The organism is Lentzea sp. NPDC051213, assembly GCF_044455585.1.
Lineage (GTDB): Bacteria > Actinomycetota > Actinomycetes > Mycobacteriales > Pseudonocardiaceae > Lentzea.
Genome location: NZ_JBITEX010000009.1, coordinates 111464 through 169134, shown reverse-complemented (window position 1 = coordinate 169134; position 57671 = coordinate 111464). Strand labels below are relative to the sequence as shown.

Here is a 57671-nt window from a genome sequence, read left to right as displayed (position 1 = left end):
GTGAACAGGTCAGCTGGGTGGTCAGGTCATAACCGAAAACGCGTTCATTGACGCTGACCAAGGCCGCGTCGTTGGTAGCGCCGGGCACGAGACGCGCCGGTACCTTGCCGGGCAGCGTGTCCAGCAGCGGCCCGGTGCGTCCGCACACCAGGCACAACCCGCGCTGTCCGCCGCCTTTGCGGCGAGTGACCTCCGCGGTCCAGAACGCGGTTACCGAGGCGGCGCGATAGGCAGGGGTGGTGCCGACGGTGATCAGCACGCGCTGCTTGGTGGTGGCTTCGGGCTCGCGCCGCAGCCGGGCCGTGTGACCGGAACGGTAGAACCGGGCGACGGCCTGCGCGATTTGGTCGTGCTGGCCTTCGGGGCTGTCGGCCCACCGCTGTGTCAGCTCGACGAACGCGGTGTGGCATTGCGCGACACGTGCAGGTTTGCTGTCGGCGTCGTCCCAACCGAGCACGTACTGCACGTCGTCGGCGGCCAGGTTGGGTGCCACGCCAACGGTGCGGGTCACGGCGGGAACGAGATGCTCGGCGCCACGCGGTTTTCCGGCGGCGTCTGGTGCGAGCAGAGATTCCAGGCCGTCGCCGCACAGTGTGCCGTCAGGGTTGAGGCGCAACTCCCAGTCAAATCGCAGCAGTCGGTGAAAGGGTTTGGCCGCGGGGTCCTGCGCGGCTTGCTGAACAAGGCGCTGCAGCAGCATCAGGCCTCCCCCGCGGGGATGCCGTGCTGGGGCACATGCAGCACACCCTGGTTGAGGGCGGCCTGAAACCAGGTAAATGACGGTGGCGTGGTGGAGTGGTCGACCGAGTGCAGCATCACGCCGAGCTCCTCGGTGTGCGGCCAGACCGGTTGGTCGTCGGGGTCACTGAAGAACGCGGTGAACTCCCTCACCCCCAGGTACGGCTGGGAGAAGCAGCTGCCGCGGGTGACGCGGCGGCGGAACTGGTCGCGATACGCGGCTTCCGGTTTGTCCGCCCCTGGGACGAGCTCGACGTGGGCATGAATGCGATAGGCCACGTCGCGCAGGCACACCGCGTTGCGCTGTACCCGGTTCGCTACGGTGTCCAGGCGGCGCTGGCCGGAGGCGGCGTCCGCGAGTGACGCGACGTCGGTGGTTTCGTTGCGGCGCTGGGTGAACTGCTTGATCGGCGACAGCACCTCGATCGCCATCACCCGCCACCGGAACTGTGGCTTCCAGTAGATCGACTCCAGTACCCCGATCGCGGCAGACGGTGTCATCACCGGGTAGGACACGCGCTCGACCTTCAACTCCGGCCGCGTGAACAGTGCGGCGTCGCCCCACACTTGCACCACCACCGGAGGCGCACCCGACTTCGACCGCGGCAACACCGGATTCACCACACCGTCTCCTTAGCGATCTCGCCCTCATCCAGACCTACATGCGCGTCGTAGTCGCCGCACCATTCCGAGAGTTCGTCGTGGCCGTGCACGACCGGGCGGCACAGCGCCCGCACGTGCGCAGACGACGCCACAACCCGTGGCACCGCCACCATGTATCCGCGCAGCTCCCGCAACAACGCACCCGCTGGTCCCTCGCCTGCACGCAGCTCACGCACCAGCTCCGCGGCGCGTCCCTGCTCATCCCAGGTCGTCACGATCAAGGTGACCGGGTCCTCGTCGATCATGCGGAACGCCAGCAACCGATCCCGAGCCGAGCCCACGCCGGCAATGCGCGGACCATCGGCAACCGCCCGGAAATCAAGCTCGGCCCGGTTGTCCTGGATCACGGCACCGCGCCGCGCGTCGTCGACGTTCAAACCCGTGTACAGCCGCCGGTAATACTCAGCGAGCGCCACAGGGTCATCGGGATCACGCCCTTCACCGAACAACCTGCGTGTCTTGTCCACCCCGGCCCGGTAGAACGCTGGCACAGGAGCATCGACGGCGTCGAACACCACCACCCTGCCCATGTCAGGAAGGCGGCCCTCGCGGTTGGCTCGCCCCGCTGCCTGCTGCAACGATTCCGCCGGTGCCAACGCGCGGAACACCACGGGAAAGTCCAGATCCACGCCGGCCTCGACCAGCTGGGTGGACACCACCAGCACAGGCTCCTGGTCAGCAAGCAACTTCCGGATGCGCCTCAGCGTCAGCTCCCGGTGCCGAGGGCACATCCGGGTAGACAGGTGCACCACCTCGGCGTCCGGCCGGCGATCCACCACCAAGCGGTACAGCCTGCGCGCGTGAGCGACGGTGTTGACGACCGCCAGTGCCTGCCGTTCGCCGCAGATCTGTGCCGCGATGTCGTCCAGCGTCGGCCGCGGATCGAGCTGCCACTCGTACCGCACCCGCCTGAGCCGCGTGAACAGCCGAATCGGATCATCGACCAGCGGCCGGATCTCCAGCGACTTCCACACCGCCAGGTGTTCAAAGCTCGGCTGCGTTGCCGAGGCCAGCAGCACCGTCGTGCCGAAGTGACGCGACAGCAGACGCAGCGCGTCCAGGATCGGAACAAGCAACGGCACCGGAAGTGCCTGCACCTCGTCCAGCACAACCACTGCGTTCGCCAACCGGTGCAGCTTGCGCGACCGCGCCGGCTTGCGGCCGAACAACGAGTCGAACAGCTGCACCGTCGTCGTGACCACGAACGGCGCGTCCCAGTTCTCCGCCGCCAGCCGCAGCCGACGGTCGTCCAACTCCGCGTTCGAGTGGTGCTCCAGCACGACATCCGCACCAAGCAGCTGCCGATACACATCTGCGTTCTGCTCAGTGATCGTCGTGAACGGCACCGCAACAATTACCCGCGCCTTGCCATGCCGCGCCGCGTGATGCAATGCGAAACCCGCCGACGTCATGGTCTTGCCCGACCCCGTCGGCGCCGGCAGCCGATACACACCCGGCTGCCCTGCCGCCCTGCGCACCACGTCGTCGTACAGCGCGGCACGCACACCATCCACATCGGACAGCTCACGGCCAGCGAGCGACAGTGCTCTGTTCGCCTCGAATCGGCGCACCAGCTCCGCCATGTCCGCAGGCGGGGCGACCCTCGGCCGTGCGAGACCTTCCGCGTGAGCACCGGTGTCCAGATGATCGGCATCGACCAACGCCGAAAACACCAGCCGGATACCCATCTCCCCCAACAGCATCGACTCGCCCCACGCCTCAGGCAGCAGCGGCGGACCATCCGTCAGCGCGCGGGCTTCCGGAACAACGTCGAAAAACCGTTCGAGCGCCTGCTCGTCGCCAGGCCCAGGCGACAAGCTGGCCAGGTCCTGGGGACACTCAAGTCCACCGTGATGCGCGAGGACGGCCATCGCCGCCGCCAACGCGCGGTCACGCAGCAGCAAGGCGCCCAGGTTCTTGTGGTTGATGTTCACCCTGTCGCCGGTCGCACTCACCTTGACCAGCTTGTCCTGCCACGCACACGCCGCCTTTCCAGCGTCGTGCACCAAACCCAGCGCCGCTGCAAGATCGCCCGCGCCAAACACATCCGCGAACCCACGAGCCAGCATCGATGTCGACCGAACGTGCTCGGCCAACGGATGCCAGCGGCCGGTCACCTTGCTGGGACTATGCGCCCACACAAGCCAAACCCCTTCACATCGCCCGTCCCCCGACGAACGACGCGACCATAAAGTCGCACCCTGACAAAACCGGGCCACTCAGCTCCACCGCGTGGTAACTACACCCGAATGGACCAGCCCCTCGGGTTAAGTACCGCCGGCGTCCAATCCCATGCTGCGATCCTCGCCGAGCGCGAACACTCGGCGCTGCTGGGCGCTGCACACGTCGGACATGCGCGGGTCTTCTGGTTGCGATCCACGCTGAGCTCGGACGCCCAGTTCCCAGGCGTCGCCGTTTTCAGGAAATCCTTGCCGCCGTTGCGATCCTCGCCGAGCGCGGACGCTCGACGCTGCCAATGCGCTCGGCCGCGGTGCGGTGGTGGTATTGCTCGTTGCGATCCTCGCCGAGCACGAACGCTCGACGCTGCCAGGGCGAGCGCGGCAGCACCGTCAAGCAGGATGTTGCGATCCTCGCCGAGCGCGGACGCCCAGCGCTTCCGGTCAGGACCACGTCAGCCCAGGTCTTGCTGGGCATGTTGCGATCCTCGCCGAGCGCGGACGCCCAGCGCTTCCGATGTGCACCAGGTCGTTCGGGTCGATCGGGTGCCCGTTGCGATCCTCGCCGGGCGCGGACGCCCAGCGCTTCTCTCCGTCCAGTTCGGACGAGAGGCCACGGAGTTCGGGGTTGCGATCCTCGCCGAGCGCGGACGCTCGACGCTGCCGAGACCATCGCCCCCGCTGACATCGTCGGGTGGTGGTTGCGATCCTCGCCGAGCGCGGATGCTCGGCGCTGCTGCTATCGACAACGCCACAGGATGCCAGCAGTGCGGGTTGCGATCCTCGCCGAGCGCGGATGCCCGGCGCTGCCTGTGCACCGAGGTCACCGCCACCGACACGGGACGGTTGCGATCCTCGCCGAGCGCGGATGCTCGGCGCTGCCCGACGTCACCGAGGACGTCGCTGACGATGTTGCCGTTGCGATCCTCGCCGAGCGCGGATGCTCGGCGCTGCGTGTTGCCCTCCAGCAGCTCGCGGTGGGCCAGGAGGTTGCGATCCTCGCCGAGCGCGGACGCTCGACGCTGCCGCGAAGCCGCTCGTGGACATGCGCGACATCTACGAGTTGCGATCCTCGCCGAGCCAGGTCAAGACCGACCTGGCGCTGGTGTTGCGATCCTCGCCGAGCGCGGATGCTCGGCGCTGCACCGCCTGGTTCTGGCTTCCGTCGTGCGGCGTGTGTTGCGATCCTCGCCGAGCGCGGATGCTCGGCGCTGCCACCGCGGCCACGCACCTGACCAGCGCGGCGATCACGTTGCGATCCTCGCCGAGCGCGGATGCTCGGCGCTGCGCAGCCGCTGACCTATGTGGCGAGGATCCTGCAAGTTGCGATCCTCGCCGAGCGCGGATGCTCGGCGCTGCGCCGGCATCAAGGGCGCCCCGGCCAGAACCGGCGTGTTGCGATCCTCGCCGAGCGCGGATGCTCGGCGCTGCGGCCACCCTTCGTGTAGTCCTCCGGCGCGACCACGTTGCGATCCTCGCCGAGCGCGGATGCTCGGCGCTGCCCTGGACGAACAGGGCCAATTACACAACGTGCTCGCTCAGGCCACGATCCCACGGTCCAACACCAGCATCGCACCAGCACAGCAATTGGGAACCTACCGGCGTATCGCACGACGCACAGGGTTCCGAACCGAGCCCGACGTCTCACCAACAGTGGGGATCAACTACGCATATCCCTCAACCGCGTTCCACGACCTCGGCCGGCTGCGTCAGATCGTTTCTGCAGACAAAGCCTGAACGATCGACGCGGTGATCACCTTGTAGCGGGTGCCAACCTGAATCACCTTGGCCGGAAACGCACCACGCGCGATCAACTCGTAGGCATGACTACGAGAGATGCCGAACGCGGTGGCAGCTACCGGCACGTCGATACTTGCCGGCCACCCCCGTATCTCGTGGAGGGTTGGCGCATCGACAGGCTCGTCGCGCACGTCCTCGACCATCTCGATCCCCCGACTCGAATGTCTGTCATGCGAACAGTCGAATCAGTGTCGATGACTCTTGAACTGCTTGTCAAGCGAACAGGCGAGATGTCAGGATGTGCCCGTGATGGAAGCGGAGAGTGTCGGTGCCGTCGTTGGCAAGAACCTGGAGCGCCTGCGCCGACGCGCCCAGATGACCCAACACGAAGCCGCGCGCCTGTTCGCACGTCGTGGCGCGCCACTGAGCCGTAGCAAGATCGCTGCCATCGAGGCCGGCGAACGAACACACCTGACGTTCGCCGATGTGCTCGTCATCGCGCACACGTACAACGTCGAGGTGGCCGAACTGTTCGACGGACATGGCCCTGTCGCTATCGCCGAACATGTGGTCCTGTCCCGGCCGGTGATCAGAGGTCTGCTGAGAGGAACGAATGTCCCGGAAGGCTCAGTCAGCTGGGACCCCCAGACACACCAAGCTGAACTCCTCCGGATTGCAGATGTTCGCGCGGAGGGCGACGCGGTGACCGTCGGCAAGTTCCGCCTGGCGGATGCCGATCACGCGCTGGCACAGCGACTCAATGTCGCCCCGCAGATCGTTGTCGACATCGCTCTGCAGATTTGGGGCAACACGCTTACCGAAGAGCGCGACGCGAGAGTCTCGCGGTTCGGAGCGTTGGACCGCGGCGAACGACACGCCCACCGCGGACACATCACCCGAGAGCTGTCACAAGAGATCGAAGCCGAGCTGGCCAAGCAAGGCCAGATCACTCAACACGAAGAGGAGATCGACGAGCAAGAGTGAGCGCTTCAACAAAGAAGATCGAGCTGACGGACGGGACCTTCGGGTACCGGCCCGTGATTGACATCGAACGAGATCTGAACGGCAACGCAAGCAGCCGACCAAGGAAGCTGCAAGTAGCGGCCTTCAAGGCGAGACGTCGAGCAGACGAACAGGGAAGGGGGTGACCGAATGAGCGGAAGCGTGACCCGGAGGTGCCGGTGCCGCGACGAGAACGGGAAGGACCTGGGCTCGAAGTGCCCGAAGCTGTCCCAACGCTCTCACGGAGCCTGGCGGCTCCGTCAGGAGCTGGAGCCGACGGCTGAGGGCAACCGCAGAATCTTCCGGAGGCAGGGCTACGAGACGCAGACGGCGGCTCAAGGCGACCTGGACAAGGTCCGCGGCCTGCTGGGGCTGGGCGAAGGATCGAAGGAAGACGCGGAAGCGGTCTCCGCAATGCTCGACGCGCTCGACAAGGACGAGCCGATCCCGGACTACGAGGAGACGGCCCGCAAGCTGCGGTCCGGCCAGAACCTGGTCGAGAACCTGACGATCGGTGAGTGGCTGGACCGATGGCAGGCTCAGGAGTCGCATCGCCGCGCGACGGAGCTGTCCTACGAGTCGCATGTCCGGCTGTACCTCAAGCCGAAGATCGGTGACGTGCGGGTCGACCGCCTGACTGTCAGCCACATCTCGGAGATGTTCGCGAAGATCAACGACGACAACGACCGGATCGTCGCCACCAACGACGACCGCCGGGCGCTGAAGGCGCGGATCAAGAACACCCGGAGCCGTGCGGAGAAGCACGTGCTGCGTGGCCAGCTCGACCAGTTGGCACCCTTCCGGCGGCCGGTGGGTCCGACCAGCCAGGCACGGATTCACGCGACGCTGAGGGCCGCCATGAACGACGCTATCGCGGAGCAGAAGACAACGTTCAACGCAGCGATGCACTACACCGTGTCGGCGAAGCCACCGAAACCGTTGGTGTGGACGCCGGAGCGGGTCGAGGAGTGGCAGCGCACCGGGAAGCGTCCAGGGCCGGTGATGGTGTGGACGCCGGAGCAGGCCGGGATCTTCCTGGACTACGTCGCGATTCACGACCCGGAGTGGGAAGCACTGTGGCACCTGGCGGTGAAGCGCGGCCCGCGCCGAGGTGAGCTGGCTGGCCTGCCGTGGACGGAGCACTCCGCGCTCGACGCCACCGTAACGATCTCCACCCAGCTGACGGAGGTCGACTGGGAGGTCGTCGAGGGCGAGCCGAAGTCTGAGGCGGGCGAGCGCGTCATCCCGCTGGACGACGAGACCAACGGGCACTTCCAGACACGCAAGGCCCGGCAGGCCGAGCGTCGGTTGAAGCTGGGTCCGGCCTGGGTCGACTCCGGCCGGGTCTTCACCCTGGAGGACGGGTCCGCGCTGCGGCCCAGCTCGATCAGCGACCGCTTCGAGCGGCTGTGCAAGGCGGCCGGACTGCCCCCAATCCGGTTGCACGACCTGCGGCACACGGCGGCAACACTGATGTTGGCGGCCGGTATCGACATGAAGGTGATCCAGGAAACATTGGGTCACTCGCAGATTCAGACGACCGCGAACCTGTACACGAGCGTGCTGCCCAAGGTGGCACGAGAGGCAGCGGAGAAGACAACCGCACTGATCCCCCGGACACCCGCCAGGGCACCCACCAGAACGCTCGGGTACCCATCGGGCACCCCCAAGATCCACACGACGAATTCGGAGGTGAGGGAAATGGCCGGCGCATAACAAAACCCCAGCTAGACCGAGGTCTGTCTGGGGTTTGTGTGGCGCGCTCGACAGGATTCGAACCTGTAACCTTCTGATCCGTAGTCAGATGCTCTATCCGTTGAGCTACGAGCGCAGGTATTTAATTGTAACCGATCCCCAAGAGGCTCGGCCTTGCGGAGGCTCCGGGATTTGAACCCGGGATGGGGGGTTACCCCAAACCGCATTAGCAGTGCGGCGCCATAGACCAGACTAGGCGAAGCCTCCCGGGACCATCCTTGGCCACGACGCATAGGTTACACAGGTCCTCAACCGAGTTGCAAAACGCCCCCCTCGAACCCCAGAACGTGCAGCTCAGGGCACGTGCAGGGGGATCAAGAGGGGCGTTGAACCGCAGTTCACGCAACCAGGAGTGACCTAGATCATCCTGATGCGAGTTCCAGGAACGGTTGGAGGGACTCGGGATTGCGCAGGGCGTCGCGGCTCACGGCGCGGTCGACTTCCATGCCGGCGAGGATCTTCTTGACCGGGACCTCGCACTTCTTGCCGTTCAGGGTGCGCGGGATCTCGGCCACCGCCACGAAGCGGTTCGGGATGTGGCGGGGTGACAGGGATGTGCGGAGTTCCTGGCGCAGCAACGGTTCCACGTCGGCCAGCGACACGCCGTCCAGGACCACGAAGCACAGCAGCTCGCCCTCGGTGACGCCCGAGGTGTCGATGACGAGCGAGTCGACGACGCCGGGCACGCCCTCGACGACGCGGTAGAACTCCGAGGTGCCCATGCGGACGCCGCCGCGGTTCAGGGTCGAGTCGGAGCGGCCGTAGATCACGGCGGAGCCGCGCGGGGTGATGCGGATCCAGTCGCCGTGGCGCCAGATTCCGGGATATGTGTCGAAGTACGCGTCGCGGAGGCGTGAGCCGTCGGTGTCGTCCCAGAAGAAAACGGGCATGGACGGCATCGGTTGCGTGATCACCAGTTCGCCGACGGCATCGACGACGGCTGCGCCGGACTCGTCGAATGCGTGCACCGAAGCGCCCAGGGCCCGGCAGGAGAGTTCGCCCAGCCAGACCGGGCGGTCCGGGGAGGCGGCGACGAAGGCCGTGCAGAGGTCGGTGCCGCCGGAGACGGAGGCGATCTGGACGTCCTTGCCCACGGCCGATGCGATCCAGCGAAAGCCTTCTGGCGTCAGGGGTGCGCCGGTCGAACCGACTACGCGCAGGCCCGTCAGGTCGAAGCGGGAGGACGGGTCGAGGCCCTCCTTCAGGCACGACTGGACGTACGGCGCGGAGGTGCCGAAGTAGGTCACGCGGTGCTGTTCGGCCAAGTGCCACAACGTGTTCAGCGACGGGTAGGCCGGGCTGCCGTCGTACAGCACGATCGTCGTGCCGACCAGCAAGCCGCCCACCAGGTAGTTCCACATCATCCAGCCGGTGGTGGTGAACCAGAAGAAGCGGTCGCCGGGGCCCAGGTCGCTGTGCAGGCCGAGCATCTTCAGGTGTTCCAGGACGATGCCGCCGTGGCCCTGGACGATGCCCTTCGGCAGGCCCGTGGTGCCGGACGAGTAGAGGACCCAGAGCGGGTGGTCGAACGGGACCGGCGTGAACTCCAGGGCAGCGCCGTCGAACGAAGCGATCAGCTCCGAGAACGAGTGCGTGTCCGGCAGCGAGGCGCCGTTGTCCAGGTAGTCGATCAGGACGGTCGCGCGCAGGGACGGGATCTGCGAGCGGATCTCCTCGACCACCGGGCGGCAGTCGAAGGACCGTCCGTTGTAGACGTAGCCGGCGACCGCCACGAAGACGGTCGGCGAGATCTGGGTGAAGCGGTCGGCCACGGCTCGGGTGCCGAAGTCCGGGCTGCAGGACGACCACGTGGCGCCCAGCGAGGCGGCCGCCAGGAAGGCGATGAGGGCTTCGGGGGCGTTCGGCACGAGTGCTACCACCCGGTCGCCCTCGACGACGCCCAGGGACACCAGTGCGGCCCGGAAAGCGGCCACTCGCGAGCGCAGGGCGCCGAACGTCAGCGAGGAGGTGACGCCGTCCTCGCGGTGGAAGATCACGGCGAGCTCGTCGTCGGCACCGCGGCGCAGCGCGTGCTCGGCGTAGTTCAGGGTCGAACCGGGGAACCACGAGGCGCCCGGCATCGACGAGGAGCCGAGCACCCGTGACGGAGCGGAGTGGAACCGGACGTCGAAGTACGAAGCTATGGCGCCCCAGAACCCCTCGAGGTCGGAGACGGACCACTCCCACAGCGACTCGTAGTCGGGGAGGTCGTGGCCACCTTCCGTGCGCAGCCACGAGCGAAAAGCGGTCATCCCGTTGTCCCTCGTGGGGTCGGGGCGCCACAGCAGTTCGACGTCGGTGTCGGTCATGCCCCCATGTCTAGTTGGTGCAGAACCGCACGTCCATGTGTGATTGGCGGACTTGCGTTCACCCGCCTGTGTAGTAACTACCCGGCCACCAGCAGCTCGTCGACCGCGCTGGTCAGGCGGGCCGCGTCAGCCGGCGCCAGCACGAGCCAGCCGTCCTGCTTGCGCAGGAGGTAGCGGCCTTCACGGGTATCCAGCCAGGACACCGAGCGGCCGGTCGGGCGGGGGTTGCCGTCGCGGTTGCGGGCGGTCAGGCCCAGCTCGCCGCCACCGATGCGAGTGGTGACGATCCGCATCAGCGTGTGCGCCTCCGGCTCGCGGATGCCGGCGTCGCGCAGCACGTCCAGGAACGCCTGCTTGCCGTCCTGCTCGCCTGCCTGGCCCGCTCGCAGGTAGTCGTCCCAGCGCACGTTGACGGCGCGGCCGTTGCCAGGAGCGAGGCCTGGCAACGATGACACCGTGGCCGAGGCCAGCGAGGTCGGGCGAAACTCGCGCAGGTGCACCTCGTCGTTGACACGGGCGCCGAACGCACCGCTCCAGCCCGCGCACGCGATGCCGCGGGCCAGTTCGGTGCCCTTGAAGTACGCGATCTCCAGAGCGCGATCGAACTCGCCGAGGCCGCTCACCAACGCCCGCAGGTCGGGGTCCGGGCGCTGCACGGTGCCGAGGCCACGCGCGTGGAGGGTCTGCGAGCTCTGTTCGACGAGGCGTTGCCGCGCCGCCCGGGTCGTCCCCACGTGGGGAGTGCCGAGCGGCACGGCGCGGTCCTCGCCGTGCACTGCCTGCCACAGCAGGAAGAACTCCTGCGAGCTGACCGTGTACTGGCGTTCGCTCACTGACCGATCACCGGCGGGGCCGCCTTGCGGTCCAGACCGAAGACGTTGTCGTCCTCTTCCAGATAGCTCGCGGTCTTGTGCTCGCGGTCGTCGTCACGTCCTCCGCCGCCGGCCGCGGGAGCGCCACCCATCGGCGCGCCACCCATCGCGAGCGGGTTCTGGAACGCCCTGGTCTGGCCACCGGTCGCCGAGGACGCGGCCGCGGCAGCCGCTCCGGCACCGCGCGCAGACTCGTTCACGCCGGCAGCGCCACCGGCGCCGCCACCACCACCGGCTCCAGCGCCACCGCTTTGGCTGTTGGAGTTGGGCCCGAAGCCGCGCCCCATCCGCATGCCACCGGCGAAACCACCGGCGCCACCTCCACCGCCGCCACCCGTGCCGGCGCCGTAGCCGCGCGACGAGGTGTTCGTGGTGCCGCGGTTCTGCCCGGACGTGCTGGTCGCGACCGTGCCACCGGCGCCGCCCGCACCACCGTCCGGAGTCGAGGTGCGGCCGCCGCCGTGCTCGGCGCCGGTCAGCACCGGGTTCACCGGGTTGATCGGGTTGACCGGAGGCGTGAACTGCGACGGCACGGTCTGGTCGACCGCGGCCGAGTTGCGCTGGAACGCCGCCATCACGTCCGCCGCGAGGCGGTGCTGGGCGTCGCCGGCCGCGAGTGCCTCGACCGGGCTGGTGCCCACGGCCGCGAAGCCGCCGAACTCGCCGGGCAGCGTGGTCACCAGGCGCGGCTCGCTCTGCACGGCGATGTACTCGCCCGCGCGCTCGGCCAGGATCGGGTTGCGCAGTCGCGAGATCGCCGGCGTCGGCGGTGGAACGGGGACCGGGGCCGGGACCGGCGCTTCCGGCGCCTTGGGAGGCGGCGGCATCGCGGCGCGGGCGGCCTCGACGTTGGTGGTCTCGGTGGTGATCGCCGACGAGACCTTCAGCGCGTAGGACGCCGTGTCGTCGACCCAGTTGGTGACCTCGGTGAGGCCGTCACGGGCGAGCCGGGCCGACTCGCTGTCCCAGCCCACCTCGGAGTCCTTGACTGCCTTCAACAGGTTCGTGCGCACGCCGGAGATCTCTTGGCCGATCTTCTGCCAGTTCGTCGCGGCGGCCTGCGCACCGGCGAGGTTCACGCCGGTGTGGACCATGTTGTAGAGCTGCTCGTGCGTGTAGACCATCCAGTCGACCGGCTCGTGCAGGTCGTCGCGGTCGTACCCGCCGTCGTTGTGGTGGTGCTGCTGCGACTTGCCTTCGCCCTCGTGGTCCTTCTTGTTGTCCTGCGACCGCTGACTCACCAGGGCCCCCCTTGCTTCGTGATGTTCTGCTGGACATCCTCGTCGGCCTGGCGGGTGGTGTCGCGGTTCTTGCTCAACGCGTTGCTGATGTCGTCGAGGACCTTGAACAGGTCCAGCAACGCCTTCGCCGCACCCGAGTCCTCGCTGACAGCGAGCTCGGAGAACCGCGCGCTGATCGCCTTGGCGACCGGGTTCTCACCGAACTGCAACGGAGTCGCCAGCTGGTCACTGGCCCGCTTCCACAGTTCCATCACGTGGTCGCGCGCCTCGTCGACGGCCTTGATCAGCGCGTCCGCGGCGTCCTCGTCCAGCGTCAGCTTCCCGCTGACAGCAGCCTGGTCGAGCTTGGCGGCGGCATCGCTCGCCACCGCCTTGTCCACCAGCATCTGTTGCTGGAGGACAGGTTTCGCGGCTGCCAGCTGCTCCGCGGTCAGCGGCGTCGTGGTCGCCGTCGTGACCGCAGGCGTCTCGGTGCCTGTTGTCCCAGTGCCTTCAGCCATCCTCTACTACCCCCTGCACTGCTTACTACTCGTCGCCGCAGCACTGGGTGTTACCAACAGCTACACCCAGTCAGCCGTCCGAAGCACTCCTTAGATGTACCCGGACGACGGTTCGGTTCCAATCCGCCGTAAAGACTCTTACCGCATATGTGCGTCGAACCAGTTCAACGCACGAGACCACGCTTCGTCACTGGAAACGTCGAAACGGACCACATCGGACGCAGTTTCGGAGCTGATCACAGCATCCCGAAGCTTGCTCACTTCTTCCGAGTCGTCGTCGCGGTAGATGCCGAGCCACGGACAGGTGAGGTCGCCCGCCACGTCCACCAGCGCGGGAAGGCCGTCCGAGAGCGGCTCGAGGATGCCGGGCCCCTGCACGGTGACGGCGGCACCGATCGTGCGGCTCGCGGCGACCACCATCGCGACCGTGCCGCCGGTGTCGAAGCCGACCACACCCATCCGGTCCGCGCCCACCCCCTGCTGCCCCAGCCAGACGAACGCGACGTCGGTGTCCTCCAACAGGCGGTCACCCGAAAGCTTGCTGACCTGATCCTTGATGTCGTCGCCATGGACGCGATCCGCCTCGTAGAGGTGCGGCGCGATGGCGAGCCAGCCCTCCGCGGCCAGGCTGCTGACGAGCGTTCGCACGCCCTCCGTGATGCCACGAGCCTCATGGAGCACCACAAGCCCGCCGCGCACGGCTGAGTCGGGTTCGGCGATCGTCACCCTCAGCTCACGGCCGTCGGTGAGGGAGAGCGTCTCGGTGCGGGTAGTGGTCATGTTTCTTACCCTTCCACGGCGAGGTGAACCCAAGTCAACGTGACCAATCGGACGGAGCAATGCGAGGATCGGGCGCATGAGCGTGCGAACCCGTGCTGACCTGGCGTCCTTGCCCGCCTACGTGCCCGGCAAGTCCATCCCCGGCGCCATCAAGCTCGCGAGCAACGAGGTGTCCGCCGGACCGCTGCCCAGCGTCGTCAAGGCGATCGCCGAGGCAGCGACCAGTATCAACAGGTACCCCGACTCGGGCAGTGTTGAACTCACCGCCAGGCTCGCCGACAAACTCGGCGTCCCCGCCGATCACCTGGCGATCGGGTGCGGCTCCGTGTCCTTGTGCCAGCAGCTCGTCCAGGCCACCTGCGGCGAGAACGACGAGGTGCTGTTCGCGTGGCGGTCGTTCGAGGCCTACCCGATCATCGTGCACGTCGCGGGCGCGAAGCAGATCCGCGTGCCGCTGACCTCCGCGCACGAGCACGACCTGGACGCCATGGCCGCGGCGATCACGCCGAACACGCGCATGGTCTTCGTCTGCAACCCGAACAACCCGACCGGCACCGCGCTGCGCACCGAGGAGATCGAGGCGTTCATCGCGAAGGTGCCGTCGGACGTGCTCGTGGTGATCGACGAGGCCTACAAGGAGTTCGTCGACGACGCGCACGTCCCGGACGGCGTAGAGCTGGCCAAGCAGCAGTGGGCAGCCGGCCGCGACAACGTGGCGGTGCTGCGGACGTTCTCCAAGGCCTACGGTCTCGCGGGCCTGCGGATCGGTTACGCGGTCGCGCAGCCGGCCGTCGCCGAGGCGCTGCGCAAGGTCTACGTGCCGTTCAGCGTCAACGCCCTGGCCCAGGTCGCCGCGATGGCGTCGCTGGACGCCGAAGAGGAGCTGATGGTCCGCTGCCGCGCGATCGTGGCGGAACGGATCCGCGTGCGCGGCGAACTGCTCGCGCTGGGCTACGAGGTGCCGGAGACCCAGGCGAACTTCGTGTGGCTGCCGCTGGGCGAGCGCACGGCCGCGTTCAACGAGCACTGCCTGGCGCACAAGGTGGTCGTGCGCGCGTTCGTGGGCGAGGGTGCCCGCGTGACGATCGGCGAGCCGGACGAGAACGAGGCCTTCCTGACCGCAGCACGCGCTTTCACTTCATGAGCAGCTGAACGATCGCCGCGACTCCCACCACCACGATGACGCCGCGCAGCACGGCGGGTGGGAGTTTGCGGCCGATCTTGGCGCCGATCTGCCCGCCGACCACCGAACCCGCGGCCAGCAGCAGCACGGCCAGCCACGCCACGTCGGCGATGAAGATGAACAGCACGCCCGCGACCAGGTTCACGAACGCGGTCAGCACGTTCTTCAACGCGTTCATCCGCTGCAGGTGCTCGTTGACGAGCACGCCCATGATCCCCATGACCAGCACGCCCTGCGCGGCACCGAAGTAGCCGCCGTAAATGCCGGCGGCGAAGACACCGAGCCACAGCAGCACGCCGCCGTCGGTGTGGCTTCGCTTGTGCGCGAGCTTGCGGTTGAGCCACGGCTGGATGACCACGAGCACCAGCGCGATGACGATCAGCACCGGCACGATCGCGGTGAACGCCTTGTCCGGCAACGTCACGAGCAGAATCGCACCGACGATCCCGCCGAGGATGCTGGCCGGCAGCAGCCGGGCGATCCGGCTCTTCTGCCCCTTGAGCTCGTCGCGGTAACCCCACGCACCGGACAGCGAGCCGGGGACGAGGCCGAGGCTGTTGGAGACGTTCGCGACCACGGGCGGGTAGCCGACGGCGAGGAGCACGGGGAACGTCACGAGCGTGCCGCTGCCGACGACGGTGTTGATGCCGCCTGCGAACACACCCGCGATGACCACCGCGATGGCTTCCCAGACCGTCATACCCACCCCCTTACCCAATGGTTAGCGACGCTAACACTCCGTTCGGACCAGCGAAGTGTGGCGCTTATGACAGCAGGGCCGGCACTCAGTGTGAGTGCCGGCCCCGTGGGTGGATCTTCAGTTGTTACGCGAGCTTGCGCCTGCCGAGCACGCTGGCGCCGAAGCCGAAGGCCACGAGCAGCGCGCCGATCAGGCCGAGGCCCAGCACGCTGGCACCGGTCTTGGCGAGCACGACCTCAGGCGTCGCGGGCGCTGCCGGCGCACGCGGGGTCGCGTCGGGCCGCACACCAGGATCCACCGGCGGTGCCGGAGCCAGTTCGACCGGCACCGTGAAGTCCACGGAAATGTCGGCGTAGACCCGCACGGACACGGACTCCCGAGCCGGGTCCGGCAAAGGATCGCCGGGCAGGTGGAAGCTGACCAGCTGGTACTTGCCGACGACCTTGAGGTCGTAGGCACCGACCGGCAGACCTGGCAGGGAGAACCTGCCGTCCGCACCGGACTTCACCCGTGCCGCGTCGGCGCCGGTGTACGGGTCGACGACGACGATCTCGACACCCTCGACACCGTCACCCTCGAACGGCCACTGGCCGTCCGGGTCATGCAGCGCGGTGCCCTTGAGCTCGCCGACGCCGCTGAGCAGTCGAGCGATGTCGGTCGCCTTCGCAAAGCCCATTCTCGGGTGCAGCTCCGGGTTGCCGAAGTCGCACGAGGCGTTGAAGTCACCCTCCATGCCCGTCCTGCCCACGGTCTCGGTGACCGAGAGCGTGAAAGTGGTACCCGCCTTGATGGTCAAGCCGGCTTGGTTCTGCCGCAGGTCACCCCAGCTCGGGTCGGAGCCGAGCGGGTAGACGCAGTACGCCCTGACACCGGTGAGGTCCTTCGAGCCGGTGTTGGTCAGCGTCACCGTGAGACCGGCGCGGTCACCGGGGGCGTACTTGTCCTTGTCGAGGACAAGCTTCGCCGTCAACGACTCGTTCAACGGCCGCACCGCACGGCGTTCGAACTGCTGGTTCGAGCCGTCGGTGACGGTCCACTTCTCACTGAAGCTCAACCCCGGCTCCACGACGAGCCAGCCGTCCTGCAGGGAGTACGACACGGAGTAGACACCGGCGGGCAGGTCGCGGAACTCGAACCTGCCGGCCGCGTCCGTCGTGGCGCTCTTGCTGAACGTGGGGGCATCGTTGCTGTACACGAAGATCTGCGCGCCGGACAGTTCCTCGCCCGCGTCGCGCTTGCCGTCGTCGTTGCGGTCGGCGTAGATGACACCGCTGACGTTGCCCTGGCCACCGACCACGGTCGCCCGTGCAGAGAAGTTGTTGTCGTTGTAGTTCGCGTCAGAGCCTTGGGCGCCGACGGAGCCCTCCAGCCGCATCACCGGCCCCTGCGGCTTGGCGTCGTACTCGAACGTCCTGGTCTCGCCTGGGCGCAGGCTGACAGGCGAATTGTGGTGGTCGTTGAGGTCACCCCAGCGCGGTTCGTCCAGGAGCGCCCGCTGCTGGAGGTAGTCGGGGTAGAACGTCTCCTGCAGGTACACGCGGGACGCGGTCGCGGTCCCCTTGTTCGTGATGCTGACAGTGACCTTGACCGGCTCACCGCGCTCGTAGGCCTGCTTGGAGAACCGGACGTCCACCGTGAGGTCGCGCTGGGCGGGCACCACGAAGATCAGCCGGTCCGACCCTGACTCGGTGGGCTCGACGTCGATTCGCGTGGCGCTGCCCGCGAACTTCCAGTCACCGCCGACCTCACCGTGGTACTTGCCGATGGGCAGGTCGGTGAAGGTGACCCGAGGGCCGAACGCGGACGCCACCCGCTTGCCGGTGGCGGGGTCGGTCAGGAAGAAGTCGGCGTTCTGGGCGTATTCGTCCTGTTCCAGCTGGCCGTTGCCGTTCTTGTCGTGCACGAGCGTCGCGCTCCACCTGCCGACGGAGCCTTCGACCGTCGCGGTGTCGCGCGCTTCCGGGCCGCTGGCGTCGTAGGACGCGTTCGGCTCGAAGTCGCAGTGCACGACGACCTCGCCGCGATCACGAGCGGCCGTGGGCACGATCTCGTCGAAGGTCATCGTCCTGGTCTCGCCGGCGCCGACGGAGAAGCCTCCGCTGCCAGGGCCGATCAGGGGCAGCATCAGGTGGTGGTCGTCGCCGATGCGGTTGCAGCCCGCCTGGACGCCCTTGATCTCGCTGGTACCGGTGTTGGTGACGACGACCGTGACCTTCGCGGTCTCGCCCGACCGGTACCGGTCCTTGTCGAGCGAGACGCTCGCGCGCAGGACGTCCGACCACGGCCGTTCCGCCAAGGTGATCACGTTCGTGGTGGTGTCCGGCTGGACGAAGTAGCCGATGGTGCCCTGGTTGCGCACGACCCAGCCGTTGGGCAGCGCGTAGAAGGCGTTGTAGGGGCCGGCCGGGATGTTCGTGAAGTGGAACAGGCCTTCCCCGTCGGTCACGGTCTGCTTGCTGCCGGCCGGGGTGCCGTTGCTGATGTCGACGATGCCGCCGGAGATCTGCTCGCCCTGGTCATAGCCGCCGTTGCCGTTCTGGTCGGCGAAGACGCGTCCGGACAGGTTGCCGAAGGCCTGCGTGACCGGGACGGTGGCGAAGAAGCCGTTGTTGCCGAGGTCGGCGTCCTCACCGGTCAGTGCGAAGACACCCGCGTAGGTGGCCTTGCCGTTGTCGAGCTCGCCGAACGTCCCGTAGACCTCGAGGAGGCGGGACTGGCCGGGCGCGAGGTCCACGCCGGGACCGTCCCAGGCGAGGTCGCTGTACCAGTTGGGGTGGACCCTCAGCCCGAACGGCTGGAACGCGAGCCGCACGCCGTGCGCGACCGCGGTGCCCTTGTTCTCGATCGTGATGCTGGCCCAGGCCCCCTCGTGCGACCGGTAGCTCGGCTGCTGGAACCGCGCGGACGCCACGATGTCGGGCTTCTCGTCGCTGGTCGCCTTCGGCAGCTTGCGCTCAGGCTGCTGGGGCGTCGGCTGGGGCTGGGGCGTTTGCGCAGGCGGCTGTACAGGTGGCTGCGTCGGTGCCTGCGTCGGAACCGACGGTTCCGAGGTCGGCGCCGGCTCGGTCGACGGCGGCGCGGGCTCGGTCGACGACGGTGGCGCCGGCTCCGTGGACGACGGTGGTGGTGGTGTCACCGTTTCCGTCGGCGTCGGCACGGTGCTCGTCGGGTCGTCCTGCGCGAACGCGGAAGCGGACATACCGCCGAAAGCCAGAACGGCAGCGGTGGTCAAGGCCCCGAATCTGAGCAGGGCACGGCTGACCGATCTCTCGGACATGGAATCCCCCAAAGACCCCATAGACGGTGGTCCACCGGCGTCATAGCCCCCGCACGCGCCTAGCAGACTCGGGCAAACTACCCGACTTCCCGCATTTCGGGGAAGCCGTTTCCAACATCAACAATCCACTCAGGACAGTGGCGTGCGCCACCCTCCTCTCAGGCGGTTTTGCGGCGACCGGCGATCCGGGCACCGATGCCGAACGCCACCAGCAGCGCGGCGACCAAGCCGAGCCCCAGCACGCTGGCCCCGGTCTTGGCGAGCGCGCCCCCGGTGCCGCCACTCTCGGTGCCACCGCTGTTGTCAGGCGACGGACGCTCACCCGGCACCACGAAGAAGGGCGTCGTCTGCTCGCCCTCGGCGAAGAGGTACACGCGGCCGCCGTCGTCGCCCTCGAACTTCCACGGCCCGTCGACCCACGCCCAGAACTCGCCGGCAGGAACACTCTCGAACCGCACGTTCCCGTCCGCGTCCGAGGTGGCCTCGACGACGTTCGCGCCGTTCTCGCGGTGGGTGCGCAGCACGATGCGCGTGCCGGCGATGGCCTCACCGGGGTCGACCACGCTGTTCTTGTTGCGGTCGTGGGCGAGCCGGCCCTTGAGCACGCTGGAACCGCCGGGCACGCTGGCCCAGTCGTAGCCGCGTGGGCCGTCGGTGTTGCGCGCCGCGTTCGGCGCGAAGTCGCACTCGACGACCACCTTGTGGAACAACCTCGCCCCGGCGGGCACCTCCTCGGCGGCGACGAAGGTCTTCGTCTCACCAGGGCCGACCGTCACGCCCTTGCCCGGTGGCAGCAGTTCGCCCCAGCCCGCGCTCACACCCTCGTGGGTGTAGTTGCCGAACTGGTTGGCGTAGGGAGACTCGCTGCACTGCGCCGTGATCCCGCTGAGCGTCTGATTGCTCGTGTTCGTCAGCTTGATCGAGATCTTGGCTTCCTCGCCGATGACGTACTCGGTCTTGTCCAGCACCACGGTCGCCTTGAGCATCTCGCTGTACGGCCGCTCCGCACGTGCGGTCAGCTGCACGACCGGACCCGGCTCCACCCGGACCGTCTCGTTGTCCTGCGCGGTGTGCACGAGCCACCCGCCGGCCAGCGAGTAGTGGACCGAGTAGTCGCCCGACGGAACGTCCGCGAACGAGAACCGGCCGTTGGCGTCTGTCACGGCAGCCAGGTGGACGTAGGGAGCACCGCCGCCGAACCCGACCTCGGCACCCGCGACGGCCTCGCCCGGATCTTGTTGTCCGTTGTGGTTCTTGTCCGCGTAGACGACGCCCTCGACAGCACCGGTGGTCTCCACGACGTCGACCTCGCCGGAGTAATAGCTCTGATCGGCGTTCGTCCTGCCGATGAAGTCGATGCCCCCGTAGAGGGTCAGCTTGCCGTTGGAGAAGTCGCGGATCTTGCCCGAGACGCTGAAGGTGCGGGACTCGCCTGCCGGGATCTGGAGGCCGGGACCGTCCCACCGGAAGTCGCCCCACTGTTCGTCGGGGACCGCCATGTCGTAGACCGAGTGGAGCAGCCGGACGCGTTCGGCGACCTGGCCGCCGTCGTTCGTGACGGTCAGGTCGAAGCGCACAGTTTCATGCGACTCGTAGCGTTCCTTGTCGAACTTCACCGTGCTGCGCAGCTTCACGGGACTCGCTCGCTTCAGGAACCGGTAGCCGAAGTCGCCACCGTCGGTGATGCGCACCAGGCTGCCGCCGGCATCGGCGAACGCCCACGGCCCGACGACCACCGCGCGGTAGTCGCCGACCGGCAGGCCGGAGAACTGGATCTTGCCGTCCGCGCCGCTCGTGCCCTGGGCGACTTGCCCACCGGTCTTCGGGTTCAGGAGAACGATCTTCGTGTCCCTGACGGCCTCGTCCCCGTCGATGCGCTGGTCGGCGTTGCGGTCCTCACCGATCACCACCGTGTAGCCACCGGCGACACCGTTCACCGCCGCCGTCCTGTGCACGGCCGGGCCATCGGTGTTCAGGTCGACGACCGGTGCGAAGTGGCAGTCGAGCGTGACGAGGCCCCGCTTGCGGCCGGCCGGCGGGACGGCTTCGGGGATCGTGAACGTGCGCTGCTCACCGGGGGCGAGCGTCACGCCGTCACCGGTCAGCACCCGCCACCCCTGTGCGCGGCCGAGTCCGTGTTCGACCTCGACGCTGTCGCAGTCGGCCGAGATACCCCTGAGCTCGCGGTCCGAGACGTTGGTGAGCGTCAGCGTGACCGTCGCGGTCCCCGGGAACTGATAGCTGCTGTGGTCGAACGACGCGGCGGCCTTCAACTGTTCCGAGTACGGCCGCTCGGCGCGCACCGCCAGCTCAACCGGCTGGTTCACGACGACGGTCAGCAGGGGATCTTCGGCGTGATGCACCACCCAGCCGTCGGCCAGCTCGTACACGGGCAAGTAGGCGCCGGGCTGGATGTCGCGGAAGCTGAACTTTCCGTCCGCGGCGCTGGTCGCCTTGTGGGTCTGGCTCTGGTTGTCGCGGTCGCGGATCAAGGTGACCTTGCCGCCCTCGATCGCCTCGCCGGGATCCTGCTGCCCGTTGCGGTTCTTGTCGGCGTACAGGACGCCGGACACGCTGGTCTCCTTGGCCGGCGGGGGCGCCTGCGCCTCGCGCGGCGGCTGTGCGGGTTCCGAGGTCGGCGGTGTCGGCGTCGACGTCTCGGTCGGCACCGGCGAAGTGCTCACCGGGTCGTCCTGAGCGAACGCCGTGCCGCTGACTGCCAGCAGGGCGGCGATGCTCAGGACCGCGATCGTGCGCGGCTTGCGGGACAAGGGCATTGACGACACCTCCCTCAGTTGGTCCTGCGGCGGCCGGCTACGCGGGCACCAATGCCGAACGCGACCAGCAACGCGGCGACGAGGCCCAGACCGAGCACGCTGGCGCCGGTCCTCGCGAGGGCCTTCGTCGCACCACCGCCGCCTTCGGGTTCGCCGGCGCCGGTGCCGGGGTCGGGATCAGGGCTGGGCGGCGGACCTGGCACCACCGGGAACCCCACCTCCGACAGGAAGCCGGCCTGGACCTCGAGGCGGCCGCCGTACTCCCCTTCGAACTTCCACGGGCCGTCGACCCACGCCCACCACGATCCAGGGGGAACGCCTTCGAAGCGCGCGTTGCCGTTGGCGTCCGAGACCGTCTCGGTGACGTTGGCGCCGTTCTCGCGGTGAGTGCGCAGCACGATGCGGGTGTTGGCGATGGCCTCGCCTGCATCGACTTTGAAGTTCTTGTTGCGGTCGTAGTAGAGCGGGCCCGCCACCGTGCCGGTCCCGCCGGGCACGGTGGCCCAGTCGTACACGCGCGGGCCGTCGAAGTTGTAGCCGATGTTCCGCGCGAGGTCGCAGAAGACCTCCACCTTGCGGTAGCGGGCCGCGGCGGCGGGCACCTTCTCGACACCGACGACCGACCTCGTCTCGCCGGGGGCGAGCGTCATCCCCGCGCCTCGGTGGCTCAGCTCTTCCCAGCCGGGCACCTCGTCGGCACCGCCGCCGAGGACGTTCGGGTCGTTGTTGCCGTTGCACCCGATCTGCAGTCCCTCGACCGCCCGGTCGCCGCGGTTCTTGACCGTGAGGGTCATCCTGGCTTCCTCGCCGACCGCGTAGTCGGTCTTGTCGAGCGTCACGCTCGCGGTGAGGACCTCGCTGTCCGGCCGTACCGCACGTGCGGTGAGCTGCAGCGTCGCCTCTGGTTCCACCCGAACCTGCGGGTTGCCGCGCTCGATGCGCACAAGCCACCCGTCGGCCAGCGTGTACGAGACGTAGTAGTCGCCTGTCGGTATGCCCGCGAACGAGAACCGGCCGTCGGCGTCGGTCGTGGCACTCAGGTACTGGTCGGGGGAACCGCCGTTGAGCTCCACCTTGGTGCCGGGAGCGGCCTCGCCCGGATCTTGCTGGCCGTTGCGGTTCTTGTCCGCGTAGACGACGCCTTCGACGGCACCGGTGGTCTGCACGATGTCGGCCGTGGCGTCGGCGTAGCTGGTGGTCGGGTTCGGCTCGCCGAGGTAGTCGATCTCGCAGTGGACGCTCAACCTGCCGTTGCCGAAGCTGCGGATCTTGCCGGAGAAGCTGAAGGTGCGGGACTCACCGGCAGGGATCTGGACGCCGGGACCGTTCCACCCGAAGTCGCCGAATTGCTCGTTGGGGATCCTGACCTCCCAGAACGAGGGCACCCGGACGCGTTCGGCGGTCTGGCCGCCGATGTTCGTGACGGTCAGGTCGAAGTGGACGGTCTCGTGGGACTGGTAGCTCGGCTTGGCGAACTTGGCGCTGACGCGCAGGTTCGCCGGACTCGCGTGCTTCAGGAAGCGGTAGCTGAAGCCGCCTTCCGCGGTGATGCGCACCGTGGCGCCGGCGGGGTCGGTGAACGCCCACGAGCCGATGAGCACGGCGCGGTAGTCGCCGGCGGGCAGGCCGGTGAACTCGATCTTGCCGGTCCCGTCGCTCGTGCCCTCGGCGGCCTGTTCGCCGGTCTGCGGGCGCAGCAGGAGGACCTTCGTGTTCTTCGCGGCCTCGTCGGCGTCGATGCGGAGGTCTCCGTTGCGGTCCTCGCCGAGCACCATCGTGTAGCCGCCGGTGCCGCCGCTCACGGTCGCCTGGTCACCGGCGGCCGGGCCGTCCTTGTTCCAGTCGGCCTGCGGTGCGAAGTCGCAGCCGAGCCGGACGAGGCCCTGCTGCTGGGCGGCCTGCGGGAGGGCCTCGTCGATCGTGATCGTGTGCTGCTGACCGGCGGCGAGCGTGACTCCGGTGCTGGTCAACGTGGTCCAACCGGCGCCGCGGCCGAGCGCTTCCGCGGACACGTCGCGGTCGCACGCCGCTTGGATGTTCTTGATCTCGCGGTCCGTGGTGTTGGTGAGGGTCAGCGTGATCTTCGCGGTCGCCGGGTAGCGGTAGTCGTCGCGGTCGAGCGCCGCCGTGGCCTTGAGCTGCTCCGAGTAGGGCCGCTCGGCGCGTGCCGTCAGCTCGGCCGTCTCGTTCGCGGTGACGGTCACCGGGTCGCCCAGGTAGTTCTCGCGGTGCACGACCCAGCCGTCGGCGAGCTGGTAGGACGGGTGGTAGGTGCCGGGCGCGAGGCCCCGGAAGCTGAACTTGCCGTCCGCGGCGCTGGTCGTCTCGTGCTTGGAGCTGTCGCTGCCGCCGAAGATCTCGACCTTGCCGCCCTCGATCGCCTCGCCGGGATCCTGTTGCCCGTTGCGGTTCTTGTCCGCGTACAGGACGCCGGACACGCCGGTCTGCTTGGCGGGCGGGGCTGACGCAGGCTCGTTGCTGGGCGGCGGTGCGGCTTCCGAGGCCGATGGCGGGGGTGTCGACGTCTCGGTCGGCACCGGCGAGGTGCTCGTCGGGTCGTCCTGTGCCAACGCCGCAGCGGACGTCCCACCCAGCGCCAGCAGGGCCGCGGTGGTCAAAGCCGTGATTCTGCGCAGGGCGCGGCTGACCGACGTCTCGGACAATGAATCCCCCAGTGACCCCAATGGTGTTGTGACTTGCCGGCGCTGAAGCCCCCGCACACGCCCGCAAGACGTCCGAAAAGTACCGCAGCCCACCGCGTTCAGGGAAGTATCTGCAGATCACGGGCTATGAGGAACGCGGTTCTGCATCATTTCAAGATTTTCTGGCGACGAAGGCAACGCGATGCAGGGGAAGCGCGTGAGCAAAGCGCGGACAGCTGTGTCCGCCGCCGGTGGCATGCTGTTGCCGTGACGCCGGAAGACCTCGCGCACCTGCGCCGGGCACGCGACCTGATGGACCGCGAGTACGCGAAGCCGCTGGACGTGCCCGCGCTGGCCCGCGCGGCCCTGATGTCGCCGTCGCACTTCGCCCGCCAGTTCCGCGCGGCGTACGGCGAGACCCCGTACGGCTACCTGATGACCCGGCGGATCGAGCGCGCGAAGTCGTTGCTGCGGCTGGGCACGATGTCCGTCACGGAGGTCTGCATGGAGGTCGGCTGCACGTCGCTCGGCTCGTTCTCCTCGCGGTTCACCGAGCTGGTCGGCGAGACGCCTTCCGCCTACCGGGCACGGACGCACGAGGCGCTGGCCGCCGTGCCGGGATGCCACCTGAAGGGCCTCACGCGACCGAGCAGGTTTCGAGAAGCGTCCGGTGGCCGGCCTGCCTAGGGTCGGTGGCATGAAGCTTTCGCACACGTTCCTCTTCGTCCACGACCAGGACGCCGCGCTGAAGTTCTACCGCGACGTCATCGGCCTCGAGGTCCGCACCGACGAGTCCGTCGAGGACTACCGCTGGCTCACCGTCGGCCCCGCGGACCAGCCGGACGTCGAGATCGGCCTGTCCCGCATCGGCCCGCCGATCCCGCCGACCGACTACGAGACGCTGAACGCGTTGCTGGCCAAGGGATCCCTGCAGGGGCTCATCTTCGAGATCGACGACGTGGATGCCAAGTTCGAGCAGGTCAGTGCGGCCGGCGCCGAGGTCATGCAGGAGCCGGTCGACCAGTTCTACGGCGTCCGCGACTGCGCGTTCCGCGACCCGTCGGGCAACATGATCCGCTTCTCGACCCCGCGCAAGGTGTAATTCGCTTCTGGTTTCCGGCGCCGGCGTGGTTCAGTGGAACCTCCTGGCGCACACACGAGACAAGGCCGATGCCATGAGCACCCCCGGACACACCGGGCGCGCGCTCTGCCCTGCCCGGTGACACATCGCTGATTCCGTTCGCGATCACCAGGAGCATCCACCTTGAAGTGGTACACCGATTTCTTCACCGACCTCGCAAACGATTTCTGGCGCGGTGCCGTCCAACCGGCCCAGACCAGCGCCGAGGTCGACTTCATCACCGGCTTCGCCGCACCGGGCGCACGCGTGCTGGACGTTCCGTGCGGCAGCGGCAGGCACAGCATCGAGCTGGCCCGCCGCGGCCACCGGGTCACCGGCCTGGACATCTCGGCCGACGCCATCGCGCACGCCCGCGCGCTCGCTCCCGAGCTCGACTGGCGGCAGGGCGACCTCGCCGAGCTCGCCGGCCAGGACGTCGTCGCCGACCTGGCCATCTGCATGGGCAACAGCTTCGGCTACCTCGACCACGCGGGTTCGCAACGTTTCCTCGCCGACCTGGCCTCCGTCGCACCGATTCTGGTGATCGACTACGGCTGCTCGGCCGAGGCGTTGCTGCCGCAGCTGCCGGGCGAGCTGCGGATGTCGGCGGGCGGCGTCGACATGGTCGCCGTCAACACCTACGACGTGGCCGGAGGGCGGCTGCTGATCGACTTCACCTTCACCGACGGTGAGCGGACCCAGCGGTCGACCTGCGTTCAGCACGTCTACACGGCGGCCGAGCTGACCCGGATGCTGCAGGCGGCCGGGTACGCCTCGGTCGACCTGTACGGCGACACCGACGGAGGTGCGTTCGAGGTCGGCAGCCACCGGTTGCTGGCGGTCGCGCGGCGCTGACGTTCGGCCAGCTATTTGGCGTTTTTTGACCAGTTCCGCTGACCGGAAGAAGATTCACATTTCCATTGACCTCTCCCCTGTCCCGGTGGCTTCATTTCTTCAGAAACGGCATCAGGACAGGGGAGATTGTCTTGCGTTCAGGGGAATCCAATCGCCGTGCTTTTCTCACCAACACAATCCGGCTCACCGCCGGCGTCGCCGGACTGACGGTCGCCGGCAGCGCACTGACCGCGCAGGCCGACGTGACGATCCAGGGCAACCAGGGCAACTGGCGCTTCTGCACCAAGTGCTACGGCCTGTTCTTCTACGGCTATCCCACGGACGGCGTGTGCCCGGCCGGCGGCGCACACGGCATGGCCGGCTACAACTTCATCCTCCCGCACGACGTTTCGGAAACGTCGACCGCGCAGGGCAACTGGCGGTTCTGCACGAAATGCTTCGGAATGTTCTTCCGCGGCTATCCGAGCGACGGTCGCTGTCCTGCGGGAGCAGGGCACGACGCGGCTGGATACAATTTCGTGCTTCCGCACGACGTTCCGGCAACGCCCACTGCTCAGGGCAACTGGCGGTTCTGCACTAAGTGCTTTGGAATGTTCTTCTACGGCTATCCGACCAACGGCGTGTGCGCGGCCGGCGGCGCACACGGCATGGCGGGCTACAACTTCGTGCTCCCGCACTCCTGAGCCGGGACATGAGCGGGGGCGGTACGCCATTTGGCGCACCGCCCCTGCTCGTATTGCGGAAGCGGAGGGATTTGAACCCCCGGACGGTTGCCCGTCTCCCGCTTTCAAGGGATTGGCATGGCCGTTCAGGCATGTTCACAGAGGTTCTTTACGCTGGTCAGCGACCCCATAGGGCAACGACCGAACCCTCGTGAACGGCCACGTATGAGACTGCCAGGTCAGGTCTCGTGCCGCGTGATCGTCCCTTACTGAGCGTTGGAAGCTCATCGCAGTCGCCTTCGGCTCACGCTGCCGTGACCGTGCCGCCGGCCGACGGGCGCGGAGCGAGGCGAGAGACCGCTCTGCCGGGATGGATTTCTTGAACCGCGCTACAGCAAGGTCCGCCTCCCTGACTTGCACCCCGGTAAGTCCGTGTTCTGGAGCCGTGCCCCGGCTCTTGGTAGTTTGCTCCTGAACTGGTTCGGACATGACCCTCAGCAAGTCATATCCTTGCAGTTCAGAGCACCTTCTCCGTGATCTACACCCGTCGCCCAAAAACGTCATGAAAGCAGCGGGCTAGAGATGGTCGACGTCGGCCGTCGTCGTTGTGTGCAATTCAAGAGTGCCGAGATGGTCCGGCGTGCCGGTAAGGTAGACGGTGCACTCGCCCCAATTGACCTCGATCACTGCGACACCGAGCGCGTCGATCCGAGTCCCTGAAAGCGGATTCTGATCGATCATGATGTTCACGGGCACAGCGACTGCCTCGCCAACGGCGGTCCGGACCATGTCATGGTCCGCTGCGAAGCTTTCGCGCGTTGGCACTGCGCTACCAGGCTCGCGTTCGCGGGTTCTGGCCAGGAAGTTGAGCAGCTGGATTTCAGTGTTCTCCACAGGAAGTCCTCGCGGGTCGAGGCCGTGCGGCGACCGAACGGTCTTGACCTCCGACAGCAACCTCCCATCCGAGCTCCTGTAGGTGACATCGACGGCCCACGGCAGGCCATTGACACCCTGGGTTGCCAAGGTGGCGATCGGTCCAAGGCCCATGCCCGAAGACGCCGAGGCTACCGGCGCTGGGAAGACGGCGATCTGGTCGCGAGGATGGGGGCTGCGAGGAACATCCGCAGCCCCCATCGATCGGTCGTCCATGAAGCACTCACTCTCGGTTAACTGAGCGCTTCATCGGTACAGCGTGCGCTCAGAAGATGGTTGTGACGTCGGCAGGTCCACCAGAGAAGCAGACCGTACCGTCCACGAGAATAGCAAAATTGGCGAGGGCGATGACGTAGGCATTCGCGGAGCCGCGCGTCAATCCCCCCACAATACGATTCTTTTCCACATAGCCGTCAGCGTCGTAGTGCCCCAGGAAATCATGCTTGGTCTGGCCACCCTGATCGTTCAAGGTCACGGTCCACGTGAAATCAGATACCGCATCTCTAACCGCAAATCCGGTTTTCATGTCGATCGCATTGCCGCCACGCCCGTTGATGTAAAGGAACGACACCCCGCAGTTACCTGCTACTTCGTTCTGCGCGGTCATGTCATCCGACGAGCCTCGCAGGGTACCCTTTTTTACGGAGTACTGAGCCCCGCTTTCGCTGGTTCGGATTTCGTAACCGTTCGCTTCGGCCACCTTACTGTCGAAGCCGCCGACCTGCATCGAGACCTCTAGCTTGGAGGCTTCTCCGCTCGCCGGCAACGCCGGAGCAGCACTGGCGAAAGTGGTCGTGCCGACCATCGTCGCGAGCGTTGCAACTCCCACCAGCAAGGCCCGACCAATTTTCTGGAACCTTGTCGCCTTTTCCTGACCAGGAGCAGTGGAATACTTTCCCGCCTTGCACTGTCGCATTATTCCCCCGTTTGGACTGCCTGAATTTCGAACTCAAAGATGGTTCATGGATTCGCCGCGATCATCGTGAACGGGTCAAGGAATTACACTTTCCCGAACTTGGGCGCCTCTCCGCCCTTCCATGAACACATTCGCTGACCAGCCAAGGTCTACAACGCAGGCTGGCAGAGCGGGTCGTCCGATGACTATTCGCCAAATGAGCATCAGTAACTTCTGCCATTAACGGACAGTGATCACCTTGCCGCTGTAACGCAGCGACGGCCGGCTCAGAATGCGGCTACCACATCTCGCTCGACCGCGCGAGCGCAAGGGCGGTGACGCAACGCCGGTAACCTGCGGCGTCCTGCGCTCGACCACCGTTCCTCATGATTCCCCCTCATGTAGGAAGCAGATTTGATCGCACAAGGAGAGCGAATTTCGCGACATCGCAATACCTGCAGAAGAAGACTTCGACGTGCTTGGAATCCCCCGGACTCGCCCCCGTGTAGCGATCAACTCGCTGAGCGAAATCGATACTGGCAGGACACTGACAGGCCGAATACCCCCATCTGAGTGAACCTGAAAAGGCGGGTCGCACAGGCGGAACGGCGTTGACCTGAGAGCACTTCCACAGGTCAACGCCGTTCAGAAGACGTCGGGGCCAACACAGTCCGGTCTGTCTGAGGTCCTTGTCGATATCACTGGTGGCGTAAGCAGCTACCTCAAGCGGCCCTCAAAAGACGATCAAGCGCCACGACTGGGGAATCTGGGCTCATCGCCTGTCGAGTTCGGTCGATCAGCAGGAGAGCCGCGGGCTCGGAGTGGGACGACGGCGAATGGATGTTCACGCAGCCCAACGGCAAGCCGATCGACCCGCGTACGGACCATGACGCCTGGAAGGCTCTGCTCGCCGAAGCGGACGTTCGGGACGCGCGCCACACGGCAGCAACGGTGCTTCTGCTGCTGAACGTGCCGCAACGCGTCGTTCAGGAGTTCATGGGCTGATCCAACTCGAGGTGGCGGAGCGGTACATGCCGTCACCAAGTCCATGCGACAGGACGTCGCGGGGAGGCTCAACGGCTTCCTCTGGGCACCTGAATGAGACTGGAAATGAGACTGGACACAAGAGGGGTGACTCACCGACTGGTGAGCCACTCCTCTTTGTGCTGGTCAAACTGCGGAAGCGGAGGGATTTGAACCCCCGGACGGTTGCCCGTCTCCCGCTTTCAAGGCGGGTGCATTCGGCCGCTCTGCCACGCTTCCCCAGACGCGAACCGCGTCAGCCGGGAAGCCTAGCCGTTCGACTCCCGCAGGTGTGTCATGACCCGGTCGAACACCTTGGCCAGCACCTCGCCCTCCTCGGGCGTGAGCAGGTCGACGATGTGCGCGCGGACGCCGCGCAGGTGGGTCGGCGCGGCCTCGACCAGCTGCCGCATGCCTGCGGGGGTCAGTTCGGCCAGCACGCCGCGGCCGTCCTCTGTGCACTCGCGCCGCAGGACCAGGCCCGCCTTTTCCATTCGGGCCACCTGGTGGGAGACGCGCGACTTGGAGGAGGCGACGTCTTCGGCGAGTTGCGTCATGCGCATGCTGTGGTTGGGCTGTTCGGATAGGCGCACGAGGATTTCGTAGTCCGCCAGTGACACTCCGTGGGTGTCTTGCAGCTCTCGGTGCAGGCGGTCCATGAGCATCGAGTTGCCGTTCACGTAGGTGCGCCACGCACGCATCTCGCCCTCGTCGAGCCAGCGCGGCTCCTGGTCACTAGGTGTCACGCGAACAAGGCTAGACCTGAGGATGACGATCGAGTCATTTCTCTGGTAAACGACGCGATCGGGAGGCAGACTCCTCCGCCGTACACGCGCGTTAACCTCGCCATGGAGGGCTTCTATCCCATGAGTTCGTTCAGACGGCTTTCCGTTCTGGCGATCACCGCCGCCGCGGCCACTGTCATCAGCGCTACGGGACCTGCACAGGCAGATGTCGAGTCCCTGCGCGGGCGGGGCACGGTTGACGTGCGGTTGATCGGAATCAACGACCTGCACGGCAACATCGAGCCTCCTAGCGGTTCGTCCGGGCGAGTCGTTCTCGCCGACGGCACGACCGTGGACGCCGGTGGTGCCGCGTTCAACGCGACGCACATCAAGAACCTCCAGGGCGAGGTCAAGAACTCGGTCGTCGTCGGGCAGGGTGACCTGATCGGCGGGAGTCCGCTCGTGTCGGCGCTGTTCCACGACGAGCCGACCGTCGAGGTGCTCAACAAGGTCGGCATGGACGCGACCGCGGCGGGCAACCACGAGTTCGACGAGGGGTACAAGGAGCTGCTGCGCATGCAGCGCGGCGGGTGCCACCCGGTCGACGGTTGCCAGTTCCAGGACACGTACCCAGGCGCGAACTTCCCGATTCTCGGGGCCAACGTCACGCACGCCAAGAACGGGCTGCCGGCACTTCCTCCGTTCTGGGTGGAGTTCCGGGACGGCATTCCGATCGGGTTCATCGGCATGCCGCTCAAGGACGTGCCGATCCTGGTCGACCCGAACGGCATCAAGGAGATCCAGTTCGGCGACGAGGTGAAGGCGGCCAACAGGTACGCCAACTTCCTCGACGCGATCGGCGTGAAGTCGATCGTCCTGCTCGTGCACCAGGGCGACCAGGTGACGAGCCCCGGCGGCGGGCCGAACGCGTGCAACGTGGCGGCGCAGAACCCCGGCAGCAAGATCGCCACCGAGGTCAGCCCGAAGATCGACGCGGTCTTCTCCGGGCACAGCCACCAGCACTACAACTGCGTGGTCAAGGACCCGGCCGGCAACCCGCGGCCGTTCATCGAGGGACTGGCGTTCGGGCGTGAGCTGAGCGTCGTCGACCTCAAGATCGACCGGCGGACCCGCGACGTCATCCGCGGCGAGACCAAGGCGGACAACAAGATCGTGACGCGCACGGTCACGCCGGACCCCGCGATCCAGGCGCTGGTCGACGTGGCCAAGACGAAGGTCCGCCCGATCGCGAACAGGCCGGTCGGCACCATCGGCAGCGACATCCCGCGGGCGCAGAACCCCGCCGGCGAGTCTCCGCTGGGCAACCTGATCGCCGACTCCCAGCTGGCGGCCACCGCCGGCAACGGCGCGGTGCTCGCGCTGATGAACCCCGGCGGTGTGCGCGCGGACCTCACCTTCGCCAGTTCGGCCGAAGGCGAGGGCAACGGTGTGACGACCTACGGCGAGGCATTCACCGTGCAGCCGTTCAGCAACATCCTGCAGACGGTCACGCTCACCGGCGCGCAGATCAAGAACGCCCTGGAGCAGCAGTTCAGCGCGACCAGGACGTTCGTGCTGCAGCCCTCGGCCGGCCTGAAGTACAGCTGGTCGGCGTCTGCGGCGTTCGGTTCGAAGATTTCCGGCATCACGCTCAACGGCGTCGCTCTCGACCCGAACGCGAACTACCGCGTGACGATCAACAGCTTCCTGCAGGGCGGCGGTGACGGCTTCAGCGAGTTCACCAAGGGCACGAACATCACCGGTGGTGGCATCGACCTGGACGCGTTCGCCGCGTACCTCACGGCGCACCCCGGTCAGGGCGCTCCGGCGCTCGACCGGATCACGAAGCTGCCGTAACCGCAGAACGCACGAGAGGGCCATCTCGGCGACGAAAGTTGCCGGGATGGCCCTTTTCCGTGTCGGACTGCTCCATTTGATCTAGAGTGAGGGCCGATGTCCTGGTTGCGTCGGCTCCTGCTGCTCGCCGGTCTGGTGACCGGCGCCTGGCTGCTGGGCAGCGCCGGTGAGGCGAGCGCCGACGTCAAAATCGAGATCGACCAGCTCAAGGTCGAGGTCGAGCTGCCCGTCGTCGAAGTCGGCCTGAAGGTCGAGACCGGGCTCGTACCGCAGCAGCCGGAAGCACCGCCCGTCGCGCAGAAGCCCGGGCCGCGCACCGAGCCACCCCCAGTGCCAGCGCAGGCGACGCCGCAGTCCTCGGCACCTGTGCTCGAAGCACCGGCGAAAACCGTGCAGCCGAAGCCTCAGGCGCCACCGAACATGCGTCCCACGAACCCCGTGACCGTGCCGCAGTCGCCTCAGGCGCCGCAGCCGCAGCCTCAGGCGGAGCAGCCGATCGCCGGCACGCTCCCGCAGAGCGGCGCGGGCGCCGCCACGGGCTCCGGCCAGATCCCGGCGGGCACGCTGCCGAACGCGATGCGGCCGCCCACCACCACAACGTCTCTCATCAGCACAGAACAGCAGGACGTGCCGCGCATCGTGCGCGCGGAGGAGTCGACGTTCTCGCCTGATTGATCCCGGGCCGTGCCTCCACACAGCCACAGGGTCATTTCACTCCAGGGAGAACAGTCATGCGCAAGAACCTGAACCGGACCATGTCCGCCGCACTGCTGACCGGCGGCCTCCTGGTCGCGACCGCCGGCTTCGCCCAGGCCATCCCCGTGCCCCTCAACGTCGACGAGGAAGTCCGCGTCGGCAACCTGGTGAGCGTGCCGGTCAAGGTCTGCGGCAACGCGATCAACGTGCTCGGCAACAGCAACGCCACCTGCGACGAGGCCCCGAAGCCCGCCGCCCAGCGCACGATGGCCGACAAGGCTCTCGTCTCCGCGCCCGTCACGGTCTGCGGCAACTCGGTCGGCGTCGCCGGCGGCGGCGAGGGCAGCTGCGGCGCGACCAAGCCGGAACCGCCCAACGGCACCATCGAGGCCCCGGTGACGGTCTGCGGCACCAGCGCGGCCGTGCTCGGCACCGCCAGCGGTGACTGCGGCAAGACCGAGGTGCCCGAGGAGCCCCAGCCCGAAGAGCCCCAGCCGGAGGAGCCGCAGCCCGAGCAGCCGGGTGGCGAGAACCCCGGTGGCGGCAACAACGGCGGTGGAAACAACAACGGCGGCAACTCCGGCAGCGGCAACACCGGCGACGACTCGGGCGGCGGCCTCCCGCAGACCGGCACCCAGGCGTCGCAGCAGGCGACCCCGATCCCGAACCTGTCGAAGACCGGCGCCGACCCGCTGGAGTTCCTCCTGGTCGGCCTGAGCCTGATGACCGCGGGCGCGATGGCCCGCCGCGGCGCGCGCCGCGTCAAGGCCTGATCGACCCTCTCTGCCCGATCGCCCGGCAAGTGACCCACTTGCCGGGCGATTGCTGTCTGCACAGTCGATCTCCGCTGGTCACCCGTCCGACTTCACCAATTCAGGTTTCGCGTGAGGTGTTGAGATATGTGGCGATCAAGCGCATGCTCGATAACGAGCTGGCAACCGGAAGGTGAATGAACTAGACCACCGGAGGCCACGCCCAGAAGGGGTAGGTGGTGCTGTGCAGGTATCTCCTCGCTGTGGCGAAACGCGGTCTGTTGCATCCCCGCGAGTGGACTGGACGTGACCGGTCCGGTCGCGACTGTGTAGCGACGGACACGAGGTTTCGGGTGCCCAGGCGCCATCGGCGTCGCTCGGTGCACATCGACGCTGTTGAGCTCGGCTTCGGTGTCGTCTCATGGCGTCACCGGCTGAGCGCCACGCCAACCTTCGTGGGCCGTAGTCGTCACAACCAAATGGGAAAGCCCAGGTGCGGTGCCCCGACGTCGGGTCCCGCACCTGGGCGTCTTTTGTGCTTTATCGTGTGCCGCACTACGGGTCCTTGGCAGGAGGATTGCGGTGCAGTTCAACGAAGGCGCGGAACTCGACCTCTCTCAGGTTTCGGACCAGCGGGGTGTCGGCGGCCGTGTCGCAGGCGTCGGCGGCGGCCTGGGCGTGGTCGGTCTCATCATCTACTTCCTCATCCAGCAGTTCACCGGCATCCAGTTGCCCGCCGGCGGGCTGGAAAGCGGCCTGAGCCAGAACTCCCAGGTGGAGTCCGGTCAACTGGCCGAGAAGTGCAAGACCGGCGCCGACGCGAACCGTGACAGCGACTGCCGGGTCGTGGCCACGATCAACTCGATCCAGGCTTTCTGGACCGACCAGTTCGCGCGCTCCGGCAACACCTACCAGGTCACCAAGACCAACTTCTTCCGCACCAGCGTGAACACCCGCTGCGGCAACGCGACCTCGGCGGTCGGCCCGTTCTACTGTCCCGCGGACGCGCAGGTGTACATCGACCTGGACTTCTTCAACGAGCTGCGCACCAAGTTCGGCGCGACCGGAGGCCCGTTCGTCGAGGCCTACGTGCTGGCCCACGAGTACGGCCACCACGTGCAGAACCTGCTCGGCACTTCGGACCGGGTCAGTTCCCGCACCGGCCCGACGTCCGACTCGGTCCGTCTCGAGCTGCAGGCCGACTGTTACGCGGGCGCGTGGGGCAACGCCGCGACGAAGCTCCCCACGGCCAACGGTCAACCCCTCATCACGAACATCACCCAGGAGGATGTGAACGCCGCCCTCGACGCGGCGGCGCGCATCGGTGACGACTTCATCCAGAGCGAGCTCGGCGGCGGGCGGGTCGACACGACCAAGTTCAGCCACGGCAGCTCGGCGCAGCGGCAGAAGTGGTTCACGACCGGGTTGCAGACGGGCGATCCCGCCCGCTGCAACACGTTCGACACGAACAACCTGGGTTAGCGGAGCGCGGCCCGTTCCATTCGGGACGGGACGCCGTTCACGCCTTCGGTGGTGACGGCGTAGGAGGCGATGACGAAGGCCGCAGCGGCGACGTTGCGGCCGAGCGCCTCGCGGTTGATGTTGCCGAGGTCGTCGCACTTGCGGTGGTAGCAGGGATCCATCTCCATGCCGGCCGTGCCGCCCCACTTCGCGGCCTGCTGCGGCGTCTTGACCTCGCCGCCGCCGGAGATGATGCCTCCCGCCGGGATGCCGAGTGCCGTGAACGAGCCGTAGTCGCTCGCGCCGCGCACGTTCAGGCCCTCGGGGCCGAGGTTCTTGGCCGTGTAGAAGTCGCTGAACGCCTTCTCGATGTGCTTTGACCCGTACGGCAGACCGGGGTCGTTGTAGACGAAGTAGCCGGGGTTGGGCGAGCCGACCATGTCGAAGTTCAGGTACAGCGCGATGTCCAGCTGCTGCTCGAACGACAGGTTCTGGGCGTAGGCGCGGGAGCCGACGAGACCGGCCTCCTCGGCGCCCCACCAGGTGAAGCGGACGGCGTTGGGCAGCTTCGGCTTGGCGCCGAGCTTGAGCGCCACCTCGAGCAGTGCGGCGGAACCGGAACCGTTGTCGTTCATGCCAGGGCCGGCGTCGACACTGTCGAGGTGCGCGCCCGCCATGACGACGTTGTCGGTGCGGCCGGTCTTGGTCTGCGCGACGACGTTGCGGTCCTGGTGGACCTCGTCGTGGTGACGCAGCTCGAGGGTGACCTGCTGGCCAGCCTTGGCCGCGAGAGCGGTGCCGTCGGCCTTGGTGGCGCCGCCTCCGGGGATCGTGCCGGGCACGCGGAGGTCGAGCGGACCGTCGGCGTTGTTCGAGATGATCACGGCCGCGGCGCCCGCGCTGACGGCGTTGGCGTACTTGGTGACGAACGTGCAGGTGCCGCGGCGGATGAGCGCGATGGCGCCCTTGAAGTCCTGGCCGGCGAAGTCCGTGGCCTCGCAGCCGGGCGTGCCGTCCTCGGACACGGTGCGCAGCGGCGCGGTGAGGCCGCCGTCCGAGGTGTTCGGCGTTTCGCCGAACGGGATGAGGTCGTAGGAGGCGCCCTCGGCCGAGATCCGGCCCACGTCGTTGATCTTCTCGCGGACCTCGAAGCTCGGGGTGCTCACGTCGAACCCGGCGTCGCGCAGCCTCCCGGCCACGTAGTCGACGCTGGCGTTGTAGCCGGTGGTCGTCGCGGCGCGGTTGCCGCCGTGGGTGTCGGCGATGCGCTGGAACGCGATCAGGTGCCGGTTGGCGCCTTCCGCGGTTACTCGGGTGGACAGGTCGTGGGCCGGGTCGGTGGCTGCGCTGGCGGTTGACGCCAGTAGCGCTACTGAGCTGGCGAGGGCGACTACGGCGGTCGCTGTGCGGATGACCATGTGCTCGACCTTGGCAAGGGCGGGCTGTGGGCCGCTACCGCCGGTGCGTTTGTGGTCCGAAATTGTCAGACCTGTCTGCGAAAATGAAAGCAGGGGTCCCCTTGCGAGGGGACCCCTGCGGCAGCGAGGAAGTGCTGCGAGACGGCCGCCAATTCACGTCGCTGCCGTCGCGAGAGCGCAAGTCATGCGCGACCGCCACTCAACCCCGGCAAGCCTTCGATCCCGTCGCCGGAGCCAAGCGCACCGCCCTGAACGGCAAGGGCACGCCGACCCAGAATCGACCGACGTACCTTCGAACAGCGGAGCTACTGCGAGACGGGCGCCAACTCGCGTCGCCACCATCGCGAGAGCGCAAGTCATACGTGCCCGCCACGCAACCCCGGCAAGCCTTCGAACTCGCCGCCGCAGCTCCGCACACCACCCCTGAACGGCGAAGGCGCGCCGGTCCAGAACGGACCGACGCGCCTCAGAACCGCAGAGCGACTACGAAACGGCCGCGTGCGAGTGGTCGTCGTGCACGTTCGCCTTCATCAAAGCGGCAGACCTGCGGGCATCGGCCCGCTTGGCGCGCGGAGGCACGCCGTTGACGTCCTCAGTGGACACCCCGTAGGCGGCGGTCACGAACGCGAGGGCGCCGGCGTTGCGGCCGAGTGCCTTGCGGTCGAGGTTGCCCAGGTTGTCGCACTTCGAGTGGTAGCACGGGTCGTACGCGACGCCCGCCGTGCCACCCCACTTGGCTGCCTGGGCCGCGGTCTTGATGCCCTCGGCGCCGGTGAACAGGCCGCCGGCCGGGATGCCCTGCGCGATGAACTCGCCGTAGTCCGAACGACCCGAGAAGTCGGTGCCCTCGGTCTGGACGCCCGTCGCCGTGAAGTAGTCGACGAACGCCTTCTCGATCTGGGCCGAGCCGAACGGGCCGGGGCCCGCGCCGACGTTGTCCGAGTTGTCACCGTCGTAGACGAAGTACGCGGCGTTCGGGGAGCCGACCATGTCGAAGTTCAGGTACAGCGCGATGTCGAGCTGCTGCTCGAACGTCAGCGAGCGGACCCACTCCTCGGAGCCGATCAGGCCGCGCTCTTCAGCGCCCCACCAGGCGAACCTGATGGCGTTGTCGACGTTCGGGCGCGAGCCGAGCTGGAGTGCGGTCTCCAGCAGGGCGGCCGAGCCGGAGCCGTTGTCGTTGATGCCGGGGCCGACCTCGACGCTGTCGAGGTGCGAGCCCGCCATGACGACGTTGTTCTTGCGGCCGGTGCGGGTCTCCGCGATGACGTTGCGGTCGGTGCGGGTCTCCGTGTGGAACCGCATGTCGACGGTCGTCGTGGCGCCTGCCTTGCCCGCGAGCGTGGTGCCGTCGGCCTGGGAGATGCCGCCGGTCGGGATCTTGCCGGGGTTGGTCAGCGTCACGTCGCGCAGCGGGCCCGCGACGTTGTTCGCCACCAGCACGGCGATGGCGCCCGCGCCGAACGCGTTGAGGTGCTTCTGCTCGAACGTGCAGGCGCCTCGGCGGATCAGGGCGATGGAGCCCGTGAAGTCCTGGCCGGCGAAGTCGGACGCCTCGCAGCCGGGCGTGCCGTCCTCGGGGACGACGCGCAGCGGACCGGTGACGCCGCCGACCGGGGTCTGCGGCGAGGCGGTCATGACGAGCGCCTGGTAGTTCACGCCGTCGACGCGGGCCAGCTCGGCGTCGATGATCGGAACTTCGAAGTTGAAGGTCGGCGTCGAGACGATGAAGCCCTCGTCGCGGAGCTTGCCCGCGACGTAGTCGACGCTCGCGTTGTAGCCGGGGCTCAGGGCGGCGCGGTTGCCGCCGTTGCGGTCCGCGAGGCGCTGCAACGCGATGAGGTGCCGGTTGACCCCCTCGGTGGTCACCTTCTTCGCGAGCTTCTTGGCGAGAGCGGGGCCCGCGGGTTCTGCGGCGGCGGACGCCGTAGCGGTCGGGGCCGCGACGAGTGCTGAGATGGCCAGCACCGTCGCCAGCTTGGTTCTGCCAGACATGAACGTTCCCCTTCGTTCGGGATTCGGTGAACCCTCACAAACCGGAGACGTAGGACACAATCCGTCGGACGGCGGGAGTTCAGCTGGTGATCAGCTGAACACACTCAGCTAGGCCTTCGACACCCACGTTCCAATCCGGGCGCACGAAGTTCCCGGCATCCAGCCGCAACCGGACGTGTTCGAGCCGCTCACCGCGTGGTGCGGCGGCCACCGTGCCGTCGTGCACGTAGCCGAGCTTGGCGCTCACGCGGTTCGACGCGTGGTTGCCCACCCACGCGGCCGACCTGGCGATGCGGGCGCCCAGGTGGTCGAACGCGAACTGGAGCACGGCGATCCGCATCTCGGTGCCGATGCCGCCGCCCTGGTACTTCCTGCCGATCCACGAACCCGTCTGCACCTCGCGCAGCACGCCGAAGTCGCGGGCGCCGAGCTCCTGCGCGCCGATCACCCTGCCCTCGTGCCGGACCAGGAACGTGATCGCCCAGTCGCCGGCCGCCAGCTTCGCCCTCCTGCCCCAGAAGAACTGGACCATGCCGAACCCGCCGTCCTTGGGCAGCTGATCCGTCCACGGCACGTAGAACGGCATCTCCGCCGGATCGTGGACGCCCTCCTTCGCGACCTCGACGAGCTCGTACAGGCCTTCGTCGTCGTCGGGGCGCAGTTCCAGGCGGGGTGTGCGGAGAACGAGGTGTCGCAGAGGCCAGGGGTCCATGCTCCGATGGTGCCGACCCAGTCCAACGGATTACGGTCGACTGTATGCGTGCCATCACTGTTCGCGAACCCGGCGGCCCGGACGTGCTCGAGTGGACCGAGGTCGCCGACCCGGTGCCCGGCAGGGGCGAGGTGCTGATCGACGTCGCCGCGAGTGCGGTCAACCGCGCGGATCTTCTGCAACGCCAGGGCTTCTACCCGCCGCCGCCCGGTGCGTCGGACATCATCGGCCTGGAGTGCTCCGGCACGATCGCGGCGCTCGGTGAGGGAGTGACCGGCTGGAACGTCGGTGACGAGGTCTGCGCGCTGCTCGCCGGTGGCGGCTATGCGGAGAAGGTCGTCGTGCCCGCGCCGCAGGTCCTTCCCGTGCCGAAGGGCGTCGACGTGGTGACCGCGGCCGCGCTGCCCGAGGTGGCCTGCACCGTGTGGTCGAACGTCGTGATGGACGGCCGGCTCAAGCTCGGTGAGACGTTCCTCGTGCACGGCGGTGCGGGAGGCATCGGCACGCACGCCATCCAGGTCGCGAAGGCGCTCGGTGCGACCGTGGCGGTGACCGCCGGTTCTGACGAGCGGCTGCTCAAGTGCGCGGAGCTCGGCGCGGACCTCACGGTCAACTACAAGACCCAGGACTTCGTGGCCGAGGTGAAGCAGGCCGACGTCGTGCTCGACAACATGGGCGCCTCCTACCTCCCCCGCAACATCGACGTGCTCGCGCCGGATGGCCGCTTGATGATCATCGGCATGCAGGGCGGCGTGAAGGGCGAGCTGCCCATCGGCAAACTGCTGGTCAAGCGGGCGTCGGTCATGGCGACCGGGCTGCGCGGCCGCAGCATCGACAGCAAGGGCGCGATCGTGGCGCAGGTCCGCGAGCACCTGTGGCCGCTCATCGAAAGCGGTGCGGTCAAGCCGATCGTCGGGCAAACAGTGCCGATGTCGAACGCCGCCGAGGCGCACCGGCTGTTGGAGGCGAGTGACGTGTTCGGGAAGGTGCTGCTCAAGCGAGAGCGGTAGCGGCGGCCAGCGAGGTCCGGGGAGCGGTGCGGAACTCCAGCCCGAACTCCTCGGACCACCGCGCCAGCACCGCCTGCTCGTCCGGCCGGTCCACGTCGTCGGCGAGCACCGTGGCCCCCGGCGCCAGCACCGCGCGCAGCACCGGCAACGCGGGATAACGCGAGTCGCCGAACCCCGGCCCGTCGACCAGCAGCAGGTCCACCAGGCCGAACCGATCGACGTACCCGAGCACCTCGTCGTGCACCTGCTGCGGGGCGTACCACTGGCCGTGCCGCGACAACGCCGCCGGATGCCGCGACAACGGTGCGTGCACAACGCGCGCGACCGAGCCCAGCCCTTCGCGACGCAGCTGTGAGGCGACGAAAGCAGCCGTGCGTTCGTCGTGCTCGATCGACAGCAGATGCCCGAAACCGCGCTGGGACAGCAACCGCGCCAGCAACACCGAGGTCGAGCCGCAGCCCAGCTCCACCAGCACAGTCCTGGCGCCGAGCACGATCTCGTCCATCACCGCGACCAACGCCGCTGGGCGCAGCTGGGCGGCGGTCCACGGCAGGTACTCCGTGTTCAACGAACCGAGGCGTTGCAGGGCCGAGAGATCGGCGAGCTCGCGAGCAAGCGAGTCGTCCAAACGAGATCTCCCAAGTCCTCAGGCCAGGTCGGCCACCGCCCGCACCAGGTCGTCCACCTCGACGGCGTTCGTGTAGTGCGCGAGCCCGACGCGGATGGCGCCGCCGACCTCGCCGACGCCCAGCACCGAGAACACCCCGTGCTGGCCGGAGTCGGCGAACGCGCAGACACCGCGCGAGGCGAGGTGTTCGACGACGTCCTCCACCTTGACCCCGGCGATCGTGAACGCCAGCGCGGGCACCCGCCGCATGGCGTCGCCGATCACCATCACGTGTCGCAGCGAACGCAGTTCGTTGATGAGATTAGCGAGCAGCCCGGCCTGGTAGGCCTTCACGGATCCCAAAGATGTGACCAGACGCTCACGCCGAGTGCCCGACGCCGCGTCGTCCAGGTCCGCGAGGTACTCCACGGACGCGACCAGGCCGGCGAGCATCGGGTAGGCGTGCGGACCGAGCTCCAGCCGCTCGGGGCCGCGGGCGCCGGGGTCGACCGAGCACGACGGCAGCCGCTCCAGCACCGACGGATCGCGGAACACCAGCGCGCCGACCGGCGGGCCACCCCACTGACCAGCGGACAGAGCCACGACGTCGGCACCCATGGCGACGATGTCCAGCGGCACGAAAGGCGCGGCAGACGACGCGTCCACGACCATCATCGCGCCGTGCGAACGGGCCACCGACGAGATCTTGGCGAGGTCCGGGCGCGTGCCGACCACACCGGACGCCGCCGTGATGGCGATGAGCTTGGTGCGGTCGGTGACCAGCTCGTCGAACTGCCAGCTGGGCAGCTCGCAGGTCTCGATGTCGACCTCGGCCCACTTGACCGCGCTGCCGGTGCGTTGGGTGGCGCGCAGCCACGGCGCGATGTTCGCCGGGTGGTCCAACCGCGACACCAGCACCTCGTCGCCCATGAACCAGTCGTCGGTCATCGCGTCCGCGAGGCGTTGTAACAGCACCGCGGAGGACGGGCCGAGCACGACACCGGCCGGGTCACCGCCGACGAGGTCCGCGACGGACCTGCGGGCAGCGTCCACGATGGCCTCGGCCCGTTGCGAGGCGGGAAAGATGCCACCGGGTCCGGAGACCGGTGCGCGCAGCGCGGTGGAGACGGCGGTGGCGACCTGTTCGGGCACCTGCATGCCGGCCGGTGCGTCCAGGTGGACCCAGCCGTCGCCGAGCGCGGGGAAGAGCCCTCGTACCCGTGCGACGTCGAACGCCATGCCACACACGGTACGTATGTGAGCAAACCCCGTGTCGTCCAGCCCCCACCCGCCTAACCTTCACAAGGGGAATCAGGCCAGGATGGAGACCATGAACCAGGAGCAGCCAGTCGTCATCGTCGGCGGGCAGGACGGCGACATCGCCGACATGGTCGAACAGCCGGCCAAGGTCATGCGGATCGGCACGATGATCAAGCAGCTCCTCGAGGAGGTGCGGGCGGCACCGCTCGACGAGGCGAGCCGCAACCGTCTCAAGGAGATCCACAAGCGGTCCATCGAGGAGCTCGAGGACGGCCTGGCGCCGGAGCTGCGCGAGGAGCTGGAGCGCCTGTCACTGCCGTTCAACGGCGAGGGCACGCCGTCCGACGCAGAGCTGCGGATCGCGCAGGCCCAGCTCGTGGGCTGGCTGGAGGGCCTGTTCCACGGCATCCAGACGGCGCTGTTCGCTCAGCAGATGGCGGCGCGGTCGCAGCTGGAGCAGATGCGCGGGCGTGCTCTCCCCGCCGGCGGGAGCAGCGAAAGCCACGAAGGCGGAGTCACGGGCAAAGGTACCGGCCAGTACCTCTAGCCGTGAAGGTGATCAAGATCCCGGCCAGGTGACAACTCCGTGACCTACCGGCGTCCAGGCCGCTCCTGGGGCGCCGGTAGGCTCCATACCCGTGCAAGCCACCAGTACCCCCGCCCACCGTGAGGCGCCGCCTGCTGTCCCGTCGCGCAGCTTCAAGCGCGCGTTCGCCGACGTGCGGGAGGCGTGGGACCACCGCGAACTGTGGGGTCACCTCGGCTGGCAGGACATCAAGCAGCGCTACCGGCGCTCGGTCATCGGTCCGTTGTGGATCACCATCTCCATGGGGACCACAGCACTCGCGCTCGGCCTGCTGTACTCGGTGCTGTTCGACACGAACGTCCCCACGTTCCTGCCGTACGTGACGGTCGGCTTCATCGTCTGGAACTTCATCCTCGGCTGCATCACCGAGGGCACCGACGTGTTCATCGCGAACGAGGGGCTCATCAAGCACCTGCCCGCGCCGATCACGGTCCACGTGCTGCGCATGGTGTGGCGCCAGGCGTTGTTCCTGGTGCACAACCTCGTGGTCTACGTGGTGGTGCTCGCCATCTTCTTCACGTCGCTCAACCACCAGTACCAGATCAGCGACAACGGCCCCGAGCACCCCGGCCTGAGCTGGACCATCGTGCTCGCGGTCCCCGGCTTCGTGCTCCTCGCGGTCAACGCGGTGTGGATCGCCCTGCTGTTCGGCGTCATCAGCACCCGCTTCCGCGACATCCCGCCGGTGGTGAACAGCTTCATCAACCTGGTCTTCTTCATGACGCCCATCGTCTGGGACGCCGGCGTGCTGCAGAAGGTCACCGGTGGTGGCTCCAACGACTGGCGCATCCTGATCGCCGAGCTCAACCCCGTGTACCACTTCGTCGAGATCGTCCGGGCCCCGCTGCTCGGGCACAGGGTCGACTGGCACCACTGGGCGATCGTGGGCGGCTTCACCGTCCTCGGCTGGGTGCTCGCGCTGGTCATCCTGCGCAACTACCGTGCCCGTGTTTCCTACTGGGTCTGATGAGGAGGTCGACTAAAACCATGGTCAGCATCGACGTCTGGAACGCATCGGTCGACTTCCCGATCTTCGACGCGAAGTCGAGGTCGCTGAAGAAGCTCGCGCTCGGCAAGGTCGGCGGCAAGATCGGCTCAGAGGGCCGGGTGCCGATCATCGAGGCGCTGCACGACATCTCGCTGTCTCTCAACGAGGGCGACCGCGTCGGCCTGGTGGGCCACAACGGCGCCGGCAAGTCCACGCTGCTGCGGCTGCTGGCGGGCATCTACGAGCCGACCCGCGGTCACTCGCGCATCGTCGGCAAGGTGGCGCCGGTCTTCGACCTCGGCGTCGGCATGGACCCGGAGATCTCCGGGTACGAGAACATCATGATCCGCGGCCTGTTCCTCGGCATGAGCCGCAAGCAGATGGAAGCGCGCGTCGACGACATCGCGGAGTTCACCGAGCTCGGTGACTACCTGCAGATGCCGCTGCGCACGTACTCGACGGGTATGCGCGTGCGACTCGCGCTCGGTGTGGTCACGTCCATCGACCCGGAGATCCTGCTGCTCGACGAGGGCATCGGCGCGGTCGACGCGGCGTTCATGGCCAAGGCCCGCGAGCGTCTCAAGGACCTCGTGAAGCGCTCCGGTCTGCTCGTGTTCGCGAACCACTCCGACGAGACGCTGCTGGACTTCTGCGACAGTGCGATCTGGATGGACGAAGGCCGCGTGAAGAAACACGGCGGTCTGCGCGAGGTGCTCACCGAGTACAAGGGCCACGACCCCTTCGAGCGGATGAGCACAGAACAGCTGGCCAGGCTCGGCTACTCCTCCCCCGTCCTCAGTGGAAATGGCGGCGATTAGACCGTGAATCTCGAGGCACTGCCCAAGGGCTCCGTCGTCGCCGTGGTGGTCACCCGCCACCGCAGGGAGCTGCTGGCCGAATCACTGAAGGCACTGGCCACCCAGACCCGCGTCCCCGACCACCTGGTCGTCGTCGACAACGGCCCGGACCAGCCGGTGAACGACCTGGTGGAGCAGTGCCCGCTTCCCACGACCTACCTGCCGTCACACCGCAACCTCGGTGGCGCCGGCGGCTTCGCGCTGGGCATCCTGCACGCGCTCTCGCTGGGCGCGGACTGGGTGTGGCTCGCCGATGACGACGGCCGCCCTGCGGACGAGAACGTGCTGGCCGTGCTGTTGGAAGAGGCCGACCGCCGCAACCTCGCCGAGATCTCGCCGGTCGTCACGAACATCGACAGCCCGGACAAGCTGGCGTTCCCGTTGCGCCGCGGGCTGACCTGGAAGCGCAACGCCGCCGACCTGGGCACGACCTTCCTGCCGGGCATCGCCTCGCTGTTCAACGGCGCGCTGTTCCGCGCCGAGACGCTCGACGTCGTCGGTGTGCCGGACTACCGGCTGTTCTTCCGCGGCGACGAGGTGGAGATCCACCGCCGGCTCGTCCGCTCCGGGCTGCCGTTCGGCACGTCGCTGCGGGTCGCGTACGTGCACCCGGACGGCTCGGACGAGTTCAAGCCGATGCTGGGCGGCAGGTTCCACGCCCAGGACCCGGAGAACCCGATCAAGCGCTACTACACGTACCGCAACCGCGGGTACCTGTTGTCGCAGCCGGGGATGCGCAAGCTCGGCGCGCTCGAGGTGTTCCGGTTCGGGCTGTACTTCCTCGCGGTGAAGCGCGACCCGAAGGCGTTCGTGGAGTGGCTGAAGCTGGTGCGCCTCGGCCAGCGGGAGCGTTTCTTCCGCAAGTGAGCTGATCTGCTGACGGCGGAACCGCTACGGGCGAAACCGCCGTTCAGCCATGTCAGAACACGGTTTGCTCAAGTGCATGAGCCGACTTGTGTTGTTCCTCGCCGCCAACCCGAACCCGATCACCCTCACGGTCACCGACGAGACGCGGGAAGATCTCGCGCCGCGGCTGACCCAGATCGTCCGCAACGGTCACACCCAGCCGATCTCCGGGCCGGACGGCAACGAGTACGTCGTGAACTTCTCCAACGTCGTCGTCGCACACTTCGAGTAATCGCTCGCGCACCTCGAGTGATCGGAGTAAGACGTGATGAGTGATCTCGCGACGCAGACTTCTGTCCCTGGCCGGCGCCAGCGCACTTCTCGCGGCATGCGGCTCGAACACCGGCAGGGGCGGCAACGGCCAGGCCCTCAAACAGTGGTACCACGCGTACGGCGAGCCCGGGGTGCAGCAGGCCGTGGAGCGCTACGCCAAGTCGTACCCGAAGATCCCGGTCGACGTGCAGTGGAACCCCGGCGACTACGACTCCAAGCTCGCGACGAGCCTGCTGTCCGACGGCGGACCGGACGTCTTCGAGTCCACCCCGCAGATCAGCTCCGTCCGGGCGGGTCAGCTCGTGCCGCTCGACAACGTCTTCGGCGACGCCAGGAGCGATTTCTCCGACTCGATTCTCGCAACGCACACCGTTGACGGGAAGATCTACGGAGTGCCGCAGGCCGTCGACATGCAGATGTTGTTCTACCGCAAGAGCTTGTTCGCTCAGGCCGGTGTGCGGCCACCGTCCACTGTGGATGAGCTGATCGACGCGTCGCGCAAGCTCACCACCGGCGGGGTCAAGGGCCTGTTCGCCGGCAACGACGGCGGTGGCGGCGTGCTGGGCGGCCCCGCGCTGTGGTCGGCAGGCCTCGACTACGTGCGGGACCACCAGGTCGGGTTCGACGATCCCCTCGCGGCGACCGCGATCGGCAAGCTGCGGGAGCTCTACACCAGCGGCAGCCTGTTGCTGGGGGCGGTGAAGGACTGGGCGGAGCCGGACGCGTTCACGCAGGGACTGGTCGCCATGCAGTGGACCGGGTTGTGGGCGGTGCCGGCGGTCCAGAAAGCGCTGGGCGACGACTTCGGGGTGCTGCCGTTCCCGAAGCTGGGCGACAACGGCAAGGCCAGCGTGCCGGTCGGGGCGTTCGGCGCGATGGTCAGCGCCAAGTCCCAGCGGATCGACGAGGCCAAGGAGTTCGTGCGGTGGCTGTGGATCGAGCGGACTGACTACCAGGAGGACTTCAACCTCGGCTACGGCTTCCACATCCCGCCGCGCAAGAGCATCTCGGCGAAGGCGTCGAAGCTGACCACCGGTGCGGCGGCGGACGCGGTGAAGTTCGTGCAGGACAACGCGAAGGCGTCCAACCCGCCGGACTGGACGTCGGTGATGCGGACCGCGTTCAACGACGCCGTGTCGCGGGTGGTCAGGGACGGCGCTCCCGCCGACGCCGAGATCAAGGGAGCGGCGCAGAAGACGCGGGACGAGCTGAAGCGCCTGTACGGATGAAGCAGGGGCGCGCGTTCTGGCTGTTCGTCGGACCGTTCGCGGTGGGGCTGCTCGTGTTCGTGTACGTGCCGATCGGGTGGAGCCTGCTGCTGTCGTTCTTCGACGCCCGCAACACGGTGACGCCCACGGAGTTCGTCGGGCTGCGCAACTACGCGGACATGCTGACGGACGGGCCGTTCCTGCGCAGCCTCGGCACGTTCAGCGTGTTCGCGGCGTTCATCGTGCCGCTGACGTTCGTGCTCGCGCTGGCGCTGGCGTTGCTGGTCAACCAGATCAGCTTCATGCAGGCGTTCTTCCGGTCGGTGTTCTTCCTGCCGACGGCGTGCTCGTACGTCGTGGCGTCACTGGTGTGGAAGCTCTCGATCTTCAACGGGGTGCGCTTCGGCCTCGCGAACACGGTGCTGGGGTGGTTCGGCGCGGAGCCGATCGCGTGGACGGTGTCCACGTCACCACCCTGGTACTGGCTCGTGCTCGTGAGTCTGCGGCTCTGGCTGCAGCTCGGGTTCTACCTGATCCTGTTCATCGCCGGCCTGCAACGGATCCCGCGCCACCTCTACGAGGCCGCGTGGATCGACGGCGCTTCGCGCGGCTGGCAGACCCTGCGGTACATCACGTTGCCGCAGCTGCGCACCACTTCGGTTGCCGTGCTGTTGTTGCTGCTCATCGCGGCGTACCAGGCGTTCGACGAGTTCTACAACGTGCTGGGCACCGATCGCGGGTACCCGCCGTTCGCGCGGCCGCCGTTGATCTACCTCTACTACACGGCGCTGGGTTCCGGTGGTCAGGACTTCGGGCACGGCAGCGCGGGCGCGGTGATCCTCACGCTGCTCATCGCCGGCGTGACCCTGTTGCAGGGGCGGGCGATCACGCGATGAAGACCGCCCGTTACCTGGCGCTGTCGATCGCGGCGGTGCTGTTCCTGATCCCGTTCTACCTGGTGCTGCGCAACGGTCTGGCGACCGAGCAGGAGATCACCGCTCCACAGTGGACGTTCTGGCCGAACGAGATCCACTGGGAGAACTTCGCCGAGCTGTTCAGCAACCCGGCCGTGCCGATGGTCCGCAGCATGGTCAACTCGCTCGTCGTCGCCGTGCTGCAGACCCTGGGACAACTTCTGCTGTGCGGGCTGGCGGGTTACGGACTCGCGCGGATCCCTTACCGGTACGCGGACGTGGTGCTGTACCTGGTGATCGCCACGCTGATGATCCCGGCGGCGGTCACGTTCGTGCCGACGTTCGTGGTCGTCTCGACCCTGGGCTGGGTCTCCGACCTGCGCGGGCTGGTGATCCCGGGGCTCTTCAGCGGGTTCACCACTTTCCTGTTCCGGCAGTACTTCCGCAACTTCCCGCCAGAGCTGGAAGAAGCAGCCCGGATCGACGGACTCGGGCACTGGGGCACCTACTGGCGGATCGTGGTGCCGAACTCGAAGGGGTTCTTCGCCGCGCTCGGCGTCATCGCGTTCGTGACCAGCTGGAACCAGTTCCTCTGGCCGCTGGTGATCGCGCAGGACCAGGACTCGTGGACGGTGCAGGTGGCGCTGTCGACGTTCCTGACGTCACAGTCGATCGACGTGGTGCAGCTGTTCCTCGCAGCCGCGGTCTCCGTCACGCCGCTCATCGTGGTTTTCGTTGCGCTGCAACGGTTTCTCGTGCGCGGCGCGACGGAGACAGGAATCAAGGAATGATCAGCTCGACTTGGTGAGCAGCAGGAAGATGCTCGGCCCGAACCTGAGCCGCGCCAACGCGGGCTGAGCCGCCCTCTCCACCCGCAGCAACACGCGGTGCGGCACGACCCTCTTCAGCGTGCCCGATCGCAGGTTCGACACCGAAAGGCTGCGCACGACGTGCAGTCCGACGGCGGCGGCCTGCGCGGTCACGGTGTCGAGGTTGTGGTTCACGAACGGGATCTCGTCGTCGTGGCGGTTCTCCGGCGACCGGATGTCCACCGGCCCGGCCGGGATCCCCCTGCCCAGCCTGCGGAGGCGGTTGCGGGCGTGCCCGAGGTTCGCCACCTCGACGACGGCGAAGCCGACCGGGTCCAGCACCCTGGCGATCTCGGCCAGTTCGGCGGTCGGGTCGGGCAGGTGGTGCATGACGCGCACCATCGTGACCAGGTCGATCGAGCCTGCCGCGAACGGCAGGTGCGCGGCCTGCGCCTGGATCCGTTCGATGCCCTCACCGAGGAACCGCGCCGCGACGTCGAGCTGGCGGCTGCTCGGCTCGGCCAGCGTGACGTGGTCCGCGTACTTGGGCAGCAACGCGGTGATCCGGCCGTAGCCGCCACCGACGTCCACCGCGTGCGTGAAGTGCTGGCCGGTCAGCAGACTGTCGATCGCGATGCGCTCGGCGTCGTGCTCGTAGTCGCGGCCCTTCCAGTACCCCAGGTAGTCGTGGGCTGGTCCGTCGTAGAAATCTGCTCTCTTGATGTCCCCCATGCAGCCCAGGACGCCTGATCTTGGGGTGAGGTTGCAAAAAGGGGCCCCCAAAGAACTTGGGAGCCCCTCGTCGCCGAACCGAGATCAGTTCTCGAACACCTTGCGCCACGACTCGACCGAGGTCAGCTCGGGCAGCGCGTCGCGGTAGACCTTCTGCATCCGCGGCCACTCCGACGACAGGCGGCGGTAGTTGCGGACCGCCCGCTTCATGAGCTGGCGGAACTCCTTCGGGTCGCGCTTGCGGAACGCGACACCGCTGCCGTCAGCGTTGGACACGGTGGCGCTGTCCAGGTTGCCCAGCAGGAACCAGCGGGCGTTGGTCGCCGGCACGTTGATCTGCGGACGCTCGGCCGTGGCCGCCTGCGGCTCGCGCAGGTTGTGCATGAGTGCCTTGGCCGCCTCGGACGCGATCGTGACCGGGTTCGTGGGCGGGGTCAGCATCTGCTCGGCGCGCACCATGTCGAAGGTCGGCGGCGGGAACTCCCGCGCCGACGGCAGGACCTGGGCGTCCGCGTACTTCTTGCGCAGCTCGCGGATCTCCGGCAGGGCCGTGCGCAGCGAGTCGAACAGCTTCGACGGGCCGGCCAGGAAGTCCTCGATCGCCTTCTGCTGCACGACGACCGTGGAGTACTCCATGGACAGCAGGTGCCGCAGCGACAGCTTCAGGCCCTGCTTGAGCAGCGTCGACCGCACGTCGTACGGGCTGTGCAGCGCCGCCAGGACCAGGCGGTTGCGGGTGTGGAAGTACGCCTGCCAGTCGGTGGCGTCGTTCTTGTCAGTCCACGGCATGTGCCAGACGGCCGAGCCCGGCAGCGAGACCGTCGGGTAGCCCTTCTCGAGCGCACGCAGCGAGTACTCCGCGTCGTCCCACTTGATGAAGAGCGGCAGCGGGTAGCCCGTGCGCTGCACGACCTCACGCGGGAACAGGCACATCCACCAGCCGTTGTAGGTGGTGTCGATGCGGGCGTGCAGCTCTTCGGTCTCGCGCAGCGACTCGGTGCCGAAGTCGTGGTCGGTGACCGCGCCCGGCGCGGCACGCCAGTAGCAGGTGCCCAGGTCGACGACCTCGCCCATGCTGTGCAGGCGGGCGCGGGCCTGGAGGTTCAGCATGTGCGAACCGACGATGACCGGCTGGGCGGCGGCGCGAGCGAAGGCGTTCGACCTCAGCACGGCGTCCGGCTCCAGGCGGATGTCGTCGTCCATCAGCATGATCTGGTCGACGTCGCTGTGCTCGATCGCCTCGTACAGGCCGCGGGTGAAGCCACCGGAGCCACCCAGGTTGTCCTGCTCGATGATCTCCAGCTTGGCGCCGAGGAGCTTGGCCGCTTCCGCGTAGCCGGGGGTGTCGCGGACCTTCACGGCGCCCTGGTCGGCGACGACGACCTTCTGCACGACGTTCAGGACCGTCGGGTCCTCGCCCAGCGCGCGCAACGCGATGACCGCGTCGACCGGGCGCATGGTGGTCATGCCGATCGCGACGGACTGCGCCGGGAGCTCCTGCTCCGTCGTCCAGGCCGCCTCGTCGATCTCGATCGTGGTGTCGTCGGTGAAGACGTCGAACCAGATCCAGCCGCCGTCCTCGAACGGCTTCAGCGACACCTGAACCGCGAAGTCCATCCACGCCTTGGGGCTGCGGACGACGTGACCGTCGAGGTGGATCGTGTCGCCGTTCGGCTTCGAGCGGTACACGTCGATGCGACCTGCGCCACGAACGCGCATGCGCAGCACGACGTCCTCGATGACCGTCCAGCGCTTCCAGTAGCTCGCCGGGAACGCGTTGAAGTACGACGCGAACGACACCTTCGCCGAGGTGGGCACCGTCACCGCGCGGCGGCCCGACACGTGGCTGTGCACGTTCTCCGGCTCATCCAGGTACAGAGGCCGCACGTCCAGCGGGTCCTCGTCCCGCGGCATGATCACCCGCTGCAGGACCTGGTTCGGGTCGATCTTGGTGGCGCTTGCGGCTTTGGCCTGCTCGGTCACGTGCTTCCTCCGGCGAACCGAACGGCTTCGGTTCGGGTCAGCTTCGCTTCATGGATGGTCTACCTGATGCCACAGATGGACGTCGTGGCCCGGCGCGTCAGGCGCCATAGTACCCATTGTCAAATGACGACCGCCCGGCCGCACTGGTTGCACGGCCGGGCGGTGGTTCGATTTTCAACCTGTCAGTCGAGGTCACCCGTGATCGGCTTGCCCTCGGTCAGGTGCGGAGCGATCTTGTTGTCGAACGCGCTGAGCGCGGAACCGATCGCCATGTGCATGTCGAGGTACTTGTAGGTGCCGAGACGGCCGCCGAACAGCACGTTCTTCTCGGCAGCCTCCTTCTTGGCGAGCTCCCGGTACTGCTCGAGCTTGGCGCGGTCCTCGGCGGTGTTGATCGGGTAGTACGGCTCGTCGTCCTTCTCCGCTGCCCGGGAGAACTCGCGGACGATGACCGTCTTGTCCGTCGGGTAGTCGCGCTCCGGGTGGAAGTGCCGGAACTCGTGGATGCGGGTGTACGGCACGTCCGCATCGTTGTAGTTCATGACCGGGGTGCCCTGGAAGTCACCGGTCGGCACGACCTCCTGCTCGAAGTCGAGCGTGCGCCAGCCCAGCCAGCCCTCGGAGTAGTCGAAGTAGCGGTCGACCGGGCCCGTGTAGACGACCGGCGTACCCGCCGGGATCTCGTCCTTCACGTCGAAGTAGTCCGTGTCGAGGCGCACGTCGATGTTCGGGTGGTCCGCCATCTTCTCGAGCCACGCGGTGTAGCCGTTGAGCGGCAGACCCTCGTAGGTGTCGTTGAAGTAGCGGTTGTCGAAGTTGTAGCGGACCGGCAGGCGGCTGATGACCGCGGCCGGCAGCTCCTTCGGGTCGGTCTGCCACTGCTTGGCGGTGTAGTCCCGGATGAACGCCTCGTAGAGGGGGCGCCCGACCAGCGAGATCCCCTTCTCCTCGAGGTTCGCCGCGTCCTTGGTGTCGATCTCCGAGGCGTGCTCGGCGACCCACGCGCGGGCCTCGTCCGGGGTCAGGTACCGGCCGACGAACTGGGTGATGAGGCCCAGGCCCATCGGGAACTGGTACGCCGTGCCCTTGTGCATCGCGAACACGCGGTGCTGGTAACCGGTGAACTCGGTGAACTGGTTGCAGTAGTCCCAGACCCTCTTGTTAGAGGTGTGGAAGAGGTGCGCACCGTAGCGGTGCACCTCGATTCCTGTCTCGGGCTCAGCCTCCGAGTAGGCGTTACCGCCGATGTGGGCACGACGCTCCAGCACCAGCACCCGCTTGTTCAGCTGGGACGCGGTGCGTTCGGCGACCGTGAGACCGAAGAATCCGGATCCGACGACAATCAGGTCATAGCCAGCGAAGCTCACGACGAGAGAGGGTACCTGTGCCGCACGAGGCGGCCAGACACCCCCCTCTCCTAGTTGTACAGCACTTGATCAGGTAAAACGCGTGCGACAGGCCGTCGCGAGGCCATTGGGCTGGTCGGGATAACCTTGCCGGGTTACGCGGGCTGGCCCCGCACCTCCACTTGCTGAGCAATCCTGGGTGGTCTTGTGCCGACCGAAGCGAGCCTTCTGCTGACCGTGGCGACGATCGGGACGTATCTGGCCGTCCTGTGGCTGCCGGGCGGCCTCGCGGCGGCTGCCGCGGGCGTGCGCGGCTGGGCGCTCGCCGCCAGCGCGCCCGTGTTCACGTACCTGATCGCCGGCCTGGCCGGTCCGTGGCTGTGGAAGATCGGGATCCCGTTCAACGTCTGGACGTTCCTCGCCACCACGGTCCTCGTGGTGCTGGTGTTCGGCGCCGTGCGCTGGTTCGTGGTGCGCAAGCGCGGTCCGATCGAGCGCGAACCGTCGCCGTGGACTCCGCTCGCGCACGTCGCGGTCGGCGTCACGCTGCTGGCCGCCGCGATCGTCGGGTTCGCCGTGCTGATGGCGGCCATGCGCTGGGACATCAACTCGATCCCGCAGGACTGGGACGCCGCGTACCACGCGAACGGCATCCGCTACATCGCCGAGACCGGCGAGGGCAGCCTCTACGCGACCGGCAAGGTCAACTGGTACGAGCTCCCCGACGGCGTCTTCTACCCGAACGCCTACCACCTGGTCGGCGCGCTGGTGTTCAAGCTCACCGGCGCCACCGTCCCGGCCGTGCTGAACGCGAGCACGGTGCTCTTCCCCGGCCTGCTCGCGCTGACCCTGGTCGCGATGATCCGGCACTTCAAGGGCCGCGCCGTCACCGCCGGCTTCACCGCCCTCGCCACCGTCGCCTGCACCAGCGCCACCTACGACAACCTCTGGCGCGGCCCGTTGCTGACGTTCACGCTCGGCATCGCGGTCATGCCGGTGCTGGCCATCGCGATGGACGCCTACCTCAAACGCTCGGCGCTCGACACCGGCGTGTTCTTCGGCGGCGTCGCGGTCGGTCTGCTCGCCATCCACTCCAGCACGCTGTTCGGCGGCATCCTGTTCGTGCTGCCGATGTTCATCCAGCGCTGGTGGGGCAACCTCAAGCTGATCTGGAGCGACGCGCTCAAGCTGCTCATCCCCGCGGTCGTGGCGGTCGTCGTGACGCTGCCGCACCTGCTGGGCGCGCTCGCGGTCGGCGGCAAGATCGCGATCGTCGACTGGCCGTCCACGTTCCCGGTGAGCCAGTCGATCGGCGCGCTGCTGACGTTCCAGCACGTCATCTCCCTGCCGCAGTTCTGGCTCGCGTTCGCGCTGTGGATCGGCCTGATCTTCGCGTCCCGCCTCGGCGAGATGCGCTGGCTGCTCGGCTCGGCGCTGTTCTTCGGCGGTGTGTGGGTGCTCACCGCGTCCTACTCGCAGCCCTGGGTCGCGAAGGTGACCAGCCCGTGGTGGAACGACCAGTGGCGGCTCATCGCGCTGGCCTGCGTCCCGCTGGTCGTCGTCGCCGGTCACGGCCTGGCGCAGGTCTACGACCTCGTCAAGGCGGGCGCGGCGCGGGTGAAGCTGCCCGCCGGACCCGGCTCGTACGTCGCCGGCGCGGTCGTCGTGGCGGTGTTCACGCTGCTCAGCGGCGGCCTGTACTTCAACCTGAACGTGAGCGAGGTCGAGCAGGGCTACGCCAACCAGCCCGGCGCGAATCGGCACAACATGGTGGTCAGCCCGGACGAGGTGCTGGCCTTCCAGGAGCTCGCCAAGCTGGTGAAGCCGGGCGAGAGGGTGCTCAACGACCGCAGGGACGGCACGGTCTGGATGTACGCGCTCGCGGGCGTGCAGCCGGTCGTCGGCCACTACGACGGTTCGGCCGAGTCGCCTTCGGTGCACCTGTTGCAGTCCGAGTTCAACGACTACACGACCGACTCCGCCGTGCGCGACGCGGTCAAGCACCTGAACGTGCGCTACATCATCGTCGACACCGGATACGTGCACGGCGGCAAGGAACGCGTCGCCGGCCTGCGCGACCTCGACGGCAAGCCGTTCGTGCAGCGGGTCTTCGCGAACCAGGACTCGACGATCTACCGGCTGGTCCCGGAGCCGGGCGCGCCGGTCAACCCCTGAGCTCGGAGTCGGTCAGGCCGGGGAACACGTCCCCGGCCACCTTCTCCAGCACCGTCTCGTGGCCGAAGTACACGCCCTCGCTGCGCGGCCAGTGCACGATCAGGTCGGTGAACCCGAGCGCACGGGCACGACCGGCAGCGTCCTGGAACGCCCCGACGCTCGACAGCGAGTACACCGGCGCCGAGTCGAGGTTGAGGTAGCGGTCGATGGTGCCGCTGGCCCGGTTGATCGAGGCCAGCTCCTCGTTGAACCTGCGGGTGACCTTCGCGACCCCGCGCCACCAGGCCTCGTAGTCGGGGTTCTCGACCTGCCGCGACCCGGTGGTGATCCAGCCGGTGCCGTAGCGGGCGGCGATGTTCATCGCCTTGGGCCCGTCCGCGGCGACCACGAACGGAACCCGCGGCCGCTGCACGCAGCCGGGGTGCCCGCGGGCCTCCTCCGCGGCGAAGAACTCGCCCTTCCATGTCGTCTTGTCCCTGGTCAGGAGCAGGTCTAACAGTTCGACGAACTCTCCGAACCGCTGCGTCCGCTGGCCGGCCCTGAGCTCGGGCCCAGCGATGGCGTCGGAGTCGTACGAACCCGTGCCACCGGAGCCGATGCCGAGGTTGAGCCTGCCGTCGGACAGGTCGTCGAGCGTGAGGACCTCGCGCGCGAAGGGCACGGGGTGCCGGAAGACCGGTGACGCGACGAGCGTGCCGAGCCGGATCTTGGAGGTGACCATCGCGGCAGCCGTGAGCGTGGGAATCGCCGAGAACCACGGTCCGTCGACGAGCGACCGCCAGCCGAGGTGGTCGTAGGTCCACGCGTGGGAGAAGCCGAGCTCCTCGGCCGCCTTCCACTTGGGTTCCGCGACCCACCAGCGGTACTCGGGCAGGATCACCACACCAACTCGCACCACCCGACATTACCGATGTGATCCGTCGAACGACGAATCCCCCGCCGACCATCAGCGAGGATGGTCTCGTGGAGAAACCGGCACTGGTGGCATCGGACATCGACGGCACGATTCTCGGTACGAACGAACAGGTGAGCAGCCACACGGCAGACGTCGTGGGCAGGGTTCTCGCGAACGGCATCCCGTTCGTGCTGGTCAGCGGCCGTCCGCCGCGGTGGATGCCGCGCATCGCCAACGCGGTGGGCGCCACCGGCTATGCGGTCTGCGCGAACGGTGCCGTGCTCTACGACGTGGCGGAGGACCGCGTGATCTGGCAGCGCGGGCTCAGCCCGGTGCGGCTGGGTGACCTGGGTTCAGCGCTGGCCACAGCGATTCCGGGGTCTGCGGTGGCCGCGGAACGAGTCGGCGCGCGGGCGTCCGACATCGAGTCGTTCATCGCCGAGGAGGAGTACCGGCACGCCTGGCCGGACGGGCACGACGTCGCTTCGCGGGCCGAGGTGCTCGGGTACCCGGCGGTGAAACTGCTGGTCAGACACCAGGGCATGACCAGCGGCGAGATGGCGGCCGCGGCGACGGCCGTGCTGGGCGACGAGTTCGCCATCACCTACTCGACCAACGCGGGGTTGATCGAGGTGTCGGAGCGGGGCGTGACCAAAGCCACTGGGCTGGCCGATGTGGCCGAACGGCTCGGGGTGGCGGCGGCGGACGTGATCGCGTTCGGGGACATGCCGAACGACATCCCGATGCTGCAGTGGGTCGGTCACGGCGTCGCGATGGCCAACGGCCACCCCGAACTGCTCGAGGTGGCCGATGAGGTCACGGGGACCAACGACGAGAACGGCGTGGCCCAGGTGCTGGAGCGCTGGTTCTAGTCCTCAGCAGGGACCGGAACCGGGACGCCGCGGCGCTTCTGCACGTACGCCAGGAGTGCCGCGGAACCGGCGGCGGCCAGGTCGGCGACGGTGAACATCAGGCGCGAGACCAGGGCCAGCGCGATGGCCTGGCCGGACGGCAGCACGGTGGCGATAGTGGCCGTGATGACCAGCTCGCGGGCACCGAGGCCGGACGGCAGGAAGAACGCCAGCAGGCCCGCGGTCATCGACAGCGCCATCGCACCGGTCGACAGGATCAGCGTGTCCCAGCGCGGCGAGCCGAGCGAGTTGACCAGCAGCCAGAGGTGCACGCCGTAGCAGAGGTAGATCGCGACAGCCGTGCCCAGCGCCTTGAGGATCTCGATGCCGGTGAAGCGGCGCACGATCGGCGCCTTGCGCAGGACCCTCAGCACCAGGTTGACCGACCAGGTCAGCAGGCGCGGGTGCAGGAACGGCAGACCGGCGAGCAGCAGCAGGAACAGCCACAGCAGCTGGTTCGACTCGGGGCGGCCGGACAGCATCACGGGCAGCGCGGCGAGACCGGCGATCAGCGACGCGAGGACACCCATGCCCGTCGCGACCAGGCCGGCGGTGAAGCTGCGCGCGCGGTTGACGCCCGCCTCACGGGCCAGCTCCATCGAGAGCAGGACGGCCCAGACGGCGCCGGGGACGTACTTGCCCAGCTGGCCGACCAGGTAGAACTTCGACGCGTCGACGAACCGGACGGGAGCGCCCAGGTCGGACAGCACGATCTTCCAGACCAGCGGGCCGAGGAAGATACCGACGAACA

49 protein-coding genes, 3 tRNA genes and 1 CRISPR repeat array (2 of these 53 running past the window's edge) are annotated in these 57671 nt (G+C 67.7%); of the genes, 23 read left to right on the top strand and 29 right to left on the bottom strand.

Annotated elements, in window-relative coordinates:
• The 4 genes from cas8c to ACIA8G_RS34965 all read right to left on the bottom strand — a co-directional run.
• Positions 1 to 700 carry the start of a type I-C CRISPR-associated protein Cas8c/Csd1 gene (gene cas8c, locus ACIA8G_RS34980; RefSeq protein WP_396423012.1) on the bottom strand. It extends 1085 nt beyond the left edge of the window, so only the first 700 of its 1785 coding nucleotides appear in the window; it begins with the start codon at positions 698 to 700; the stop codon falls past the left edge of the window.
• On the bottom strand, positions 700 to 1359 hold the full coding sequence (gene cas5c / locus ACIA8G_RS34975; protein ID WP_396423011.1) for a type I-C CRISPR-associated protein Cas5c: 660 nt from the start codon (positions 1357 to 1359) through the stop codon (positions 700 to 702). The genes cas8c and cas5c overlap by 1 nt, the downstream gene beginning before the upstream one ends.
• Positions 1356 to 3518, bottom strand: a complete 2163-nt coding sequence (cas3, locus tag ACIA8G_RS34970; RefSeq protein WP_396423010.1) for a CRISPR-associated helicase Cas3' — start codon at positions 3516 to 3518, stop codon at positions 1356 to 1358. Before cas3 ends, cas5c begins: the two co-directional genes overlap by 4 nt.
• Before the next feature lie 251 nt (positions 3519 to 3769).
• Positions 3770 to 5080: direct repeats of the CRISPR family, unit length 27 nt; unit sequence GTTGCGATCCTCGCCGAGCGCGGATGC.
• A 207-nt stretch (positions 5081 to 5287) separates the two neighbouring features.
• The gene (locus ACIA8G_RS34965; protein WP_396423009.1) at positions 5288 to 5521 is read right to left on the bottom strand and encodes a helix-turn-helix transcriptional regulator; all 234 of its coding nucleotides are present in this window, start codon (positions 5519 to 5521) and stop codon (positions 5288 to 5290) included.
• 106 nt (positions 5522 to 5627) lie between these two features.
• Between ACIA8G_RS34965 and ACIA8G_RS34960 the strand changes: the two genes are divergently transcribed.
• Positions 5628 to 6302 carry a helix-turn-helix transcriptional regulator gene (locus ACIA8G_RS34960; RefSeq protein WP_396423288.1) on the top strand — a complete coding sequence of 225 codons (675 nt, stop codon included), beginning with the start codon at positions 5628 to 5630 and terminating at the stop codon, positions 6300 to 6302.
• 168 nt (positions 6303 to 6470) lie between these two features.
• Entirely contained in the window at positions 6471 to 8036 is a 1566-nt protein-coding gene (locus ACIA8G_RS34955) for a tyrosine-type recombinase/integrase (protein WP_396423008.1), read from the top strand.
• 39 nt (positions 8037 to 8075) lie between these two features.
• On the opposite strand, the gene ACIA8G_RS34950 is transcribed toward ACIA8G_RS34955, so the two are convergent.
• From ACIA8G_RS34950 to ACIA8G_RS34920, 7 genes are all read right to left on the bottom strand, one after another.
• Positions 8076 to 8151: transfer RNA gene (locus tag ACIA8G_RS34950), tRNA-Arg, on the bottom strand.
• A 41-nt stretch (positions 8152 to 8192) separates the two neighbouring features.
• Positions 8193 to 8282 (bottom strand) — tRNA-Ser (locus tag ACIA8G_RS34945).
• 155 nt (positions 8283 to 8437) lie between these two features.
• Entirely contained in the window at positions 8438 to 10384 is a 1947-nt protein-coding gene (locus tag ACIA8G_RS34940; protein WP_396423007.1) for an acetoacetate--CoA ligase, read from the bottom strand.
• A 77-nt stretch (positions 10385 to 10461) separates the two neighbouring features.
• Positions 10462 to 11217, bottom strand: coding sequence for an ESX secretion-associated protein EspG (locus ACIA8G_RS34935; protein WP_396423006.1), 756 nt, complete (start codon positions 11215 to 11217; stop codon positions 10462 to 10464).
• The gene (locus ACIA8G_RS34930; RefSeq protein ID WP_396423005.1) at positions 11214 to 12497 is read right to left on the bottom strand and encodes a PPE domain-containing protein; all 1284 of its coding nucleotides are present in this window, start codon (positions 12495 to 12497) and stop codon (positions 11214 to 11216) included. The genes ACIA8G_RS34935 and ACIA8G_RS34930 overlap by 4 nt, the downstream gene beginning before the upstream one ends.
• Positions 12494 to 12997: a hypothetical protein gene (locus ACIA8G_RS34925; RefSeq protein ID WP_396423004.1), complete on the bottom strand. Its 504-nt coding sequence runs from the start codon at positions 12995 to 12997 to the stop codon at positions 12494 to 12496. The genes ACIA8G_RS34930 and ACIA8G_RS34925 overlap by 4 nt, the downstream gene beginning before the upstream one ends.
• Positions 12998 to 13135: 138 nt before the next feature.
• Positions 13136 to 13777, bottom strand: coding sequence for a dienelactone hydrolase family protein (locus ACIA8G_RS34920; protein WP_396423003.1), 642 nt, complete (start codon positions 13775 to 13777; stop codon positions 13136 to 13138).
• Positions 13778 to 13853: 76 nt separating this feature from the next.
• Here ACIA8G_RS34920 and hisC point away from each other — a divergent pair, with 76 nt between their 5' ends.
• Positions 13854 to 14921, top strand: coding sequence for a histidinol-phosphate transaminase (gene hisC, locus ACIA8G_RS34915; protein ID WP_396423002.1), 1068 nt, complete (start codon positions 13854 to 13856; stop codon positions 14919 to 14921).
• Here hisC and ACIA8G_RS34910 read toward each other — a convergent pair.
• The 4 genes from ACIA8G_RS34910 to ACIA8G_RS34895 all read right to left on the bottom strand — a co-directional run bounded on the left by ACIA8G_RS34910 (position 14911) and on the right by ACIA8G_RS34895 (position 24332).
• Entirely contained in the window at positions 14911 to 15660 is a 750-nt protein-coding gene (locus tag ACIA8G_RS34910) for a sulfite exporter TauE/SafE family protein (RefSeq protein ID WP_396423001.1), read from the bottom strand. The two genes, hisC and ACIA8G_RS34910, sit on opposite strands and share 11 nt — an antisense overlap.
• A gap of 124 nt (positions 15661 to 15784) precedes the next feature.
• Positions 15785 to 18892, bottom strand: coding sequence for an SdrD B-like domain-containing protein (locus ACIA8G_RS34905; protein ID WP_396423000.1), 3108 nt, complete (start codon positions 18890 to 18892; stop codon positions 15785 to 15787).
• 203 nt (positions 18893 to 19095) lie between these two features.
• Positions 19096 to 21714, bottom strand: a complete 2619-nt coding sequence (locus tag ACIA8G_RS34900) for an SdrD B-like domain-containing protein (protein WP_396422999.1) — start codon at positions 21712 to 21714, stop codon at positions 19096 to 19098.
• Between the two features lie 14 nt (positions 21715 to 21728).
• Positions 21729 to 24332, bottom strand: coding sequence for an SdrD B-like domain-containing protein (locus ACIA8G_RS34895; protein WP_396422998.1), 2604 nt, complete (start codon positions 24330 to 24332; stop codon positions 21729 to 21731).
• A 291-nt stretch (positions 24333 to 24623) separates the two neighbouring features.
• Between ACIA8G_RS34895 and ACIA8G_RS34890 the strand changes: the two genes are divergently transcribed.
• From ACIA8G_RS34890 to ACIA8G_RS34875, 4 genes are all read left to right on the top strand, one after another.
• A complete protein-coding gene (locus ACIA8G_RS34890; RefSeq protein ID WP_396422997.1) occupies positions 24624 to 25043 on the top strand; it encodes a helix-turn-helix transcriptional regulator in 420 nt (139 codons plus the stop codon).
• Positions 25044 to 25053: 10 nt separating this feature from the next.
• Positions 25054 to 25458 (top strand): VOC family protein, encoded by a 405-nt coding sequence (locus ACIA8G_RS34885; protein ID WP_396422996.1) that lies wholly within the window; start codon positions 25054 to 25056, stop codon positions 25456 to 25458.
• Between the two features lie 162 nt (positions 25459 to 25620).
• On the top strand, positions 25621 to 26331 hold the full coding sequence (locus ACIA8G_RS34880) for a class I SAM-dependent methyltransferase (protein WP_396422995.1): 711 nt from the start codon (positions 25621 to 25623) through the stop codon (positions 26329 to 26331).
• A gap of 65 nt (positions 26332 to 26396) precedes the next feature.
• On the top strand, positions 26397 to 27014 hold the full coding sequence (locus tag ACIA8G_RS34875; RefSeq protein WP_396422994.1) for a hypothetical protein: 618 nt from the start codon (positions 26397 to 26399) through the stop codon (positions 27012 to 27014).
• 555 nt (positions 27015 to 27569) lie between these two features.
• On the opposite strand, the gene ACIA8G_RS34870 is transcribed toward ACIA8G_RS34875, so the two are convergent.
• Together ACIA8G_RS34870 and ACIA8G_RS34865 are read right to left on the bottom strand one after the other, a co-directional pair.
• Positions 27570 to 28142, bottom strand: coding sequence for a hypothetical protein (locus ACIA8G_RS34870; RefSeq protein ID WP_396422993.1), 573 nt, complete (start codon positions 28140 to 28142; stop codon positions 27570 to 27572).
• Positions 28143 to 28191: 49 nt separating this feature from the next.
• Positions 28192 to 28731 (bottom strand): hypothetical protein, encoded by a 540-nt coding sequence (locus ACIA8G_RS34865; RefSeq protein WP_396422992.1) that lies wholly within the window; start codon positions 28729 to 28731, stop codon positions 28192 to 28194.
• A 930-nt stretch (positions 28732 to 29661) separates the two neighbouring features.
• Here ACIA8G_RS34865 and ACIA8G_RS34860 point away from each other — a divergent pair.
• The gene (locus tag ACIA8G_RS34860; RefSeq protein ID WP_396422991.1) at positions 29662 to 29826 is read left to right on the top strand and encodes a hypothetical protein; all 165 of its coding nucleotides are present in this window, start codon (positions 29662 to 29664) and stop codon (positions 29824 to 29826) included.
• A 173-nt stretch (positions 29827 to 29999) separates the two neighbouring features.
• Here the strand turns inward: ACIA8G_RS34860 and ACIA8G_RS34855 are convergent.
• A tRNA-Ser gene (locus tag ACIA8G_RS34855) sits at positions 30000 to 30084 on the bottom strand.
• A 29-nt stretch (positions 30085 to 30113) separates the two neighbouring features.
• Positions 30114 to 30545: a MarR family winged helix-turn-helix transcriptional regulator gene (locus ACIA8G_RS34850; RefSeq protein ID WP_396423287.1), complete on the bottom strand. Its 432-nt coding sequence runs from the start codon at positions 30543 to 30545 to the stop codon at positions 30114 to 30116.
• 165 nt (positions 30546 to 30710) lie between these two features.
• Here ACIA8G_RS34850 and ACIA8G_RS34845 point away from each other — a divergent pair, with 165 nt between their 5' ends.
• The 4 genes from ACIA8G_RS34845 (at position 30711) to ACIA8G_RS34830 (ending at position 35356) form a co-directional block, all read left to right on the top strand.
• Complete coding sequence (locus tag ACIA8G_RS34845; protein WP_396422990.1) at positions 30711 to 32426, top strand: bifunctional metallophosphatase/5'-nucleotidase; 1716 nt, start codon at positions 30711 to 30713, stop codon at positions 32424 to 32426.
• Positions 32427 to 32522: 96 nt separating this feature from the next.
• Positions 32523 to 33101, top strand: a complete 579-nt coding sequence (locus ACIA8G_RS34840) for a hypothetical protein (RefSeq protein ID WP_396422989.1) — start codon at positions 32523 to 32525, stop codon at positions 33099 to 33101.
• Between the two features lie 56 nt (positions 33102 to 33157).
• Positions 33158 to 33895, top strand: coding sequence for a hypothetical protein (locus ACIA8G_RS34835; protein WP_396422988.1), 738 nt, complete (start codon positions 33158 to 33160; stop codon positions 33893 to 33895).
• 561 nt (positions 33896 to 34456) lie between these two features.
• Positions 34457 to 35356 (top strand): neutral zinc metallopeptidase, encoded by a 900-nt coding sequence (locus ACIA8G_RS34830; protein WP_396422987.1) that lies wholly within the window; start codon positions 34457 to 34459, stop codon positions 35354 to 35356.
• On the opposite strand, the gene ACIA8G_RS34825 is transcribed toward ACIA8G_RS34830, so the two are convergent.
• The 3 genes from ACIA8G_RS34825 to ACIA8G_RS34815 form a co-directional block, all read right to left on the bottom strand.
• Positions 35353 to 36753 carry a M28 family peptidase gene (locus ACIA8G_RS34825; RefSeq protein WP_396422986.1) on the bottom strand — a complete coding sequence of 467 codons (1401 nt, stop codon included), beginning with the start codon at positions 36751 to 36753 and terminating at the stop codon, positions 35353 to 35355. The two genes, ACIA8G_RS34830 and ACIA8G_RS34825, sit on opposite strands and share 4 nt — an antisense overlap.
• Before the next feature lie 483 nt (positions 36754 to 37236).
• Positions 37237 to 38748 (bottom strand): M28 family metallopeptidase, encoded by a 1512-nt coding sequence (locus ACIA8G_RS34820; protein ID WP_396422985.1) that lies wholly within the window; start codon positions 38746 to 38748, stop codon positions 37237 to 37239.
• Positions 38749 to 38827: 79 nt separating this feature from the next.
• Positions 38828 to 39460 (bottom strand): GNAT family N-acetyltransferase, encoded by a 633-nt coding sequence (locus ACIA8G_RS34815; RefSeq protein WP_396422984.1) that lies wholly within the window; start codon positions 39458 to 39460, stop codon positions 38828 to 38830.
• A gap of 44 nt (positions 39461 to 39504) precedes the next feature.
• Between ACIA8G_RS34815 and ACIA8G_RS34810 the strand changes: the two genes are divergently transcribed.
• Positions 39505 to 40470: an NAD(P)H-quinone oxidoreductase gene (locus tag ACIA8G_RS34810; protein WP_396422983.1), complete on the top strand. Its 966-nt coding sequence runs from the start codon at positions 39505 to 39507 to the stop codon at positions 40468 to 40470.
• Here the strand turns inward: ACIA8G_RS34810 and ACIA8G_RS34805 are convergent.
• Together ACIA8G_RS34805 and ACIA8G_RS34800 are read right to left on the bottom strand one after the other, a co-directional pair.
• Complete coding sequence (locus tag ACIA8G_RS34805) at positions 40454 to 41098, bottom strand: class I SAM-dependent methyltransferase (RefSeq protein WP_396422982.1); 645 nt, start codon at positions 41096 to 41098, stop codon at positions 40454 to 40456. The two genes, ACIA8G_RS34810 and ACIA8G_RS34805, sit on opposite strands and share 17 nt — an antisense overlap.
• Positions 41099 to 41116: 18 nt before the next feature.
• The gene (locus tag ACIA8G_RS34800) at positions 41117 to 42316 is read right to left on the bottom strand and encodes a cysteine desulfurase-like protein (RefSeq protein ID WP_396422981.1); all 1200 of its coding nucleotides are present in this window, start codon (positions 42314 to 42316) and stop codon (positions 41117 to 41119) included.
• Positions 42317 to 42407: 91 nt separating this feature from the next.
• On the opposite strand from ACIA8G_RS34800, the gene ACIA8G_RS34795 reads away from it, so the two are divergent.
• The 8 genes from ACIA8G_RS34795 (at position 42408) to ACIA8G_RS34760 (ending at position 48860) form a co-directional block, all read left to right on the top strand.
• Positions 42408 to 42884, top strand: coding sequence for a bacterial proteasome activator family protein (locus ACIA8G_RS34795; RefSeq protein ID WP_396422980.1), 477 nt, complete (start codon positions 42408 to 42410; stop codon positions 42882 to 42884).
• 91 nt (positions 42885 to 42975) lie between these two features.
• Complete coding sequence (locus ACIA8G_RS34790; protein ID WP_396422979.1) at positions 42976 to 43890, top strand: ABC transporter permease; 915 nt, start codon at positions 42976 to 42978, stop codon at positions 43888 to 43890.
• A 20-nt stretch (positions 43891 to 43910) separates the two neighbouring features.
• A complete protein-coding gene (locus tag ACIA8G_RS34785) occupies positions 43911 to 44729 on the top strand; it encodes an ABC transporter ATP-binding protein (RefSeq protein WP_396422978.1) in 819 nt (272 codons plus the stop codon).
• 3 nt (positions 44730 to 44732) lie between these two features.
• Positions 44733 to 45635, top strand: coding sequence for a glycosyltransferase (locus tag ACIA8G_RS34780; protein WP_396422977.1), 903 nt, complete (start codon positions 44733 to 44735; stop codon positions 45633 to 45635).
• Between the two features lie 76 nt (positions 45636 to 45711).
• Positions 45712 to 45906 (top strand): hypothetical protein, encoded by a 195-nt coding sequence (locus ACIA8G_RS34775; protein WP_396422976.1) that lies wholly within the window; start codon positions 45712 to 45714, stop codon positions 45904 to 45906.
• Positions 45907 to 45946: 40 nt separating this feature from the next.
• Positions 45947 to 47176 (top strand): ABC transporter substrate-binding protein, encoded by a 1230-nt coding sequence (locus ACIA8G_RS34770; RefSeq protein WP_396422975.1) that lies wholly within the window; start codon positions 45947 to 45949, stop codon positions 47174 to 47176.
• Complete coding sequence (locus tag ACIA8G_RS34765) at positions 47173 to 48051, top strand: carbohydrate ABC transporter permease (RefSeq protein WP_396422974.1); 879 nt, start codon at positions 47173 to 47175, stop codon at positions 48049 to 48051. The genes ACIA8G_RS34770 and ACIA8G_RS34765 overlap by 4 nt, the downstream gene beginning before the upstream one ends.
• Positions 48048 to 48860, top strand: a complete 813-nt coding sequence (locus tag ACIA8G_RS34760; RefSeq protein WP_396422973.1) for a carbohydrate ABC transporter permease — start codon at positions 48048 to 48050, stop codon at positions 48858 to 48860. Before ACIA8G_RS34765 ends, ACIA8G_RS34760 begins: the two co-directional genes overlap by 4 nt.
• Here the strand turns inward: ACIA8G_RS34760 and ACIA8G_RS34755 are convergent, their stop codons facing one another.
• From ACIA8G_RS34755 to glf, 3 genes are all read right to left on the bottom strand, one after another.
• Positions 48861 to 49610: a class I SAM-dependent methyltransferase gene (locus ACIA8G_RS34755; protein ID WP_396422972.1), complete on the bottom strand. Its 750-nt coding sequence runs from the start codon at positions 49608 to 49610 to the stop codon at positions 48861 to 48863.
• Positions 49611 to 49694: 84 nt separating this feature from the next.
• A complete protein-coding gene (locus tag ACIA8G_RS34750) occupies positions 49695 to 51593 on the bottom strand; it encodes a glycosyltransferase (protein ID WP_396422971.1) in 1899 nt (632 codons plus the stop codon).
• A gap of 182 nt (positions 51594 to 51775) precedes the next feature.
• Positions 51776 to 52960, bottom strand: coding sequence for a UDP-galactopyranose mutase (glf, locus tag ACIA8G_RS34745; protein WP_396422970.1), 1185 nt, complete (start codon positions 52958 to 52960; stop codon positions 51776 to 51778).
• Positions 52961 to 53146: 186 nt separating this feature from the next.
• Between glf and ACIA8G_RS34740 the strand changes: the two genes are divergently transcribed.
• Positions 53147 to 55114 carry a DUF6541 family protein gene (locus ACIA8G_RS34740; protein WP_396422969.1) on the top strand — a complete coding sequence of 656 codons (1968 nt, stop codon included), beginning with the start codon at positions 53147 to 53149 and terminating at the stop codon, positions 55112 to 55114.
• On the opposite strand, the gene ACIA8G_RS34735 is transcribed toward ACIA8G_RS34740, so the two are convergent.
• Complete coding sequence (locus tag ACIA8G_RS34735) at positions 55104 to 56009, bottom strand: LLM class flavin-dependent oxidoreductase (protein ID WP_396422968.1); 906 nt, start codon at positions 56007 to 56009, stop codon at positions 55104 to 55106. The genes ACIA8G_RS34740 and ACIA8G_RS34735 overlap by 11 nt on opposite strands.
• A gap of 68 nt (positions 56010 to 56077) precedes the next feature.
• Between ACIA8G_RS34735 and ACIA8G_RS34730 the strand changes: the two genes are divergently transcribed.
• Positions 56078 to 56881 carry an HAD family hydrolase gene (locus tag ACIA8G_RS34730; protein WP_396422967.1) on the top strand — a complete coding sequence of 268 codons (804 nt, stop codon included), beginning with the start codon at positions 56078 to 56080 and terminating at the stop codon, positions 56879 to 56881.
• Here the strand turns inward: ACIA8G_RS34730 and ACIA8G_RS34725 are convergent.
• Positions 56878 to 57671, bottom strand: the 3' portion of a protein-coding gene (locus tag ACIA8G_RS34725; RefSeq protein WP_396422966.1) for a lysylphosphatidylglycerol synthase transmembrane domain-containing protein. 220 nt of this gene lie beyond the right edge of the window; only the last 794 of its 1014 coding nucleotides appear in the window; its start codon lies beyond the right edge, outside the window; its stop codon occupies positions 56878 to 56880. The genes ACIA8G_RS34730 and ACIA8G_RS34725 overlap by 4 nt on opposite strands.

Coding starts and splice junctions, on each gene's coding strand:
- ACIA8G_RS34810 (WP_396422983.1), top strand. CDS start 39,505: ATGCGTGCCATCACTGTTCGCGAACCCGGCGGCCCGGACGTGCTCGAG.
- ACIA8G_RS34865 (WP_396422992.1), bottom strand. CDS start 28,731: ATGGTCGGCACGACCACTTTCGCCAGTGCTGCTCCGGCGTTGCCGGCG.
- ACIA8G_RS34760 (WP_396422973.1), top strand. CDS start 48,048: ATGAAGACCGCCCGTTACCTGGCGCTGTCGATCGCGGCGGTGCTGTTC.
- ACIA8G_RS34845 (WP_396422990.1), top strand. CDS start 30,711: ATGAGTTCGTTCAGACGGCTTTCCGTTCTGGCGATCACCGCCGCCGCG.
- ACIA8G_RS34840 (WP_396422989.1), top strand. CDS start 32,523: ATGTCCTGGTTGCGTCGGCTCCTGCTGCTCGCCGGTCTGGTGACCGGC.
- ACIA8G_RS34795 (WP_396422980.1), top strand. CDS start 42,408: ATGAACCAGGAGCAGCCAGTCGTCATCGTCGGCGGGCAGGACGGCGAC.
- ACIA8G_RS34860 (WP_396422991.1), top strand. CDS start 29,662: ATGTTCACGCAGCCCAACGGCAAGCCGATCGACCCGCGTACGGACCAT.
- ACIA8G_RS34820 (WP_396422985.1), bottom strand. CDS start 38,748: ATGTCTGGCAGAACCAAGCTGGCGACGGTGCTGGCCATCTCAGCACTC.
- ACIA8G_RS34965 (WP_396423009.1), bottom strand. CDS start 5,521: ATGGTCGAGGACGTGCGCGACGAGCCTGTCGATGCGCCAACCCTCCAC.
- ACIA8G_RS34825 (WP_396422986.1), bottom strand. CDS start 36,753: ATGGTCATCCGCACAGCGACCGCCGTAGTCGCCCTCGCCAGCTCAGTA.
- ACIA8G_RS34925 (WP_396423004.1), bottom strand. CDS start 12,997: ATGGCTGAAGGCACTGGGACAACAGGCACCGAGACGCCTGCGGTCACG.
- ACIA8G_RS34785 (WP_396422978.1), top strand. CDS start 43,911: ATGGTCAGCATCGACGTCTGGAACGCATCGGTCGACTTCCCGATCTTC.
- ACIA8G_RS34815 (WP_396422984.1), bottom strand. CDS start 39,460: ATGGACCCCTGGCCTCTGCGACACCTCGTTCTCCGCACACCCCGCCTG.
- ACIA8G_RS34800 (WP_396422981.1), bottom strand. CDS start 42,316: ATGGCGTTCGACGTCGCACGGGTACGAGGGCTCTTCCCCGCGCTCGGC.
- ACIA8G_RS34910 (WP_396423001.1), bottom strand. CDS start 15,660: ATGACGGTCTGGGAAGCCATCGCGGTGGTCATCGCGGGTGTGTTCGCA.
- ACIA8G_RS34955 (WP_396423008.1), top strand. CDS start 6,471: ATGAGCGGAAGCGTGACCCGGAGGTGCCGGTGCCGCGACGAGAACGGG.
- ACIA8G_RS34920 (WP_396423003.1), bottom strand. CDS start 13,777: ATGACCACTACCCGCACCGAGACGCTCTCCCTCACCGACGGCCGTGAG.
- ACIA8G_RS34775 (WP_396422976.1), top strand. CDS start 45,712: ATGAGCCGACTTGTGTTGTTCCTCGCCGCCAACCCGAACCCGATCACC.
- ACIA8G_RS34960 (WP_396423288.1), top strand. CDS start 5,628: ATGGAAGCGGAGAGTGTCGGTGCCGTCGTTGGCAAGAACCTGGAGCGC.
- ACIA8G_RS34850 (WP_396423287.1), bottom strand. CDS start 30,545: ATGCGTGCGTGGCGCACCTACGTGAACGGCAACTCGATGCTCATGGAC.
- ACIA8G_RS34870 (WP_396422993.1), bottom strand. CDS start 28,142: ATGGACGACCGATCGATGGGGGCTGCGGATGTTCCTCGCAGCCCCCAT.
- hisC (WP_396423002.1), top strand. CDS start 13,854: ATGAGCGTGCGAACCCGTGCTGACCTGGCGTCCTTGCCCGCCTACGTG.
- ACIA8G_RS34755 (WP_396422972.1), bottom strand. CDS start 49,610: ATGGGGGACATCAAGAGAGCAGATTTCTACGACGGACCAGCCCACGAC.
- ACIA8G_RS34885 (WP_396422996.1), top strand. CDS start 25,054: ATGAAGCTTTCGCACACGTTCCTCTTCGTCCACGACCAGGACGCCGCG.
- ACIA8G_RS34835 (WP_396422988.1), top strand. CDS start 33,158: ATGCGCAAGAACCTGAACCGGACCATGTCCGCCGCACTGCTGACCGGC.
- ACIA8G_RS34940 (WP_396423007.1), bottom strand. CDS start 10,384: ATGACCGACACCGACGTCGAACTGCTGTGGCGCCCCGACCCCACGAGG.
- ACIA8G_RS34900 (WP_396422999.1), bottom strand. CDS start 21,714: ATGCCCTTGTCCCGCAAGCCGCGCACGATCGCGGTCCTGAGCATCGCC.
- ACIA8G_RS34765 (WP_396422974.1), top strand. CDS start 47,173: ATGAAGCAGGGGCGCGCGTTCTGGCTGTTCGTCGGACCGTTCGCGGTG.